The sequence below is a fragment of the Fictibacillus nanhaiensis genome (genome assembly GCF_036213205.1).
Lineage (GTDB): Bacteria > Bacillota > Bacilli > Bacillales > Fictibacillaceae > Fictibacillus > Fictibacillus nanhaiensis_E.
On sequence record NZ_JARMFC010000006.1, the window covers coordinates 225,267 to 282,937 of the forward strand.

Annotated in this window: 59 protein-coding genes, 6 tRNA genes and 1 pseudogene (2 of these 66 cut by a window edge); 56 read left to right on the plus strand and 10 right to left on the minus strand. The window is 38.2% G+C overall.

All coding sequences use genetic code 11. From position 1 onward, the window contains the following. From P4V41_RS08080 to P4V41_RS08185, 22 genes and pseudogenes are all read left to right on the plus strand, one after another. A pseudogene (locus tag P4V41_RS08080) lies at window positions 1-281 on the plus strand (flotillin-like FloA family protein); its annotated part reaches 187 nt to the left of the window's first position; the annotation flags it as partial. A gap of 2 nt (window positions 282-283) precedes the next feature. Then, the gene (locus P4V41_RS08085; RefSeq protein WP_328084357.1) at window positions 284-712 is read left to right on the plus strand and encodes a hypothetical protein; all 429 of its coding nucleotides are present in this window, start codon (window positions 284-286) and stop codon (window positions 710-712) included. A 72-nt stretch (window positions 713-784) separates the two neighbouring features. After that, window positions 785-1,066, plus strand: coding sequence for a sporulation protein YqfC (gene yqfC / locus P4V41_RS08090; RefSeq protein WP_328084358.1), 282 nt, complete (start codon window positions 785-787; stop codon window positions 1,064-1,066). A 25-nt stretch (window positions 1,067-1,091) separates the two neighbouring features. Next, window positions 1,092-2,282, plus strand: coding sequence for a sporulation protein YqfD (gene yqfD, locus P4V41_RS08095; protein ID WP_328084359.1), 1,191 nt, complete (start codon window positions 1,092-1,094; stop codon window positions 2,280-2,282). Between the two features lie 5 nt (window positions 2,283-2,287). After that, the gene (locus P4V41_RS08100) at window positions 2,288-3,250 is read left to right on the plus strand and encodes a PhoH family protein (RefSeq protein WP_328084360.1); all 963 of its coding nucleotides are present in this window, start codon (window positions 2,288-2,290) and stop codon (window positions 3,248-3,250) included. Window positions 3,251-3,457: 207 nt separating this feature from the next. Then, window positions 3,458-5,578 (plus strand): HD family phosphohydrolase, encoded by a 2,121-nt coding sequence (locus P4V41_RS08105; protein WP_328084361.1) that lies wholly within the window; start codon window positions 3,458-3,460, stop codon window positions 5,576-5,578. Then, window positions 5,575-6,042 (plus strand): rRNA maturation RNase YbeY, encoded by a 468-nt coding sequence (gene ybeY, locus P4V41_RS08110; RefSeq protein WP_328084362.1) that lies wholly within the window; start codon window positions 5,575-5,577, stop codon window positions 6,040-6,042. The genes P4V41_RS08105 and ybeY overlap by 4 nt, the downstream gene beginning before the upstream one ends. Continuing rightward, window positions 6,039-6,425, plus strand: coding sequence for a diacylglycerol kinase family protein (locus P4V41_RS08115; protein ID WP_328084363.1), 387 nt, complete (start codon window positions 6,039-6,041; stop codon window positions 6,423-6,425). Before ybeY ends, P4V41_RS08115 begins: the two co-directional genes overlap by 4 nt. A 7-nt stretch (window positions 6,426-6,432) precedes the next feature. Then, on the plus strand, window positions 6,433-6,831 hold the full coding sequence (locus P4V41_RS08120) for a cytidine deaminase (RefSeq protein WP_328084364.1): 399 nt from the start codon (window positions 6,433-6,435) through the stop codon (window positions 6,829-6,831). After that, on the plus strand, window positions 6,824-7,732 hold the full coding sequence (gene era / locus P4V41_RS08125; protein WP_328084365.1) for a GTPase Era: 909 nt from the start codon (window positions 6,824-6,826) through the stop codon (window positions 7,730-7,732). Before P4V41_RS08120 ends, era begins: the two co-directional genes overlap by 8 nt. 301 nt (window positions 7,733-8,033) lie before the next feature. Continuing rightward, the gene (locus tag P4V41_RS08130) at window positions 8,034-8,177 is read left to right on the plus strand and encodes a YqzL family protein (RefSeq protein WP_082861442.1); all 144 of its coding nucleotides are present in this window, start codon (window positions 8,034-8,036) and stop codon (window positions 8,175-8,177) included. 48 nt (window positions 8,178-8,225) lie between these two features. Then, complete coding sequence (recO, locus tag P4V41_RS08135; protein ID WP_328084366.1) at window positions 8,226-8,969, plus strand: DNA repair protein RecO; 744 nt, start codon at window positions 8,226-8,228, stop codon at window positions 8,967-8,969. A 103-nt stretch (window positions 8,970-9,072) separates the two neighbouring features. Beyond that, window positions 9,073-9,720 (plus strand): helix-turn-helix transcriptional regulator, encoded by a 648-nt coding sequence (locus tag P4V41_RS08140; RefSeq protein ID WP_328084367.1) that lies wholly within the window; start codon window positions 9,073-9,075, stop codon window positions 9,718-9,720. 18 nt (window positions 9,721-9,738) lie between these two features. Then, window positions 9,739-10,554, plus strand: coding sequence for a pyruvate, water dikinase regulatory protein (locus P4V41_RS08145; RefSeq protein WP_328084368.1), 816 nt, complete (start codon window positions 9,739-9,741; stop codon window positions 10,552-10,554). 185 nt (window positions 10,555-10,739) lie between these two features. Next, window positions 10,740-11,207 carry a YaiI/YqxD family protein gene (locus P4V41_RS08150; RefSeq protein WP_328084369.1) on the plus strand — a complete coding sequence of 156 codons (468 nt, stop codon included), beginning with the start codon at window positions 10,740-10,742 and terminating at the stop codon, window positions 11,205-11,207. 59 nt (window positions 11,208-11,266) lie between these two features. Then, complete coding sequence (gene dnaG / locus P4V41_RS08155; RefSeq protein ID WP_328084370.1) at window positions 11,267-13,075, plus strand: DNA primase; 1,809 nt, start codon at window positions 11,267-11,269, stop codon at window positions 13,073-13,075. Between the two features lie 42 nt (window positions 13,076-13,117). Beyond that, complete coding sequence (rpoD, locus tag P4V41_RS08160) at window positions 13,118-14,248, plus strand: RNA polymerase sigma factor RpoD (protein ID WP_328084371.1); 1,131 nt, start codon at window positions 13,118-13,120, stop codon at window positions 14,246-14,248. A gap of 253 nt (window positions 14,249-14,501) precedes the next feature. Then, complete coding sequence (locus tag P4V41_RS08165) at window positions 14,502-15,641, plus strand: acyl-CoA dehydrogenase family protein (RefSeq protein ID WP_328084372.1); 1,140 nt, start codon at window positions 14,502-14,504, stop codon at window positions 15,639-15,641. A 33-nt stretch (window positions 15,642-15,674) separates the two neighbouring features. Then, on the plus strand, window positions 15,675-17,288 hold the full coding sequence (locus P4V41_RS08170) for an AMP-binding protein (RefSeq protein WP_328084373.1): 1,614 nt from the start codon (window positions 15,675-15,677) through the stop codon (window positions 17,286-17,288). Window positions 17,289-17,524: 236 nt separating this feature from the next. Next, a complete protein-coding gene (cccA, locus tag P4V41_RS08175; RefSeq protein WP_328084374.1) occupies window positions 17,525-17,869 on the plus strand; it encodes a cytochrome c550 in 345 nt (114 codons plus the stop codon). 171 nt (window positions 17,870-18,040) lie between these two features. Beyond that, window positions 18,041-18,742, plus strand: a complete 702-nt coding sequence (locus P4V41_RS08180) for a tRNA (adenine(22)-N(1))-methyltransferase TrmK (protein ID WP_328084375.1) — start codon at window positions 18,041-18,043, stop codon at window positions 18,740-18,742. Further along, entirely contained in the window at window positions 18,739-19,860 is a 1,122-nt protein-coding gene (locus P4V41_RS08185; RefSeq protein WP_328084376.1) for a Nif3-like dinuclear metal center hexameric protein, read from the plus strand. Before P4V41_RS08180 ends, P4V41_RS08185 begins: the two co-directional genes overlap by 4 nt. 50 nt (window positions 19,861-19,910) lie before the next feature. On the opposite strand, the gene P4V41_RS08190 is transcribed toward P4V41_RS08185, so the two are convergent. Further along, entirely contained in the window at window positions 19,911-20,858 is a 948-nt protein-coding gene (locus tag P4V41_RS08190; protein ID WP_328084377.1) for a 4-hydroxy-3-methylbut-2-enyl diphosphate reductase, read from the minus strand. A 118-nt stretch (window positions 20,859-20,976) separates the two neighbouring features. Further along, window positions 20,977-21,609, minus strand: coding sequence for a VrrA/YqfQ family protein (gene vrrA / locus P4V41_RS08195; protein WP_328084378.1), 633 nt, complete (start codon window positions 21,607-21,609; stop codon window positions 20,977-20,979). A gap of 175 nt (window positions 21,610-21,784) precedes the next feature. Between vrrA and P4V41_RS08200 the strand changes: the two genes are divergently transcribed. Next, complete coding sequence (locus tag P4V41_RS08200) at window positions 21,785-23,068, plus strand: DEAD/DEAH box helicase (RefSeq protein ID WP_419181298.1); 1,284 nt, start codon at window positions 21,785-21,787, stop codon at window positions 23,066-23,068. Between the two features lie 23 nt (window positions 23,069-23,091). Further along, the gene (locus P4V41_RS08205; protein WP_328084380.1) at window positions 23,092-23,988 is read left to right on the plus strand and encodes a deoxyribonuclease IV; all 897 of its coding nucleotides are present in this window, start codon (window positions 23,092-23,094) and stop codon (window positions 23,986-23,988) included. Window positions 23,989-24,023: 35 nt separating this feature from the next. On the opposite strand, the gene P4V41_RS08210 is transcribed toward P4V41_RS08205, so the two are convergent. Together P4V41_RS08210 and P4V41_RS08215 are read right to left on the minus strand one after the other, a co-directional pair. Then, complete coding sequence (locus tag P4V41_RS08210) at window positions 24,024-24,284, minus strand: DUF2624 domain-containing protein (RefSeq protein WP_066396234.1); 261 nt, start codon at window positions 24,282-24,284, stop codon at window positions 24,024-24,026. Window positions 24,285-24,384: 100 nt separating this feature from the next. After that, window positions 24,385-25,644, minus strand: coding sequence for an NCS2 family permease (locus P4V41_RS08215; RefSeq protein WP_197133148.1), 1,260 nt, complete (start codon window positions 25,642-25,644; stop codon window positions 24,385-24,387). A gap of 288 nt (window positions 25,645-25,932) precedes the next feature. Between P4V41_RS08215 and P4V41_RS08220 the strand changes: the two genes are divergently transcribed. From P4V41_RS08220 to P4V41_RS08260, 9 genes are all read left to right on the plus strand, one after another. Further along, on the plus strand, window positions 25,933-26,682 hold the full coding sequence (locus P4V41_RS08220) for a metal ABC transporter ATP-binding protein (protein ID WP_328084381.1): 750 nt from the start codon (window positions 25,933-25,935) through the stop codon (window positions 26,680-26,682). Beyond that, a complete protein-coding gene (locus P4V41_RS08225) occupies window positions 26,679-27,551 on the plus strand; it encodes a metal ABC transporter permease (RefSeq protein ID WP_198767809.1) in 873 nt (290 codons plus the stop codon). Before P4V41_RS08220 ends, P4V41_RS08225 begins: the two co-directional genes overlap by 4 nt. Window positions 27,552-27,564: 13 nt before the next feature. After that, entirely contained in the window at window positions 27,565-28,485 is a 921-nt protein-coding gene (locus P4V41_RS08230; RefSeq protein WP_328084382.1) for a metal ABC transporter substrate-binding protein, read from the plus strand. Between the two features lie 102 nt (window positions 28,486-28,587). Beyond that, complete coding sequence (locus P4V41_RS08235; protein ID WP_328084383.1) at window positions 28,588-29,235, plus strand: HAD family phosphatase; 648 nt, start codon at window positions 28,588-28,590, stop codon at window positions 29,233-29,235. A 141-nt stretch (window positions 29,236-29,376) separates the two neighbouring features. Next, window positions 29,377-30,153 (plus strand): metal ABC transporter ATP-binding protein, encoded by a 777-nt coding sequence (locus P4V41_RS08240; RefSeq protein ID WP_328084384.1) that lies wholly within the window; start codon window positions 29,377-29,379, stop codon window positions 30,151-30,153. Window positions 30,154-30,165: 12 nt separating this feature from the next. Next, on the plus strand, window positions 30,166-31,014 hold the full coding sequence (locus P4V41_RS08245; protein WP_328084385.1) for a metal ABC transporter permease: 849 nt from the start codon (window positions 30,166-30,168) through the stop codon (window positions 31,012-31,014). Between the two features lie 8 nt (window positions 31,015-31,022). Beyond that, window positions 31,023-31,436, plus strand: a complete 414-nt coding sequence (locus tag P4V41_RS08250) for a Fur family transcriptional regulator (RefSeq protein ID WP_328084743.1) — start codon at window positions 31,023-31,025, stop codon at window positions 31,434-31,436. 69 nt (window positions 31,437-31,505) lie between these two features. Beyond that, window positions 31,506-31,718, plus strand: a complete 213-nt coding sequence (locus tag P4V41_RS08255; RefSeq protein WP_066396215.1) for a DUF1540 domain-containing protein — start codon at window positions 31,506-31,508, stop codon at window positions 31,716-31,718. Between the two features lie 114 nt (window positions 31,719-31,832). After that, window positions 31,833-32,213: a DUF4190 domain-containing protein gene (locus tag P4V41_RS08260; RefSeq protein WP_328084386.1), complete on the plus strand. Its 381-nt coding sequence runs from the start codon at window positions 31,833-31,835 to the stop codon at window positions 32,211-32,213. Between the two features lie 173 nt (window positions 32,214-32,386). Here the strand turns inward: P4V41_RS08260 and ispG are convergent, their stop codons facing one another. Beyond that, complete coding sequence (gene ispG / locus P4V41_RS08265; RefSeq protein ID WP_328084387.1) at window positions 32,387-33,499, minus strand: flavodoxin-dependent (E)-4-hydroxy-3-methylbut-2-enyl-diphosphate synthase; 1,113 nt, start codon at window positions 33,497-33,499, stop codon at window positions 32,387-32,389. 101 nt (window positions 33,500-33,600) lie between these two features. After that, complete coding sequence (locus tag P4V41_RS08270; protein ID WP_328084388.1) at window positions 33,601-33,924, minus strand: LysM domain-containing protein; 324 nt, start codon at window positions 33,922-33,924, stop codon at window positions 33,601-33,603. A 168-nt stretch (window positions 33,925-34,092) separates the two neighbouring features. On the opposite strand from P4V41_RS08270, the gene P4V41_RS08275 reads away from it, so the two are divergent. Next, complete coding sequence (locus tag P4V41_RS08275) at window positions 34,093-34,968, plus strand: DUF1002 domain-containing protein (RefSeq protein WP_328084389.1); 876 nt, start codon at window positions 34,093-34,095, stop codon at window positions 34,966-34,968. A gap of 31 nt (window positions 34,969-34,999) precedes the next feature. On the opposite strand, the gene P4V41_RS08280 is transcribed toward P4V41_RS08275, so the two are convergent. Further along, window positions 35,000-35,539: a DUF1189 family protein gene (locus P4V41_RS08280; RefSeq protein WP_328084390.1), complete on the minus strand. Its 540-nt coding sequence runs from the start codon at window positions 35,537-35,539 to the stop codon at window positions 35,000-35,002. A gap of 189 nt (window positions 35,540-35,728) precedes the next feature. Here P4V41_RS08280 and P4V41_RS08285 point away from each other — a divergent pair, with 189 nt between their 5' ends. The 9 genes from P4V41_RS08285 (at window position 35,729) to P4V41_RS08325 (ending at window position 39,451) form a co-directional block, all read left to right on the plus strand. Then, on the plus strand, window positions 35,729-37,333 hold the full coding sequence (locus P4V41_RS08285) for a Na/Pi cotransporter family protein (RefSeq protein ID WP_328084744.1): 1,605 nt from the start codon (window positions 35,729-35,731) through the stop codon (window positions 37,331-37,333). A gap of 76 nt (window positions 37,334-37,409) precedes the next feature. Then, a complete protein-coding gene (locus P4V41_RS08290) occupies window positions 37,410-37,892 on the plus strand; it encodes a DUF456 domain-containing protein (RefSeq protein ID WP_328084391.1) in 483 nt (160 codons plus the stop codon). Between the two features lie 153 nt (window positions 37,893-38,045). Then, window positions 38,046-38,120 (plus strand) — tRNA-Asn (locus P4V41_RS08295). Between the two features lie 4 nt (window positions 38,121-38,124). After that, window positions 38,125-38,201 (plus strand) — tRNA-Met (locus P4V41_RS08300). 23 nt (window positions 38,202-38,224) lie between these two features. Then, window positions 38,225-38,300, plus strand: a tRNA-His gene (locus P4V41_RS08305). Window positions 38,301-38,325: 25 nt separating this feature from the next. Next, window positions 38,326-38,402 (plus strand) — tRNA-Ile (locus P4V41_RS08310). Window positions 38,403-38,409: 7 nt separating this feature from the next. Continuing rightward, a tRNA-Ser gene (locus P4V41_RS08315) sits at window positions 38,410-38,502 on the plus strand. Between the two features lie 45 nt (window positions 38,503-38,547). Continuing rightward, window positions 38,548-38,623 (plus strand) — tRNA-Phe (locus P4V41_RS08320). 216 nt (window positions 38,624-38,839) lie between these two features. Beyond that, window positions 38,840-39,451 carry a superoxide dismutase gene (locus P4V41_RS08325; RefSeq protein ID WP_328084392.1) on the plus strand — a complete coding sequence of 204 codons (612 nt, stop codon included), beginning with the start codon at window positions 38,840-38,842 and terminating at the stop codon, window positions 39,449-39,451. Here P4V41_RS08325 and P4V41_RS08330 read toward each other — a convergent pair whose 3' ends face one another. Then, window positions 39,452-39,712 carry a hypothetical protein gene (locus P4V41_RS08330; protein WP_328084393.1) on the minus strand — a complete coding sequence of 87 codons (261 nt, stop codon included), beginning with the start codon at window positions 39,710-39,712 and terminating at the stop codon, window positions 39,452-39,454. It lies immediately after the preceding gene. Between the two features lie 235 nt (window positions 39,713-39,947). Here P4V41_RS08330 and P4V41_RS08335 point away from each other — a divergent pair, with 235 nt between their 5' ends. The 7 genes from P4V41_RS08335 to phoU all read left to right on the plus strand — a co-directional run bounded on the left by P4V41_RS08335 (window position 39,948) and on the right by phoU (window position 48,047). Then, entirely contained in the window at window positions 39,948-41,225 is a 1,278-nt protein-coding gene (locus tag P4V41_RS08335; protein ID WP_328084394.1) for an MFS transporter, read from the plus strand. A gap of 121 nt (window positions 41,226-41,346) precedes the next feature. Next, the gene (locus P4V41_RS08340; protein WP_328084395.1) at window positions 41,347-43,398 is read left to right on the plus strand and encodes a penicillin-binding transpeptidase domain-containing protein; all 2,052 of its coding nucleotides are present in this window, start codon (window positions 41,347-41,349) and stop codon (window positions 43,396-43,398) included. 231 nt (window positions 43,399-43,629) lie between these two features. Beyond that, the gene (locus P4V41_RS08345) at window positions 43,630-44,589 is read left to right on the plus strand and encodes a PstS family phosphate ABC transporter substrate-binding protein (protein WP_328084396.1); all 960 of its coding nucleotides are present in this window, start codon (window positions 43,630-43,632) and stop codon (window positions 44,587-44,589) included. Between the two features lie 105 nt (window positions 44,590-44,694). Further along, window positions 44,695-45,651: a phosphate ABC transporter permease subunit PstC gene (gene pstC, locus P4V41_RS08350; protein WP_419181294.1), complete on the plus strand. Its 957-nt coding sequence runs from the start codon at window positions 44,695-44,697 to the stop codon at window positions 45,649-45,651. Next, entirely contained in the window at window positions 45,651-46,529 is an 879-nt protein-coding gene (gene pstA, locus P4V41_RS08355) for a phosphate ABC transporter permease PstA (RefSeq protein ID WP_328084398.1), read from the plus strand. The genes pstC and pstA overlap by 1 nt, the downstream gene beginning before the upstream one ends. Before the next feature lie 47 nt (window positions 46,530-46,576). Then, window positions 46,577-47,362, plus strand: coding sequence for a phosphate ABC transporter ATP-binding protein PstB (gene pstB, locus P4V41_RS08360; protein ID WP_419181299.1), 786 nt, complete (start codon window positions 46,577-46,579; stop codon window positions 47,360-47,362). Window positions 47,363-47,387: 25 nt separating this feature from the next. Beyond that, complete coding sequence (gene phoU, locus P4V41_RS08365; protein ID WP_328084400.1) at window positions 47,388-48,047, plus strand: phosphate signaling complex protein PhoU; 660 nt, start codon at window positions 47,388-47,390, stop codon at window positions 48,045-48,047. A gap of 136 nt (window positions 48,048-48,183) precedes the next feature. Here phoU and P4V41_RS08370 read toward each other — a convergent pair whose 3' ends face one another. Continuing rightward, a complete protein-coding gene (locus P4V41_RS08370) occupies window positions 48,184-48,648 on the minus strand; it encodes a hypothetical protein (protein WP_328084401.1) in 465 nt (154 codons plus the stop codon). A gap of 18 nt (window positions 48,649-48,666) precedes the next feature. Continuing rightward, window positions 48,667-48,858, minus strand: a complete 192-nt coding sequence (locus P4V41_RS08375) for a hypothetical protein (protein ID WP_328084402.1) — start codon at window positions 48,856-48,858, stop codon at window positions 48,667-48,669. A 375-nt stretch (window positions 48,859-49,233) separates the two neighbouring features. Here P4V41_RS08375 and P4V41_RS08380 point away from each other — a divergent pair, with 375 nt between their 5' ends. The 6 genes from P4V41_RS08380 to P4V41_RS08405 all read left to right on the plus strand — a co-directional run. Beyond that, window positions 49,234-49,875 carry a DUF4912 domain-containing protein gene (locus P4V41_RS08380; protein WP_328084403.1) on the plus strand — a complete coding sequence of 214 codons (642 nt, stop codon included), beginning with the start codon at window positions 49,234-49,236 and terminating at the stop codon, window positions 49,873-49,875. 11 nt (window positions 49,876-49,886) lie between these two features. Further along, complete coding sequence (locus tag P4V41_RS08385; RefSeq protein ID WP_328084404.1) at window positions 49,887-52,691, plus strand: 1,4-alpha-glucan branching protein domain-containing protein; 2,805 nt, start codon at window positions 49,887-49,889, stop codon at window positions 52,689-52,691. Then, window positions 52,691-55,102, plus strand: a complete 2,412-nt coding sequence (locus tag P4V41_RS08390) for a sugar phosphate nucleotidyltransferase (RefSeq protein WP_328084405.1) — start codon at window positions 52,691-52,693, stop codon at window positions 55,100-55,102. Before P4V41_RS08385 ends, P4V41_RS08390 begins: the two co-directional genes overlap by 1 nt. 3 nt (window positions 55,103-55,105) lie before the next feature. After that, window positions 55,106-57,088 (plus strand): glycoside hydrolase family 15 protein, encoded by a 1,983-nt coding sequence (locus P4V41_RS08395; RefSeq protein ID WP_328084406.1) that lies wholly within the window; start codon window positions 55,106-55,108, stop codon window positions 57,086-57,088. A 99-nt stretch (window positions 57,089-57,187) separates the two neighbouring features. Continuing rightward, window positions 57,188-57,337: a 50S ribosomal protein L33 gene (gene rpmG, locus P4V41_RS08400; protein WP_066242361.1), complete on the plus strand. Its 150-nt coding sequence runs from the start codon at window positions 57,188-57,190 to the stop codon at window positions 57,335-57,337. A 108-nt stretch (window positions 57,338-57,445) separates the two neighbouring features. Then, window positions 57,446-57,671 carry the beginning of a 5-formyltetrahydrofolate cyclo-ligase gene (locus tag P4V41_RS08405; RefSeq protein ID WP_328084407.1) on the plus strand. The gene runs 332 nt beyond the window's last position, so only the first 226 of its 558 coding nucleotides appear in the window; the start codon lies at window positions 57,446-57,448; the stop codon falls past the right edge of the window.

A 57,671-nucleotide genomic window follows, 5' to 3' on the forward strand; every position in this document is an offset into this window, starting at 1 on the left:
CAGATAAGAATATCGCTCAGGCAAAAGCAGAAGAAAGACGTGCAATGGCTGTAGCGAAAGAACAAGAGATGAAGGCAAAAGTACAAGAGATGAGAGCGAAAGTTGTAGAGGCAGAAGCAGAGGTTCCAATGGCATTAGCAGAAGCTCTTCGTTCTGGTAACATGGGTTTTATGGATTATATGAACATGAAGAACATAATGGCAGACACGACGATGCGTGAATCAATCAGTAAATCATCAAACCCTGATAAAGAGAATGATGATAAAGGGCGGAAGTTGTAACTATGAATATCATAGAAGCGATTATTGAACTTCTACTTGCAAATATCGCTTTTGTTATTCTGATTGCAGGCGGCTTGTATAGTTTCTTTAAGCGCCAAAAAGAAATGAAGGAACCGAAACGTTCGGAACCGAATCGTCGTAAAAGAGAAGCGCCTAAACAAACTGTTTCACCTTTTGGTCTACCCGCTGAGCCTCGAGTGAAAAAAGCAAAAGAAGCGATTGAGAGAGGAACGGCTAAAATGGCTGAGAAAGTATATGAACAGCCAACCTATAAACGTCAGGTTAAACAGGCAGAAAAAGTCTCTAATCGGTACCAAGATAAAGAAGATAAAATGATGAACGATTTTAAAGTAGATCAACATGAACTGCAAAAAGCAGTCATATGGTCAGAGATTCTTTCAAAGCCTAGAGCGTTACAAAAGCGTTCGTAACAAAGAGATACTTGTAATTAGAGTGATAGTTTCCCCCCTTCTCTCATAAAAATGGAGAGAGGGGGTTTTTTTATGGGCAAATTGCGGCAGCAAGTAAACAAATGGATGATGCAAAACCTTGAGCTACCAGCAGATGTAGTGATGGATTTACCCCGGATCACGATGATTGGACAACTGCACATATATATTGAGAACCATAGAGGAGTAAAGGCATTCTCCAATGAACAACTCACACTCAAGCTAAAACAAGGCATGCTTCATATAAAAGGAAGTGAGTTTGTTATTAAAACGATCTTACCTGAAGAAATCTTATTAGAAGGTACGATCTCTTCTGTCGACTTCGAAAACGAATAAGACTGTATTAACAGGGAGGGAAAAGATGAAAACGAAATGGAACCATTTGAAAGGGTATGTAAGGATAGAAATTATTGGACAAGATTCTAGTACATTTATCAATACGTGTATTCAATCAGATATTGGAATATGGGATATACAGCCACTTGATAACAACCGCGCGCTCGTCTCCATATCTGTCTCAGATGTACAAAAAGCAAGAAGGATTTTAAAAGAAAACAAGTTAAAGATCAGGATCAAAGAAAAGAAGGGTACACCATTTCTTCTAAAAAGAATGTGGAAGAGAAACGGTTTTATCCTTGGTATGCTGTCGTTTATCTTATTATTATTTTTATTATCTAATATGATTTGGAATATAAATGTTACTGGGGCAAATCCTAAGACAGAATACGAGTTAAGAAAAGCAGCAGTAGAACTCGGAGTAACAAAAGGTAAATTTATTTTTTTGTTGCCGAATGTTAGAGAGATACAGCGAGATCTAACAGAAAAGATGGATAACGTGACTTGGATCGGCGTTACTCAGCATGGTACTTCTTACCGATTTGAAGTTGTGGAAAAAGAGATTCCAGAAGCTAAGCAAGTTACAGGGCCAAGACACCTTGTCGCCACAAAAGAAGCTGTTATTCACTCTGTATTCGTCGAAAAAGGACAACCTATTGTACGTACTAACGACTATGTAAAAAAAGGATCATTATTAGTCTCTGGTCTAATCGGTAAAGAAAAGAAGCCGCAACTTGTAAGTGCGAAAGGTGAAATTTGGGGAGAAGTTTGGTATCAAACAGAAGTCGAGGTACCTTTAAATACATCTTTTCAAACCTACACCGGCAAATACAAAAATAGGCATTATGTTTCACTTTTCGGACTAAATGTTCCTGTTTACGGATTTTCAGAAGGAGAATTTAAAGATAAAACGGAAACACTGAATGAATCCCCTCTTTATTTAGCCAAATGGAAAATGCCCTTTTCATATATAAAGAAGGAGATTAGGGAAACAGATGGAGTAAAGCGTTCTTATACGAAAGCTGAAGCAATTGAAGTAGGGAAAAAGATGGCAAAGAAGGAACTTACAAAAAAATTACCTGATGAAGCAAAAATTAATGGTGAAAAAGTTTGGCAACAAAACGTCTCGAATGGTAAAGTTAAACTAACGATGCTCTACCAAGTAATTGAAAATATTGCATCTGCACAACCTATACCTATCCAACAAGGAGAATGAGTAGTTTGTCAGAAACGAAAAGACTTAATTCATTACAACTTGAAAATACGACAGAAGCAGCTTCACTTTTTGGGCCGAACGATGCTTTCTTAAAGGTGATTGAAGACAAGCTTAACGTAAGTATAGTCACTAGAGGAGAAGACATTTTAGTCTCAGGTGAACTGAATAAAGCAGAAATGGTTGAAGAGACTTTGTTTGTATTGCTGAAATTGGTGCGAAAAGGTATCAAGATCTCAGAAAGAGACATAGTTTATGCTGTTCAGCTTGCAGAAAAAAATATGCTGGATGAATTAAGTGAGCTTTATGAGGAAGATATTGCTGTTACCGCTAAAGGGAAACCAATTCGTGTAAAAACTTTAGGGCAGCGTCATTATGTGCAGTCCATGAGAAAGCGCGACCTCGTTTTTGGCATCGGTCCTGCTGGTACAGGAAAAACCTATCTTGCGGTTGTTATGGCCGTCAATGCTTTAAAAGATGGTAAGATGAAAAAAATCGTGCTTACTCGTCCTGCTGTTGAAGCGGGTGAGAGCCTAGGGTTTCTCCCAGGTGATCTTAAAGAAAAAGTAGATCCTTATCTACGTCCCCTCTACGATGCTCTACATGACCTGCTGGGTGCTGAGCATACAGAAAGGCTAATCGAACGTGGTACGATTGAAATTGCTCCGCTCGCGTACATGAGAGGCCGTACGCTTGATGAAAGCTTCGTTATTTTAGATGAAGCTCAAAATACTACACCAGAACAGATGAAGATGTTTATAACGCGTCTTGGTTTTGGATCGAAGATGGTCATCACAGGAGATCTTACGCAAATAGATCTTCCACGTGGAAAAGAATCGGGATTAAAAGTAACTGAAAAAAGGCTTGAAAGCGTTAAAGGTATCGATTTTATATACTTAAAACAATTGGATGTAGTTCGCCATCCGCTTGTGCAGCGAATTATTGAAGCATATGAAACATACGAAGACTAAGGACTCCATCCTTTCTGGAGTCTTTTTTCTTTGTCTAAATGGATACTCCCTACCTTATACATTTATGTAAGTAGTATGTGTGGAGGGATTTAGTGGCAAATTGAATAAATAAACCAACTAATTAAGCTTTTCTTGTTGAGAAGTACCATAATTGACCAACTTTTGCTAAGATTAGAATAGGATGTACAGTTTAAGGGGTGGTAACGTTTGGCCAATTTCAGGCATCTTTTGTCTAATTACTTTCGTTTGAGTGTAGCAACGGTATCCTTTATCGTAATGGGAATCATTCTATTTTCCCTGTTAGTCAGCAACGTAACTCCTAATGTAGTAAATGTTAACGTCTATGAGCGTTCACCACGGGACATTCAATCACCGATCACCATCCCGTTAGAAGACCAGACACAAGCCAGAAAGAAGCTCGCTGAAGAAAGTATTAAGAATGAGTACACGTTTAATAAAGACCTCGCCTTAGTACAAGCGGAGGCATTAAAGGATTTATTAGATATCGTCATAACGATTACCGAATCTGAAGAAAAGAAGAAAAAGGAAGATGAGGCTACTCTTTCTTTAGATCAAAAGGTTATTCAATTAAAAGATTCTATTGATAAGTCTGACATATCTGATGAAACGTATATTGCACTCGCTGAAGCGAGTAAAGCAGAATTGAATAATGTGAAAAATTTAGCTCCCGATGTTGTGAATAAAGTATTATCAGAACCCGTAATGGTCGAAGAAGTGGAAGAGGCAAGAAGTGAAGCTGTTCAATTGATACGTGATAATAATCTCCCTTATTCACTTCGAAATGCAACAGAAGAAATTACGAGGAGTTTTATCATAGCCAATAGAACGTTAGATACAGAGAAAACACGTCAAAAACGTAAAGAAGCAAGCGACAAAGTAGAAGAAGTTGTGATTAGAGAAGGGGAAGTTCTCGTTAAAAGCGGGGCAGTAATCACGCCTGAAATCTATGATAGGCTCAAAAAGGTTGGATTATTAGATCAGGAAATGAAAACGTATCCTTATTACGGATTGTTCCTTTTTGTACTGATCGTGATGGCTGGTTTGTATTACTTTATGAAAGAAGAACGTGAGAAAGAGCATTTTCGCAAATATGTAACCATCTATGCCCTATTGTTTACGTTAACACTAGTTGTGATGAAAGTACTGAGTGTTAGTACAGAACTTGGTCTCATGAGCCTCATGTATGCTGTCCCTGTTGCGGCAGGTGCGATGATGATTAAGATGTTGTTCAACGAAGAGCTTGCAGTCGTGTCTACGATTATCTTTGCGTTTAGTGCAGCATTGATCTTTAACGAACAAACAGCCGGGAATTTTAATTTCATAATGAGCATGTATGTTTTATTTAACGGCATTTCAGGTATCGTTTTTTTAGGCAAAACACAGCAACGCTCGAAAATCTTGCAAGCTGGATTTTTCGTTTCTTTTATAGCCATCCTAACAGTAGCGAGTGTGTTATTGCTGCAAAACGGAAAATTCACATCACTGCAGATAGGGTTAGATCTTGGTTGTGCAGCTATATCAGGATTTGTTTCAGCAGTGTTAACACTAGGACTTCTTCCGGTCATAGAATCATCGTTTAACATATTATCTGTAACAAAGTTAATTGAGCTTTCGAATCCTAACCATCCTATTCTTAGAAAAGTACTCATGGAAGCACCAGGGACGTATCATCATAGCATTATGGTCGCCAACCTGTCAGAAGCAGCATGTGAGTCTATAGGTGCTAACGGTCTACTAGCTAGAGTAGGATCTTATTACCACGATGTTGGAAAAACAAAACGGCCGCATTTCTTTATTGAAAATCAGATGAATATGGACAACCCGCATGATAAGATAGCGCCACAATTGAGTAAGACCATCATCACAGCACATCCTTATGATGGAGCAGATATGCTCAGAGCAGAAAAGATACCGAAAGAGATTATTGATATCGCTGAACAGCACCATGGAACGACGTTGTTAAAATTCTTTTATCATAAAGCAGCTCAGCTAACAGATAAGGAAGTAGCAGAATCAGATTTCCGATATCCAGGGCCAAAAGCGCAGACGAAAGAAGTTGCAATCATCGGGATCTCAGATGCAGTAGAAGCTGCTGTTCGATCGTTGTCGAAACCTACACCAGTTAAAATCGATGGGATCATTCGAAAAATTATTAATGATAGGCTAGAAGATGGTCAGTTCGATGAATGTGATATCACGTTAAAAGAGTTAGACATAGTCGCAAAAACACTTACAGAAACGTTAAAAGGAATTTTTCATTCCAGAATTGAGTATCCAGAAGAAACAAAAAAGGTGGAAAAACAATGATGCTACATGTAGAGTATTTAAACGAGATCGATGAAAACAGTTCTGAATTTCAAGAGTTATTAAGCAAAGTTCTTGAAAAAGCGGCGGAGATGGAAGAAACAGGTCAAGCGGAAGTATCTGTAACGATTGTGACAAAAGAACGAATCCAGGAAATAAACAATGAATACAGACAAAAAGATAGTGTAACAGATGTTATCTCTTTTGCTATGGAAGAAATGGGTGAAGATGAGACAGAGATCATCGGCGGAGAAGAGACGAGATTCTTAGGTGATATCATCATCTGTCTTGATGTAGCGAAAGAACAAGCGGCAGAATACGGACACTCTCTTGAGAGAGAGATGGGCTTTCTTGCCGTACATGGCTTCTTGCATTTATTAGGCTATGACCATATGAACGATGAGGATGAAAAAAGAATGTTTGGAAGACAAGAAGAGATTCTGGAGCAATATGGTCTAAAAAGATGATAGCTTGGAAAAAGTTGTTCTCGAGTTTTATTTTTGCTTTTACAGGAATAATCTCAACGTTTAAATCGGAACAAAATTTTAGAATCCATACCTTTGTGAGTGTAATCGTGATTATTTTCGCGATTGCACTTGATTTTTCTATAGAGAGGTTCGTCCTCTTATTTATTGTAATTGGAATAGTACTATCGCTAGAGCTTGTAAACACTGCGATAGAGAGCACGATCGATCTCATAACAGAGAAAAAACATCCGCTTGCGAAGAAGGCAAAAGACGCCGCTGCAGGTGCAGTTTTGGTTTTTTCAATATTTGCTGTTATAATCGGTATACTGCTATTTATTGAACCACTGATAGATAGTATGAAGCTATATTTGTTAAGAAGGTGAAAGAGTAATGAATAAAGAACAATTGATGGAACAAGCAAAACTTGCACGTGAAAAGGCTTACGTACCTTACTCTAAGTTTCAAGTAGGTGCAGCTCTACTAACGGCTGAAGGTAAAGTATACAATGGAGCGAATATTGAGAATGCAGCTTACAGTTTAACGTGCTGTGCTGAACGTACAGCATTATTTAAAGCGTATACAGAAGGTGACACAAAGTTCAGCGCAATTGCGGTTGTAGCAGATACGAAGCGTCCTGTGCCCCCATGTGGAGCCTGCCGTCAAGTTATCTCTGAGTTATGTCCGCCAGAAATGCCTGTTTATTTAACAAACCTTAAAGGTGATGTACAGGAGATCTTAGTAAAAGATCTATTGCCAGGTGCATTTTCACCGGAGGATCTAAATGATTAAAGAAGGCTTTAAATCAGGTTTTGTAACGATTATCGGCAGACCTAACGTAGGTAAATCTACACTTTTAAACAAAGTGATCGGACAGAAAATCGCCATAATGAGTGACAAGCCTCAAACAACAAGAAATAAGATACAAGCGGTTTATACAACAGATGAATCTCAAGTCATCTTTATTGATACACCAGGTATTCATAAACCGAAGCATAAGCTAGGCGATTTTATGACAAGAACGGCACAGCAGACATTAAATGAAGTCGACCTTATCCTGTTCGTTATTAATGCTGAAGAAGGATATGGCCGTGGTGATCAGTTCATTATCGACAGACTTCAAAATGTGAAAAATCCAGTCTTTTTAGTCATAAATAAAATCGATAAAGTACATCCTGATCAATTATTGCCGCTTATAGATATGTATAGAAATAAATTAGACGTTGCTGAAGTCGTGCCGATCTCTGCACTTAACGGCAACAACGTGGACACGCTTTTAGAACAGATCGTTTCCTACATGGAAGAAGGGCCGCAATTTTACCCTGAAGACCAAGTAACCGATCATCCAGAGCGATTTATTACGGCAGAATTGATTCGTGAGAAAGTTCTACATCTTACACGAGAAGAGATTCCTCACTCCGTAGCAGTTGTTATTGAAGAGATGAAAGAACGGGAAGAAAAGAACGTTGTGTTTGTTAACGCAACGATCATCGTAGAACGTTCGTCGCAAAAAGGAATTATCATCGGAAAACAAGGAAAGATGCTAAAAGAGATTGGAAAAAGAGCAAGAGCAGACATTGAAACCCTCTTAGGCTCGCGTGTCTTTTTAGAATTGTACGTAAAAGTACAAAACGACTGGAGAAATCGTCAAAAGCAGCTAACCGAGTTCGGTTTCAACGAGGATGAGTATTAATTTTTACTAAAGATCATACTTTTATTTCTAAGTTTGTCATCATTGTATGGTTGATTGGAATGCAGGATGCGAGACTCCTGCGGGACGAGTGGGACAGGTGAGACCCCTCAAGGTGCGTAGCGGCGAGGGGGCTCACCGCCCGCCCCGCGGAAAGCGAGCATCCGGAATGGAAATCAACCACTTTCAAATTGGTGAATACAGCTAAAGTAAAAAACTGTTAAAATTTCCTTGACATGAAATAAACAATTAAGGTGAACCTAGTTATTACAGGAGAAAAACAAATAGAAAGGTGTGTCCAAACATGAAAGAATTTACTTGGAAAGTATTCTGTGAAACGGGCAGTATTGATACCTATTTGTTATACAAAGAGCTAGACCATGAAATAACAGCACTATCAGCAGTTATTCCTTATGAAGAGTCTCTTGAGGAACCTCCATTTCATTAATAAGTAACTACGGTGCCTTCTTAGATTTAAAGAGGGTGGTGATTTACCTTGCTTTATAAAGTGGAAGGAATCGTCATTAAAACCGTTCTGTATGGTGAATCCAATACGATTATCACTTTGTATACAAAAGAATTTGGGAAAGTCGGCGTGATGGCAAGAGGAGCCAAAAAGCCCAAAAGTCGCTTTACTTCCATTACGCAGCTTTTTACATACGGAATTTTTGTTTTTCAAAAAGGCAGAGGGCTTGGAACTTTACAGCAAGGTGAGGCGCTGTCCTCTTTCAGAAAAATAAGAGAAGATCTAGTTAAGACAGCTTATGCGGCTTACTTAGCAGAACTTTTAGATAGAAATACTTCTGAGGATGATCTGAAACCAGACCTTTTCGGATGGATCAAGCAGTCCTTAGAATATATTAATCATGGTATCGATCCCGAAGTTATTACCTTTTTATTTGAAATAAAAATAATGAAAACGAGTGGAATCGTACCTGAACTGAGTAAATGTGTTTCATGTCATTCAACTGAAGGTGATTTTTCTTTCTCAATCAGAGAAGGAGGTTTTCTTTGTGAAAGATGTTCATACAAAGACCCTTATCGAATGCGAATTTCAAGGAGTTCGGTAAAGCTACTCCATATGTTTTATCACCTCGATCTTGCAAGGCTTGGAAATGTCTCCTTAAAAATGGAAACGAAGAGAGAGCTTCGAATGTTATTTGACGCTTATATGGACGAATACTCAGGTGTATTTTTAAAATCAAAGAAGTTTCTGAAACAATTAGATGATTTATCGTGAAAAACTGTGAAGCTTTTATTCTTTACAGTTTTTTTAGTTCGCTTTCTCCATCAAATAGGTTATAATAATGAGAATAAGTATAACACATTGGATGCGGCAAAAGGTGGTGTACACGATCGAACTTAATAAGAGGCAGCAAAAAATCATTGAAATTGTTAAAGATAACGGGCCAATTACAGGTGAACAAATTGCAGATCAATTAGATCTTACAAGGGCTACACTTAGACCCGATCTTGCCATTCTAACAATGGCAGGATATTTAGATGCAAGGCCAAGAGTCGGTTATTTTTATACAGGGAAGACTGGTTCACAGCTTTTAACAGAAAAAATAAAAAAGATAAAAGTTGCTGAATTCACATCGATGCCTGTGGTTGTACAAGATTCAGCTACGGTCTACGAAGCTATCTGTACGATGTTTTTGGAGGATGTTGGAACTTTATTTATTATTAATAGGAACGGACATCTTGCTGGCGTAGCATCGCGAAAGGATTTATTAAGAGCAAGTATGGGGAAACAAGAGATCAATAGTATTCCGATTAACATTATAATGACAAGGATGCCTAATATTACATATTGTTTTAAAGACGATTATTTATTAGATATCGCACACATCTTGATAAGAAAACAAATCGATTGTCTTCCAGTAGTTAAACGCTCAGACGATGAGAGCGGTTTTGATGTTGTAGGTAGGATTACGAAGACGAATATTACAAAGGCTTTTGTTGAACTAGCACATGACGAATTATTATAATTGAATGGGGAGGCCAACATGACAGGACGTCCTATCGTATATGTCGTTTCCGATTCAGTCGGAGAAACGGCAGAGTTGGTTGTTAAAGCGGCCGCGAGCCAATTTAATTCAAATGGAATAGAGATTAAGAGAGTGCCTTATGTGGAGGATAAAGAAACGATTGATGAGGTAATCTCATTAGCGAAGGACCATAACGGGATCATTGCTTTTACCCTTGTAGTGCCTGAAATAAGTGAATATGTTTCTAAGCAAGCTGCACTTTACAATATCCCTACAGTGGACATTATGGGTCCGATTATGAATCAACTGCAATCTCGGTTGAATCAAGTTCCGAGATATGAACCCGGAGTCGTGCATAAACTGGATGATGATTACTTCCGAAAAGTAGAAGCTATCGAGTTTGCTGTAAAATATGATGATGGCAGAGATCCTAGAGGAATTCTGAAAGCTGATGTAGTTTTAATCGGTGTTTCCAGAACTTCAAAAACGCCACTTTCACAATACTTAGCACATAAACGGTTAAAGGTAGCAAATGTACCCATCGTTCCAGAAGTAGAACCGCCAGAAGAATTGTTTAAAGTATCACCAAACAAATGCTTTGGTCTAAAGATTACGCCTGAAAAATTAAACGACATACGCAGAGAACGTTTAAAAGCGCTTGGTTTAAACTCTGAAGCGAACTACGCTAACATGGAAAGAATCAAGCAAGAGCTCATCTACTTTAATAAGATCGTTGATCAAATTGGATGCAGAGTGGTTGAGGTATCCAACAAAGCGGTTGAAGAATCTGCTAATGTGATCTATAACTTGTTCCAAGGAAAATCATATAAATAAAGCGCAAATCATTGCGCTTTTTTATTTTCATCATTTTACTGGTAAAACACAGAGACTTTTATTATAATATTACATTGTGATTAAATTTTATAACTTTGTCCAAAATAGTGATAAATTGAGTATGCTAAATTTAAGCAAATACTCTTATTTGAAGGAGAATAACTGTAAAAGTAGAACTTAAGAATATGGAAAAAATAATTGGTAATGTATTTGTAGATGCAGATGCTTGTCCTGTTGTTATAAAGGAAGAAATATTTAAGCTCTCCAAAATGTTAGATTTTGAACCCATATTCGTTACATCCTATGCTCACGCAAGTAGCGCTGAACAACCAGGTCGTTGGATATTGGTTGATGCTAGTCCCGAAGAAGTTGATCTTTACATACATAATCATTCTAAAAAAAATGATCTTGTTGTGACTCAAGATCATGCCCTCGCAAGTCTTCTTCTTTCAAAAGGGGTTTATGTTATCACCCCGAGGGGGAAACAATTTCAAGAGAATGAAATGGAGCAAGTTCTTCACGAACGTTACATGGCTGCTAAAGCTAGACGTTCTGGTAAGCATTCAAAAGGACCTTCTAAATTTAAAAAAGAAGACACAGAAAGATTCTGCACAGTTTTTTGCGAAATCCTGTCGAAAGTTGAAGGAAAATAGAATTGTGCCACGAATATATATCTAGTGTCTAAAAGAAACAGAGATTCTGTGGTGGTAATATGGAACGTATACCTGAGGATTTAATAGAGAAGGTCAGGTCATCAAATGATATTGTTGACGTGATCAGTGATTATGTTCCTCTTAAGAAACAAGGCAGAAATTATTTTGGTTTATGTCCTTTTCATGGGGAAAAATCACCATCCTTTTCTGTCTCACCTGAAAAACAGATTTACCATTGTTTCGGTTGTGGAGCAGGAGGCAATGTTTTTTCTTTTTTGATGAACATTGAAGGGTACTCTTTTATTGAAGCTGTAACGCAGCTTGGAAAAAAAAGTGATATCGAACTTCCTCAAATTCATCAGCAAAACTTCTCCGAAAAAAGCTCTGACGAAAAAAAGGCGATGACTGAGATTCATGAGTTGTTGGCTAAATTGTATCATCACTGCTTACTTCACACAAAACAAGGAAGGCCAGCTTTAGAGTATTTGGAGAACAGGGGGTTCACGAGAGAATCCATAGAGCGGTTCCAAATCGGTTTTGCCCCAGATTCTTGGGAGACCGCATCACAATTTCTCCAAAAGCGAGGAATGGATCTAAACATCGCTGAAAAAGTTGGGTTGATTGGAAAGAGGCAATCTGATGGGAAACCTTATGATCGATTTCGAAATCGAATCATGTTTCCGATTTGGGATCGTACAGGTGCGGTCGTTGCTTTTGGCGGCAGGGTTTTAGACGGAAAGGACGAGCCAAAGTACCTTAACAGTCCAGAGTCAAAAATCTTCCAGAAGGGGAGAACTTTGTATGGTTTAAACCTTGCACGGGCGGAGATGAGACAGAAACAGCATGCTGTCATCTTTGAGGGTTATGTGGATACAATTGCAGCCTATAGAGCAGGAGTTACAAATGGAGTTGCTACATTAGGTACCTCGTTAACGGATGATCATGCAGCCATTTTGAAACGAAATGTTCAATCTGTCACAATCTGCTATGACTCTGACCGAGCAGGAGTTGAAGCTGCGTTTCGAGCTTCAGAAATATTAACAAAACAAGGCTGTACCGTGAAGATTTCACAGATGCCTGACGGAATGGACCCCGATGACTATATCTCGCAATTTGGAAACGATTCGTTCTTAACGGATATAATAGGGGCTAGCCTAACTGTTATGGCATTCAAAATACAATATTACAGACGTGGTAAAAACCTTCGGGATGAAGGAGAACGGATGATCTATATCGAAGAGATTATCCAGGAAATTGCGCGTCTGCCAAAAGCGGTTGAACGAGATCATTATCTCCGACAGATCGCATCTGAATTTAATCTGTCATTAGATGCTCTTAAACAGCAGCAGACACAGACTACGAAGCAACTGCAAAGGTCTAAGGATAACGGCCCTAAAAAGCGGGATAATAATTTTAGAATACAAACACTTTTGCAAAAGTCATTGTTGCCGAGAAATCTGAATGCTGAACGTATCGTTCTTGCACATATGTTAAAAAGTGAGGAAGCTGCTTTTTTAATTCAAGAAAAGTTGGATTCGGGCTTTAATGTTGAAGAACATAATGCGATTGCTGCTTACTTATATGCCTTTTATGAAGAAGGAAATAAACCCAATGTTGGGTTGTTCATGCAGCGTATCGATGATGACAAATTAAGGAAATTAGCTTCAGAATTGGCGATGCTTACAATCAGTGAAGAGCTGAATGAAATAGAGCTCGCAGATTATATTCGTATTATTTCTAGCTATCCTTTATTGCGGGAGATACAAGAAAAAGAAAAGCAGCAAGAAGACGCAATAAGAAGGAATGAAATAAAACTGGCAGCCCAAATTGCCCAAGAAATTATGAGAATGAAAAGATCTCTTAAATAATCGGGATGTAGGATGGTTGAAGTTTTGGAAGGAGGGGATCGAATGGCTGAGAAACCAAACCGTCAAGGAACGGAAGGCGAATTAACCATCGATCAAGTTAAAGAACAATTAGTTGAGGCCGGTAAAAAGCGAGGACGGCTAACATATACTGAAATCACAAGTAAGCTGGCACCTTTTGAACAAGATTCAGATCAAATGGACGAATTCTATTCATATCTCGAAGAACAAGGTGTTGAAGTTGCTGAGGCGTCCGAAGATGCAGAAGACGATGAAGATCCTAAGTTCGAGATGGAAAAAGAGGAAGAAGAATTCGATCTTAATGACCTAAGCGTACCACCTGGGGTTAAGATCAACGATCCTGTCCGTATGTACTTAAAAGAAATCGGACGTGTAGACTTACTTTCAGCAGATGAAGAGATCGAACTAGCAAAACGTATCGAGAACGGTGATGAAGAAGCTAAACGCCGTCTTGCAGAAGCTAACTTACGATTGGTTGTAAGTATTGCAAAACGTTATGTTGGCCGTGGAATGCTGTTCCTTGACCTTATTCAAGAAGGTAACATGGGATTGATCAAAGCTGTTGAAAAGTTCGACTATGATAAAGGATTTAAATTTAGTACGTATGCGACTTGGTGGATCCGACAGGCGATCACCCGTGCTATTGCTGACCAAGCTCGTACGATTCGTATTCCTGTTCACATGGTAGAGACGATTAATAAACTGATTCGAGTTCAACGTCAGCTACTTCAAGATCTTGGCCGCGAGCCATCACCTGAAGAAATCGGTGCTGAGATGGAACTAACTCCTGAGAAGGTCCGTGAAATCCTGAAGATTGCTCAAGAGCCTGTCTCTTTAGAGACACCTATTGGTGAGGAAGACGATTCACATCTTGGTGATTTTATTGAAGATCAGGATGCATTAGCCCCTTCAGAAGCTGCTGCCTATGAACTATTAAAAGAACAGCTTGAAGATGTTCTAGATACCTTAACTGATCGAGAAGAAAATGTTCTTCGACTGCGTTTCGGACTTGATGACGGACGTACTCGCACACTTGAAGAAGTAGGTAAAGTGTTTGGAGTAACGCGTGAACGTATTCGTCAGATCGAAGCTAAAGCACTCCGTAAACTCCGCCATCCAAGCAGAAGTAAACGATTAAAAGACTTCTTAGAATAGAAAGTTTGCCCTAATTTGGGCAAGCTTTTTTTATTTCTTTTATTTTACTTATTATTCCACTTCAATGCAAACTCATCAAAAACTCATTTTGTTATACTGTTTTCTACGAAATTCTATTTTTTGCTTGCTTATTCTCCTTAATGTTAAATTAAAAATTCTTTAAATCTTGTAAAAATTCAGCCTTTATATCTATAATAAATATGAAAGCGCATACAAATAAGAGCGTAAATTTATTAAAGGGTGGGATGCAACCATGAATTTTACATTAACAGAAGAGCAGTTGATGATTCAAAAAATGATGAGAGAATTTGCAGATGAAGTAGTAGCACCGGGAGCTGAAGCAAGAGATAAAAATAAAGAATTCCCGGTTGAAATTTTTCAAAAGCTTTCAAAATTAGGAATGATGGGTCTGCCTTTTCCTGAAGAATATGGTGGTGGCGGAGCTGATACGATAAGTTTTGCAATTGCTGTAGAAGAGCTAAGCCGCGCTTGTGGATCTACTGGAATTACATATTCTGCACATGTTTCATTAGGTGGAGCTCCCTTAAATCTCTTCGGCACTCACGAACAAAAAGAAAAATATCTAACACCAATCTGTACAGGAGACTCTCTTGGAGCATTCGGGTTAACCGAACCAAATGCAGGTTCTGATGCTGGTGGTACAGAAACAACGGCGAAAGCTGAAAATGGTGAATGGGTCATTAATGGCTCTAAATGCTATATCACGAATGCGAGTTATGCAAAACATTTAGCATTAACCGCCATTACAAATAGAAACGGAAACGATAAAGAAATCTCAGCCATTATCGTACCAACTGATGCTAAAGGTTTCCGTGTTATCGATAATTACGAAAAAATGGGTCTTCACTCTTCTAATACCACTGAACTTTTTATGGAAGATGTGAGAGTACCAGAAGAAAACTTATTAGGAAAGCGTGGAGACGGCTTTAAACAGTTCCTGGTGACGTTGGATGGAGGACGAATAGGAATTGGGGCGATGGCGGTTGGAATTGCACAGGCGGCCTATGAGAAGGCTCTAACATATTCAAAAGAACGCAAACAATTTGGGAGATCGATTTCAAAGTTCCAAGTTATTCAATTTAAGCTGGCAGATATGGCCATGAAGATCGAGCTTGCGAGATTAATGGTATACAAAGCGGCCTGGCTTAAAGATCAAGGTAAGAAGTTCTCTAAAGAAGCTTCGATGGCAAAATTATATGCATCAGAAGCGTGTATGCAAATCTGTTCTGAATCTGTTCAAATTCACGGAGGTAATGGCTATATGAGAGATTATCATGTGGAACGTTATTTCAGAGATGCTAAACTTCTTGAAATTGGAGAAGGTACTTCAGAAATCCAACGCATCGTTATTGCAAGAGAGATTGGCTGCTAATATTCATTAAAAGATGAAGTGATGGGGTGAATTATGGCTGAACTAATGAAAGTAACTGTAGGGGATTGTTTAAGGAAACAAGCGTTAGAACAAAAAGATCAAGAAGCTATGGTTTACAGCAAACTAGGAATTCGCTACACCTATCAAGAATTTTATGAATTAACGACTAAGGTTGCCAAAGGTTTGATGGCGATGGGGATTGAAAAAGGAGATCATATAGCTGTTTGGGCTACGAATGTTCCCGAGTGGCTACTACTTCAGTTCGGTTCTGCACGAGCTGGTGCTGTTTTAGTAACGGTAAACACGAATTATCAATCTTCTGAATTAGATTACTTGTTGAAGCAGTCTGATGCAAAGGCTTTATTCTTTATAGAACAATTCCGAACTACATCTTACAAAGGTATGGTGGACTCCGTTAAAGACCGCATATCGGAATTTCCTGTATTGAAACATTTTATCCAGTTGGATACTGAATCTTCATCTTATGAGACCTTTTCAGATATGTTGGAAGCAGGTAGTGTTATATCTGTTGAAGATCTTAAAGTGAGAGAAGCATCTCTACATTGTGATGATGTAATCAATATGCAGTACACGTCAGGAACGACAGGCTTTCCAAAAGGTGTCATGCTGACTCATTACAATATTGTAAATAACGCAAGACAGATTGCGGATAGCATGAACTTAACGAATGCAGATCGATTATGCATTCCTGTACCATTCTTTCATTGTTTCGGTTGTGTACTAGGTACCCTTGCAGCAGTCTCAGTCGGAGCTACGATGGTACCTATTGTGCAATTTGATCCTCAGGAAGTTTTAGAAACAGTTCAAAACGAAAAGTGTACAGGATTGCATGGAGTACCTACGATGTTCATCGCAGAATTAAATCTTCCTGATTTTGATTCTTACAATCTAGGCACACTACGTACAGGAATCATGGCAGGATCACCTTGTCCGATTGAAGTGATGAAGAAAGTTATCGGTAAGATGGGAATGTCAGAGATTACAATTGCTTATGGCCAAACGGAGTCATCCCCTGTTATCACTCAAACCAGAACAGATGACCCAATAGAACGCAGAGTTGAAACGGTTGGAAAGAAGCATTCTCAAGTTGAAGCAAAAGTGGTTGATCCGATCACGAATCAAGAAGTGAACTATGGTGAACAAGGAGAACTTTGTACAAGAGGTTACCATGTTATGAAGGGCTATTACAAGATGCCACAAGCGACGAGCGAAGCGATTGATTCTGATGGATGGCTTCATACAGGAGATCTCGCAACTGTCGATAAAGAAGGCTACTTTAGAATCACAGGCCGACTAAAAGACATGATCATACGTGGCGGTGAAAACGTTTATCCGAGGGAAGTAGAAGAGTTTCTCTATTCGCATCCTTCTATATTAGATGTACAAGTGATCGGGGTGCCAGATAAGAAATTTGGAGAAAAAGTAGCAGCGTGCATTCAGGTAAAAGAAGGGCATACACTTTCCGAAGCTGAACTGAAAAATTATTGTAAAGGAAAGATCTCGCACTTTAAGATTCCGGAATATTATCTCTTTCTTGATCAGTATCCGATGACCGCCTCTGGAAAAGTACAAAAATTTAAGCTTAGAGAACAAGCGATCGAGACACTGTCAGTTATGCATGAATAGCCACCAGTAGTGTGGCTTTTTTGTTTTTTGTACCTTCTTATTAAAGCAAATGACTGAATCTACAAAAGTTAGGAAAAAAGTTTAAAAAGTTAATGCTGTGACAAAACTGGGAAAAATAGAGTTTGTACTTCCCAAGTAAACGCTTTTACAGTACAATAGGTTATGGATTGTTACTATACATATTAAGTTTATTAAGATCACAACACATGTAGTGTACAGACGAAGGAGGAATTTGCATGAAACGTAATCCACTCATTCCTTTTGCCATTATTGGGGTTATTGGAATTGTTCTTATGCTTACAATGGGCGGATATGGGATCAACAAAATTCATACAGCTAGTCAAGATAAAGAAAAAGCTGCTATGGATCCGGAAGCTATATTTAAACAAAACTGTGCTTCTTGTCATGGACAAAACCTTGAAGGTGCAACAGGACCAGCACTTGATAAGATTGGTGGCAAGTATAAGCCAGAAGAAATTGCCGATATTATCAAAAATGGTAAACCAGGTGGAATGCCAGCTGGTGTAGTAAAAGGTGAAGAAGCTAAAATACTAGTTGATTGGTTAGCAGAAAAAAAATAAAATAAGAAGAGCTTCTTGTGATTTTAAACAAGAAGCTCTTTTCTTTGTATGATCGAACAAAAATCAAGAGAATACGATTGTATTTCAGTACTTCTTTGCCTTCTATTACAACATATGATCAAAGTTTGAAAATACTAAGACTGAATAAACTAATTGAAACGGTGATGAAAAATGAATTCAGATAAATTATCAAATCGACTCGAGCGAGTTGCTTCATACGTACCTGAAAACACAATATTAGCAGATATCGGTTCTGACCACGCTTATCTTCCTTGTTATCTTGGATTGAAAAAAGTAATAAAAAAAGGTATCGCAGGTGAGATTACTGATGGTCCTTATTTATCAGCTAAAGAACAGGTGAATCTTGATAAACTAACCGATGTAATCGAAGTAAGAAAAGGTGATGGACTTTCCGTACTAAACCAAGACGAAGCAGAAGTTATCACAATTTGTGGCATGGGTGGGTCTTTAATTACATCTATACTTGAAAAAGGAAAAAATAAGTTAGGGCGTGCAAAACGTCTTATTCTTCAACCTAATATTGGATCAAAAACAGTTAGAAAGTGGCTATTAAAAGAGGACTGGGTATTAATCGATGAAGAAATCTTAAAAGAAGATGGTAAGATTTACGAGATTCTTATAGCTGAACGTTCTGGTGAACAGCCTTACACAGATCATAAAGAAGCAGAATTATTATTCGGACCTTTTTTATTAAAAAATCAGAACGAAGCGTTTAAAGAAAAGTGGGCAGGGGAAGTCAAGCAATGGAATGCGATATTGACTCAGATGCAAAATAGTTCAGGAGTAACAGCAGAAGAAAAAAGAGAAGAACTAAGAAGAAACATTAAACACGCAGAGGAGTGGATTTCTTGAGTAAATGTGCAAGCGGACAATATATCATTTCTCTATTAGAAAGTTTCGCACCTAAAAAGATGGCTGTGGAAGGTGATCCCATCGGCTTGCAAGTAGGTGCATTAAATAAGCCTATAAAAAAAGTGATGATCTCACTAGATGTTTTAGAAAGTGTAGTTGATGAAGCGATCGAAGGTAAAGTAGATCTCATTATAGCTCATCACCCTTTACTTTACCGTCCATTGAAAAAGATTGATATCAGCACATCAAAAGGAAAAGTTATCGAAAAATTAATCAAGAACGACATAACGGTTTACGCAGCACATACTAACTTGGATGTTACTGCGCTAGGTGTGAATGAATGGTTGGCTGATCAATTGCAATTAACGAGCACCGAGGTGTTATCTACAACATATGAAGATAAACTCGTAAAGTTATCTGTGTTTGTACCTCGTACTCATGAAGAACAAGTACAGTATGCCATTGGTCATGCAGGAGCTGGACATATCGGAAATTATAGTCACTGTTCGTTCTCTAATAATGGCATCGGTACATTTACTCCACTAGAAGGTACGACACCTTTTATTGGAAAACAGGGTAAATTGGAGAAGGTAGAAGAAGTCAAAATTGAATCAATCCTGCCAGAATCTATTGTTAAAGTGGTTGTTTCAGCAATGAAAAAAGCACATCCATATGAAGAGGTAGCGTACGACCTCTACCCGCTCTTGAACAAAGGGGAGGAGCTGGGTATTGGAAAGGTTGGAAAGCTTCCTAAAGCAATGGACCTTCAGGAATTTGTAGATCATGTGAAAAATGTATTTGGAATTTCGAGTCTTCGTGTCATACAAGGCAAAAAATCTAAGATTAACAAAGTAGCCGTAGTCGGAGGAGATGGGAACAAGTATATTTACCCAGCTCTTTATAAAGGCGCAGATGTATTAGTAACAGGAGATATCTATTACCATAATGCACATGATGCACAAGAAGAAGGTCTTACAATTGTGGATGCAGGACATCATATTGAACAAATCATGAAGAGTAAGCTTAAGGACTTCTTGAAACAAGAATTAATTAAGAGTAAATATGAGACGGATGTTGTACAATCAAATATCATCACTGATCCTTTTACGTTCATGTAAGATCTAGTACAACAAAAAAGAAAAGCTGGGTTACGCCCAGCTTTTCTTTTTTATGACTTTTTCTCTTTAACTTTTGGAAGGATGCGATTAAGTGTTACCTTACGCTCCTTTTTCCATGTTTCTTCATTTTGAGCATCATAGTTCTTTAAAAAATCAATAACTTCTTTTGTAATAGGGGTAGGGGTTGAAGCACCAGACGTGATTCCTACCTTTTTAACACCTTCTAACCAACTTAGCTCGATCTCAGATACATCAGAAATTCGGTATGCTGTAGTTCCTGCAATTTCTTCTGAAACTTGTGCCAAACGATTTGAGTTGTTACTTCTAGGATCGCCAACTACAAGAACAAGATCACAATCACCTGCTTGGTTTGCAACAGCTTCTTGTCTGACCTGAGTGGCGAGACAAATCTCTTTATGAACTTCTGCAGAAGGATATCTCATAAGCAGTCTTTTGATGAGTTCAGCAACATCCCATTGACTCATTGTCGTTTGATTAGTGATGAGTATTTTTTCGCTTTGAACGTTTAATGATTCTAAATCATCCGTATTTTCTACAAGATGTACGATATGTGGGGCAATTCCAATCGCGCCTTCGGGTTCAGGGTGCCCTTTTTTACCGATATAGATGATCTCATAACCTTCATTTTCTTTCTCGCGAATAAGGTCATGCGTTTTTGTAACATCAGGACATGTAGCATCGATCTCATACAAGCCTTTTTCATGAGCGATCCGTCTCACTTCTGGTGAAACACCATGAGCTGTATAAATAACTGTGCCCGATTCAATGTTTTTAATGATATCCAGTCTGTTGGACCCGTCTAATGTAATGATCCCTTCATCTTCAAAGGCATCTGTCACATGTTTGTTGTGAACGATCATACCAAGTATATAGATGGGTCTAGGCAATGTCGGATCATTAGCGGCTTGGCGGGCCATGACCATTGCGTCCACTACGCCATAACAATATCCTCGTGGAGATATTTTAACGATTTCCATATTGGATCTCTCCTTTATTTCAAATAAAAGACAGCACAGAGATCTATGCTGTCTTGGGAGATTTACTTCTGTATGTTTTTATTATAAAGGAGAGACCATAAGAACTCAAACACTATACTCATACATATAGTTTCGGCCCCGATAAGTGGTAGCCTTTAGGTACGTTTGTTTTAGGAGCTGATGGGACAGTTTTTGTAGAAGTTGCTGTTTTTTTGATCATGGTTGGTGCCTCAGTCTGTGTGGATGTCTTGGAAGACTTAGGTCCAGCCACAACCACCTTTTCTTCAGTTTCTGTCTTTCCTTTTTCTTTTTTCTCGTTTTTCCTAACAACGTTTTTCTTAGCTTCACTTTTTTCATTAACATTTGTTTCATTCGTTTGATCAGTGTTTTCCGGTTTTTCGGAGGTATCTGCCTCAGTATCTTTTTCTGCCTTTGAGCTCGAACCGCTTTGGAAGTCTTTAATAGCTGTCATGATGGAAGGCAGATTTCTCATTGCAGGACCATATTGTTTGATCATAGGTCCCATCGTCTCAGCGACTTTTAAGACCTTTTGCACGTTGTTTAACATCGTAAACACACTTGTTCCACCTGTTATACTTCCACCGCTGCCAATCGTCCCCAAGAACCTGTCGACAGAACCCACCTGACGCGGCATACCATTCATCCCATTCATGTTTTGAAGATAAGGATTTACTTGAAAGGGTTGCATAGGATGCTGAGGTTGATTTGGATATCTATAAAAAGGCTGCATAATTCCCCCTCCTTTCCAAAATAATACGCTCATATATAGAATATGAAAATAGAAAAACATGTGTGATATTTATCCCTGTTTTCTTATTAATCTTAAGGATGGTTGGCTTAAATGCAAAACTTACTCTATAATACTAAAAGTGAAGAATTTATATTTGAAAAGAAAAGGTGAGCGTATGAAATCTCCGTTTGAACGGTTAAAAATAAACGAATCGCTCCAGACTGCTTTAAGCAGTATTGGATTTGAAAGACCAACTGATATTCAAGAGCGTGTAATTCCTGGAATTATCAACGGACAAGACATGATCGGACAATCACAAACAGGTTCGGGAAAGACATTTGCGTTCCTGCTCCCATTGATGCATAGAATAGACATCACAAAAGACGAAGTACAAGCAGTAATCACAGCTCCTACTCGTGAGTTAGCACAGCAAATTTATAATGAGTTTCTGAAGATTTCTGAGCATATGCCTGAAGATAAACAGATCCGCGCAAAAGCAATTGTTGGTGGAACGGATAGAAAGCGTATGGCTGAGAAGCTTAAAACAGTACCTCAATTAGTGATCGGAACTCCAGGTCGTATAAAAGATTTGGTAAACGCACAAGAATTAGTCGTATTTACGGCTAACATGCTAGTAGTGGATGAAGCTGATCAGATGCTCGATATGGGCTTTATTGAAGATGTAGATTTGATCGCTTCTCGTATGGCTAACGAACTTCAGATGATGGTGTTCTCTGCGACAGTTCCAGAAAAGCTACAGCCATTCTTGAAAAAATATATGCAGAATCCTAAACACGTTCACGTTGAACCACAGCATATTACTGCAAAAGATATCAAGCACGTTCTTATTCAAGCAAAACACAATGACAAACTTCCTACACTGATCAAAACAGCAAGAAATTATAATCCGTATTTTGCGATTATATTTGCAAACACAAAAAAAGCAGTCGATGAGATTGCAGATGCTATGAGTGCTGAAGGAATGAGCGTTGAACGTCTTCATGGTGACATTCCGCCTCGTACAAGAAAGAGCATCATGAAACGCGTTCAGAAAGCTGAGTTTCAGTTCTTAGTAGCAACGGATCTTGCAGCTCGAGGTATTGACATTAAAGGTGTCAGCCACATCATCAACTATGAATTTCCTAAAGATCTAGATTTTTACGTGCATAGAGCAGGAAGAACGGGTCGTGCTGGAATGTCTGGAATCTGCGCATCTCTTTACGAGCAGACCGACCAGCATTCTGTTCAAAAGTTAAAAGAGAAAAAGATTGTTTTCCATATTGAGCAATACAAGAACGGTGAATGGGTACCTGTGAAGCCGAGCAAAAAAAGTACAGGTGCAAAAGATCAAGATGGCGTTTATGTACCAAAACCACGAAAAGTAAAGCCAGGTTATAAGAAGAAAATGGATGAACAGAAAAAGAAACTTATGAAGAAGAAAAGAAGAAACATCAGATAGTAGGTTAGGGAAGAGGGGAAAATATGATTAAACTAGGATCTCACGTTTCTTTGAGCGGTAAAAAAATGCTTCTCGCTGCGAGTGAAGAAGCGGTTTCATATGGTGCCAACACATTTATGATCTATACGGGTGCACCCCAAAACACAAGACGAAAAAAAATTGAAGACCTTAATATCGAAGCAGGAACGAAACACATGATCGAGAACGGCATCGCTGATATTGTTGTTCATGCACCGTATATCATCAACATCGGAAATGCTGTGAAACCTGAAACATTTGAGCTGGGAGTCGATTTCCTAAGAAGAGAGATCGAACGAACTGACGCGCTTGGTGCAAAACAGATCGTACTTCATCCAGGAGCACATGTTGGAGAAGGTTCAGAGATTGGAATCAAGAAAATCATCGAAGGACTTAACGAAGTATTGACGAAAGAGCAAAATGTTCAAATTGCTCTAGAAACAATGGCCGGTAAAGGATCTGAGTGCGGTAAGACATTCGAAGAACTTGCACAGATTATTGATGGTGTAACGCTTAACGAAAAACTTTCTGTTTGTTTTGATACATGTCATACACATGATGCGGGTTATGATATCGTTAATGATTTTGATGGTGTATTGAACCAGTTCGATAAAGTAATCGGTATGGATCGTATTAAAGTTTTCCACATTAATGACAGCAAAAATGTAACTGGAGCTGCTAAAGACAGACATGAAAATATTGGCTTTGGACATATTGGCTTCGATGCCTTAAATTACATCGTTCATCATGAACAATTTAAGGATATCCCGAAGATTCTTGAAACACCTTATGTAGGTACAGATAAAAACAACAAAAGACCTCCATATAAATTAGAGATCGAGATGATCAAGGCAAAAACGTTTGATCCAGAACTTCAGAACAAACTGTTAAACGCTGAATAATAAAAAAAGCCACACATCTGTGCGGCTTTTTTTGTTTACCTATCAATATACGTTTGAATTAAGTATTGGATATAGTTTGCTTTTTCAGGGCTAACTTCTTTTGCGATGGTAGCTATGATCATCTTTCGCTGTGATAGATTTTTGATATCAATCGTCTGCCTTCGCAATATGTTTACGATCTGTACGGCTTCTTTTTGTGAAATGGGAAGCTGATATTGCGCGGCTAGTGAGATCAGTTCGTTCGGACTGATTGAATTAAGTTTCTGATTTACAAAATGTACAATGATTGGATTCATTTAGAAACCCCCTCCCGACTTTCTCATTGTATGAGGGAGAAGGGGAGAAAGTGCTAAAAAAGACTTCGGAACATTGTCCAAAGTCTTTTTGTTTATTTTTTTATACAATTGTATGAAGAATAAAATTCATAAAGAATAAAAAGGCGATTACATACATCGGTGCTGTCACCTGTTTCTTCTGTCCTGACATCCATTTAACAAGCGGATATGCGATGAATCCAAATGCAAGACCATCCACGATGCTGTACGTTAAAGGTATCAGCGCAATAATAAGAAATGATGGAAACATCTCTGTAAAGTCAGCAAAAGGAATATGCTGAATCTGCTGAACCATCAGACCGCCAATGATAATTAAAATAGGAGCGATAGCCCCATCAGGAATATAGGCGATGAAAGGTGCTGCAAACATGGAAAAAAAGAACAACACAGCAACTGTAATACTTGTGATTCCTGTTCTACCGCCTTCTTGAATTCCAGATGCACTCTCTACCGTTGAGATTGTTGGACTAGTTCCAAATAAACCGGAAACGATAGATGAAGCAGCATTCGCTTGGAAAGCTTTTGGAAACTTTTCTTGATCAGGTAACAGGCCATACAACAATCCCATATTCTCGAATGTGATGATCATGGTTAATGAGAACGTTGCAATCCAAAAGGAGAGCTCTGTTATCCCTGAAAAATCAAATGCGAATAACAATTCACCAAACGGCTTAAAGGAAAATCCTTCAGACATGCCTTTAACTTCTTGTGTATGACCCATAAAGAATCCAATAAGAGTAGTTAAAGCAATCCCGATTAAAAAACTTCCTTTAACGTTTTTTAGAAACAATGCCAGTGTGACAGAAAGACCAATTACCGTTAGGATTGCATCAGGACGATCTAAATGTCCTAACTTTACAAAAGTTGCGGAGCTCGCTTCAATGATTCCGCCTTTTTGCAGTCCTATAAACGTTAAGAATAGCCCGATTCCTACTGTAATGCTATGTTTCAATGATTGAGGAATACTTTTTGAAAGTATATCCTTTAAAGGCGTCGAAGCTGCGATCAAAAAGAATATCCCAGACATGACGACAGCAGCAAGAGCTTCTTGCCAGCTTAAATTCATACCTTGCACGATGGTATACGTAAAGAACGCGTTTACCCCCATGCCAGGTGTTAATACGATCGGAGCCTTTGCATACAGCCCCATGATCAGACAACCAACTACAGAAGTTAGGATCGTAGCGAGAACTACCCCCTCATATGGCATCCCAGCATCTGCTAATATTAGCGGATTAACGACAATAATATAAGCGATGGTGAAAAATGAGGTGATCCCTGCAAGTACTTCTTTCTTTAGTGAAACTTGATTTTGTTCCATTTGTTCCTTCCTTAAATCTTAAAACATCCCTCTCCCACCCAGCAGTTTCCTGCCAGAGTTGATTATATAGCAAATGTAGAAATATGGCTAGAGAAAATCGTTTACAATCTTGTGTCCACACTATATAATTTGACTTAAGTAAAAAAGTTGCCTAAAGGAAACATTTACTTATGAAAAAAAATCACTTTCCTTCTATTCGTTTCATACAATTGTGAAGGGATTAATTTTTTAATTTAAAGTTGCGCTTGGGCAAAAAAAGTTACTCGACGAAAAAGGAGGTCTTTTTCCATGATACAAGCATTAAAGATCGATCATTTATATGTCTCTTACTTAGGAAACCAAGTTGTAAAGGATATATCTTTCTCAGTTGAAAAAGGTAATCTTGTGGGAATTATCGGACCAAACGGTGCTGGTAAGTCCACTATGATGAAAGCCGCTTTAAACTTAATACCAAAAGACAAAGGTGATGTTCAGGTATTTGGAGAGTCACTAAAAAAATGGAGAAAAAAAATCGCATATGTTCCGCAGCGTTCAGATATCGATTGGGATTTCCCAATCACAGTATTTGACGTGGTACTGCTTGGAACGTATCCAAAATTGGGATTGTTTAAGCGTCCTACAAAAAGTGATAGAGAATGGGCTTATGAATGTTTGAAGACGGTTGGTATGGAAACGTTCAGTAATCGACAGATCGGCGAACTCTCAGGTGGCCAGCAACAAAGAGTATTCCTTGCTCGAGCACTCGCTCAAAAAGCAGAGTTGTTCTTTCTTGATGAACCATTCGTTGGAATTGATGTTGCAAGTGAAGAGACGATTATTCATATTTTGAGAGATCTGAAGAAAGAGGGGAAAACGATTCTGGTCGTACATCATGATTTAAGTAAAGCAGAATCTTATTTCGATCACTTACTGCTATTGAATAAAAATATGATTCATTATGGTGCATCTGAAGAAGTTCTTCAGCCAGAGGTGATCACAAAAGCTTACGCCAATCAGTTCTCATTTCTTCAGCCTAAAGGAGTGAATGTGACATCATGAGTATTTTTGAATTCTTTCAAGCGTTATTTCAATATGAATTTTTACAAAAAGCATTATTTACCTCAGTCATTGTTGGTATTATTTGTGGAATCGTTGGTTGTTTCATCATCTTACGAGGCATGGCATTGATGGGGGATGCGATCTCTCATGCGGTGTTGCCTGGTGTTGCGATCAGTTACATGCTAGGAATTAACTTTTTCTTCGGAGCGGTTATAACAGGGGTTCTTACTGCGATCGGAATCGGATATGTGAGTCAGAACAGCAGGATCAAACATGATATGGCTATAGGAATTATGTTTACGAGTATGTTTGCTGTAGGAATCGTGATTATTACGATGATGAAAAGCTCTGCAGATCTGTATCACATTCTCTTCGGTAACGTTCTTGCAGTAAGAATGAGTGACATGTGGATCACACTTGGAATAGGTGTACTGGTAATCGGGTTAGTTGTTCTATTTTATAAAGAGCTTCTTGTTTCAACCTTCGATCCAACGATGGCACAGAGCTATGGATTGCCGAACAAATGGATTCATTATTGTTTAATGGCTGTATTAACGATGGTCACGGTAGCATCGCTGCAAACGGTAGGGATCGTTTTAGTAGTTGCCATGTTGATAACACCAGCAGCTACGGCTTATCTCTTAACCAACCGATTGTCTGTCATGATCTATTTGTCTGCATTAATCGGGGTCATTTCTTCAGTGTTTGGCTTATATTTCAGCTTTACGTATAACTTGGCATCAGGAGCTACGATCGTATTAGTTTCAGCATTTCTTTTTGCACTCGCGTTCTTCTTTTCCCCATCACAAGGAATCGTATGGAAGGCGTACAAATCTAGAAAAAACAGACTAGAGCTGTTAGAGAAATAGGGAGGATGATTGTATGTTTAAAAGAATGACAAAGCTCTTTTTAGCAGGGGCATTATTAACGGCTGCAGCTGGATGCAGTGTTGGTGGGAATGATTCAGAAAAGGTAGAAGTCGTAGCTACTTATTCTATCATCTATGACTTAGTTAAGAATGTAGGAGGAGACAAGGTAGAAGTTCATAGCTTGGCACCTATTGGTTCGAATCCACATGAGTATGATCCGCTTCCAGAAGATGTTTTAAAAACAACGGATGCAGATGCAGTTTTCTACAATGGACTTAATCTCGAAGAAGGAAATTCATGGTTTGACAAATTAATGAAAACAGCTGATAAAGATGGTAAAGATGCACCAGTTTACCGTGTTAGTGAAGGTGTAGATGCAATTCATCTAGAATCTAAAGGCCTCGAAAAACAATATGATCCACATGCATGGATGAATATTGAGAATGGAATCAAGTATGTAGAAAACATTCGAGATGCATTGATGAAAGAAGATCCGGAAAACAAAGAGTACTATCAAAGTAACGCTGAAAAATATATTGGTGAACTAAAAGCTCTTCATGACAAAACTATTTCAGAGTTAAATAAGATTCCTAAAGAGAAGCGAGTACTTACTACAAGTGAAGGGGCATTTAAATATTTTGGAGAAGCCTACAATATGGAAACGGCTTATGTTTGGGAGATTAATTCTGAAAATCAAGGTTCACCACAGCAGATTAAAAGCTTAGTCGACTTTCTCAAAGGAAGAAACGTTCCAGCTCTGTTCGTTGAAACAAGCGTTGACGCTAGAAGTATGGAAACAGTATCAAAAGAAACAGGAATTCCTATTAAAGGGAAAGTCTTTACGGATTCTTTAGGTAAGCCTGGTGAAGATGGAGACACTTACAAAAAAATGATGGAATGGAATACAGAAACCATTATTGAGGGATTAAAATAAAACATTATGAAGAAGCTGAAAATGATTCAGCTTCTTTTTGTTTTTATTAAACAATGCTATATAATACGTAAAGTGAAGTTTCCAATAAAGGTGGAAAAAGGTATGAATATAAAAGCAGTCTGTTTTGATATGGATGGTGTGATTGTAGATACGATGCGTCACCATGTTGAAGCATGGCGTCATGCATTTAATGAAAATGGTTATGAACATGAAGAGCTCGTATTTTATTTAAGAGAAGGAATGCCAGGAAAAAATACGATTAGAGATGTTTTTGAACATTTCAATATTGTTATAAACGAAGAGAAGGTTGAAGATATATACGTACAAAAAAGAAACTACTTTAAGAAACACGCACAGTATGAATATATTGAAGAAACTGTGTCAACGCTTAAAGCTTTAAGTAAGAAGCAAATTCCAATTGCTGTTGTTACAGGAAGTAGAAAAGAATTTGTTTCTGAAGTTTTGAGTAGATTACCTGTTACTTTTGATATAATTGTTACTGGGGATGATGTAAAAGAAGGAAAACCATCTCCTGAACCTTATCTGTTAGCTATGGGTCGATATTCCTTTAAGCCATCAGAGTGGCTAGTTATCGAAAACGCACCATTGGGTATACAATCTGCCAAAGAAGCAGGTGCGTATTGCTTAGCTGTTGAAACGACTCTTGATGCAAAGTATTTAAGAGAAGCGGATCAAATCATCAGACCAAAAGATTTGCTGCACAATGTTATGAATCTCATAAAGCTATGAAATAAAAACGCGTTTAGGCATGCTCACAGAGCATGTTGTTTTACTTTGTTCATAAATCGTGTATACTATGAGACAGTTTAAATCGTACTCATTACTACTTATTTTTCATTTTAATTTTTTATTTTCTCACGGAGGTTACTCATGAATAACAATATAGGATCGATGGCCATTCGTGTAGATGATTTATCATTTCATTATGGCGATAAAAATGTTCTCCAGCATGTAACAATGGAGATTAAAAAAGGATCTTTTCTTGGACTAGTAGGCCCGAATGGTTCAGGTAAATCTACACTAATCAAATGTATTTTAGGTCTTCAAAAGCCTCAAGAAGGAAACGTTTATTTATTTGGGGAAAAAGTAAACAAATTTAATGACTGGGACAAAGTTGGGTATGTTTCACAAAAAGCGAATAGCTTCAATACAGCCTTTCCTGCAACAGCGTTTGAAGTTGTATCGATGGGTCTTTTCGGTAAAGTTGGGTTGTTTCGATTTTTAAAAGCATCAGATAAGAATAAAGTATGGGATGCGTTAAGATCAGTGAACATGGATCAGCATGCCCACCAGAACATTGGTGAGTTATCAGGAGGTCAACAACAGCGTATCTTTATCGCGCGAGCTTTAGTCAGTGATCCTGAACTATTAATATTGGATGAGCCTACCGTTGGAGTAGACACAGAATCATCAGACTCTTTTTATAAGATGCTTAAAGAATTGCATCGTGAGAATAACATGACTCTTGTATTGGTAACTCATGATGTTGGAGTAATGACAAATTATGTAACGGATGTAGCTTGTTTAAATAAACAGATCCATTTTCATGGAAACACGAAAGAGTTTGAAGAAAGTTCTTCTGAAAATATGTCTGCTTTTTATGGTCATCATGTTCATGTGCTTCACCATGATCATGGTCACGAGTAAGGGGAGGAACACATGTTACCGTTTTTAAAATATGAATTTTTACAAAATGCCTTTTTAACAGGAATTATGGTCGGTTTGCTAGCTCCTGTATTGGGGGTTTTTATTGTGGTAAGACGACAAGCTTTAATAGCAGATGCTCTGTCTCATATCACCTTAGCGGGTATTGCTGCCAATTTGCTGTTAGGAAAATGGTCATCATTCTTTGCTGCCGCTAATCCTATTTACATGGGTATGGCTTTTTCAGTAGGTGGAGCTATATTTATTGAGCAGCTTAGAAAAGTATACAAGCACTATGAGGAACTTGCTATACCTATTATCATGTCAGCAGGAATCGGTTTAAGTGTTATCTTTATCTCAATGGCAGATGGTTTTAACACAGATTTGTTCAACTACTTATTTGGCAGTATTATTGCCGTTAAGTCATCCGATGTTTGGACAGTTTTTGCAATTCTTGTTGTTGTTCTTTTGTTTGTTTTTTTTATGTACAAAGAATTATTTGTCTTATCTTTTGATGAAGAGCAAGGAAAGTTATCTGGAATTCGAAGCAATTGGATCTTAGTTGCTTTTATGGCGATAACAGCTTTAGTTATTGCAGCATCTATGAAGATCGTAGGAATTTTGTTGGTATCGGCACTCATGACGTTGCCAGTAGCTGCAAGTATACGGATCGCCAAAGGATTTAAACAGGCCATTTGGCTCTCGGTTCTATTTGGTGAGATTTCAGTAATCTCTGGTATGTTTTTGTCATACTATCTAGATCTTGCATCAGGCGGAACGATTGTTTTATGCTTAGTTGTCATTTTGTGCTTAAGTATTCTTTATAAAAAATTTACAGGTTCCAGAAAGGTGGGTCACTTGTGAAATTTGCGATGACGATTGAACAGGCCATGGAGCTTTTAAAGAAAAAAGGTTATAAGTATACAGAAAAAAGAAAAGATCTTCTTTCCTTGTTTGCTCGTGAGAAGAGATATCTTACAGCTAAAGAAGTTCAAGAATCACTTAAAGACAAGTACCCTGGGCTTAGCTTTGATACGATCTATCGAAATTTAACCACTTTCGTTGAGTTAGAATTACTTGAGGAGACCGAGTGGGAAGGTGAGAAAAAGTTTCGCTTTACGTGTTCACATAATGAACATCATCACCACTTAATCTGTCTTACATGTGGAAGTACTAAGTCAATTCATTCGTGTCCGATGGAAGTGTTAGATAGTGAATTAAATGGCTTTGATGTGACAGGTCATAAATTTGAGATCTATGGTTATTGTGAAACGTGCAAAAATTGAACTTTTTATAACGAAAGAAGTATGTATCTCCTTTTATTTAGCCAAGCTAAGATGAAAGGAGGTTTTTTTATGCCTGAAGTTAAATGTAATGTTTCGAATTGTACGTACTGGGGTGAAGGTAACAACTGTGTAGCAGATGCCATTCTTGTTGAAATCGACAAGCATGCAAATATGTCTGTTGACATGAGTGCAGACGGTAGCCTCCATGGTGATGCAGCTCATAAAGATGCTGCCCACGATACTGCTGAAACATGTTGTCATACGTTTAGAGCAAAACATTAATCAAAGAGGCCGAAACTGGCCTCTTTTTCAATGTCCATAAACTAACATCTATGAAAACGTCACTTTAATGCCATAATAAGAACGCTCCTTAACACGATAAGAGGGGGAAACATCATGGCATACGAAAGAGATGAACGTACTATTAATAACGATGCAGCATTTCGTGAAGAGATGGCTGCGGAGGCTGTACCGGTTCCTGTAAGAAGTGATATGACGTTACCTGAGAACGAGAGACCTCGTTATTCAGATAGAGACGACGATCATAGACATGAACACAGAGAGTCACGGGAGAAAGCAGGAGGTAAAGCGACTGGAATCATCGCAATCATCCTATCTGTTTTATCTTTGTTCATACTTCCTGTGTTGTTTGGGGCAGCGGGTATTATTGTCGGATTCATTGCCAGAAGACAAGGTGCACATTCGCTTGGTAATTGGGCGATCGGAATAGGAGTCGTATCGATTATCATTTCGTTGTTTTTTGCACCATTCTTTTAAAGGAATAAGGAGCAAAGGAGAAGCTAACCGCTTCTTCTTTTTTATGTATGTAAAAATTGAAGTGTAATGATGGAGTGTTACACAAAAAATTACTTCTACAATCTGACTCAAAAAATTACTTCTACAATCTGACTACATTAAAAAAGCTCCCAATAAACGGGAGCTTAAGTCATTTATACTTTCTGAGCCGCAGCTTCAGCTTTTAATTTTTCTTCATGTGCTTTTGCTAAAATGTCGACTTCTTTCTTTAGTTCATCTAGAAGCTGATCTTCTGGAATCTTCCTTACGATTTCTCCGTGGCGGAATAATAATCCTTCACCACGCGCTCCAGCGATTCCGATATCTGCTTCACGAGCTTCTCCAGGTCCGTTTACGGCACATCCAAGTACAGCAACTTTAATAGGTGCACGTACGTTTGAGATATACTCTTCAACTTCGTTTGCGATCGAGATAAGATCAATCTCGATACGTCCGCAAGTCGGACAAGAAATCAATGTGGCAGCATCGGAAAGAAGTCCGAAAGATTTCAAAAGTTCGCGTGCAACCTTAACTTCTTCAACAGGGTCTGCGCTTAACGAGATGCGAAGAGTGTTTCCAATCCCTTTATGGAGGATAGCCCCAAGTCCAGCAGCACTTTTAACGGTACCCGCAAAAAGTGTACCTGATTCTGTAATCCCAAGGTGTAGAGGATAATCAAAGGCTTTTGCCGCTTTTTCATAAGCTTCAATAGCCAAGTTAACATCAGACGCTTTCATTGATACGATAATATCATGAAAATCAAGATCTTCTAAAATCTTGATATGGTGTAGAGCACTCTCGACCATACCATCAGCTGTAGGGTAACCGTATTTCTCGAGGTATTTCTTTTCAAGTGAACCTGCATTAACACCAATTCGAATCGGAATCCCTTTTTCTTTTGCAGCTTTTACCACAGCTTCGACCTTTTCACGGCGACCGATGTTACCAGGATTGATTCTAATCTTGTCAGCTCCACCTTCAATGGCTTTCAGCGCAAGTTTATAATCAAAATGAATATCTACAACTAGTGGAATATTAATTCTCTTCTTTATGTCTGCAATAGCTTCTGCAGCACGCATATCAGGACATGCAACACGTACCACTTGGCAGCCTGCCTCTTCCAAACGTAAAATTTCAGCTACAGTAGCCTCAACATCGTGAGTCTTTGTTGTTGTCATACTTTGTACAATAACCTGATCAGTACCACCTATTGTTAAGTTTCCTACTTTCACAGGTCTTGTTTTAGAACGGTGGGTGATTTCACTCATAGGTGAATCGCTCCTTTTTTCAAATTGACAGTATTATTCTGTCCTATCATCAGTTCATTTTAGCAGGGAACATTTTGTTTTGACAAGTAATGTTATCTCACTTACTTAGAATATAAAGGGAATTTGTAGGATTTACCTAATTGTATATGCTCTGGATTCACACCAGGGTTTAATGATTTGAAATCTTTGATCATGGAAACAATGGAATAATTTTTATTAGAATTAAGTTCTTCTACTACAGAGATTAACGTATCTCCAGGTGTTACTTCATACGTTTTGAAAGTTTTTTTATTTTTCTCTAGTTTCTTTTCTGTATGTATTTCAGCGTTGGCAGGACTCGACTGTGGGAGTGTCCCAATCTTTAAGTCATACGCTACCACATATAAGATAAGCATAATTACACAAACTCTTATAAATCGTTTCATTATTTCCCTCTCCTTTCGCATATGTAACTATATGCTTGTCCATGTTTTTTATGACAAGTTTAAAGTGACTTCACTTCTATGTTTGGTGTAAAATGGAAAGGCAGGAAGGACAGAAAAAATAAATTTCTGCGTATCTTTGTAGTTGTACCGATTGGAGAGGTGAACGTTATGAAAAAAGCAAAAGTACTTGCTCTGCTATCCATAATGACTGCAGCGCTATTTATTGCTCCTTTAAAAATGTATGCTGATGCTGTACCTGGCGACATTATCGTTACGTTAGGTGAAAACTTAACAGAAGAACAAAAAAACGCACTTTTAAAAGAAATGGACGTACCTGCTGATGTAGAATCTGTTGTTGTTACAAACGAAGAAGAACATCAATACTTAGGTAATTATATTTCAAAAGCGCAAATCGGATCAAAAGCGATCTCGTCGACAAAGATTACAATTGGTGATAAAGACCAAGGGTTGTCGGTCAAGACAAATAATATTAATTGGGTAACCGAAGAAATGTATATGAACGCTTTAACAACTGCAGGTGTAACAGATGCTGAGATCTATGTAACTGCACCATTTAAAGTTTCAGGAACAGCTGCTTTAACAGGTATCATAAAAGCGTACGAGTCTACAGCGCAGATTGAAATCCCGGAAGCTCAAAAACAAGTTGCTAATGAAGAGATGGTAAAGACTGCAGAACTTGGTGAGAGAATCGGAACGAAAGAAGCTACTGAGCTAATGACACGTGTTAAAGAAGAAATTGCAAAAAATCCGGTACAATCAGAAGAAGATCTACGAGCATTAATTGAAAAAGTCGCTAAAGACATGGGGATTGAACTAACACAAGAAGAACTAAACGGGCTGCTTGCGTTGTTCGAAAAGATGAAAGATCTAAATATCGATTGGGATCAAGTTCAAAATGATTTAAAGAATATTAGTGAAAATTTAGGAGATTTCTTAAAAGACGAGGAAACACAGTCTTTCTTCCAAAAAATTATTGATTTCTTTATGGCCATCATTGATGCGATCAGATCACTGTTTAAATAAAACTTAAAAAAAGCGGCTTTCGGCCGCTTTTTTATTTTTTTCTTGGAATTTTAGTTATAGAGAGAACACAAATCAGAAAGGCTAACATCCAAAACCAAAAAAATGAATAGGGGATATGTATGTTAATAAAGAATAGGAATGTTAGTAATACCGATGGAATGGTGATGGAGTAACAAGAAAGTACCCAAAGATGTCTGTATGACTGTTTTCTTTTAAGCAGTTTGGCAACAGGAATGGCTAAGACAGCTAGTATAGAAGCGCCAGAAAACAATATTCCTGAAAAGAGAACATACATCACTATATATATGACAGCAATAATAATAGGGTAAATGCCATCCAATGTTGAAGCAAAGTTTTGCATCTGATCAGGATTCAATCCAAAACTCTCAAAATTGTTCAAAGAATTATTTTTAGACATAAGACCAACTAAAAATAAGCTAAAAACAGGTATCATACATAACAGTGTCAACAATAATACATAGAAGATGGTACTGCCCACCCCTAAGAAACGGAAATTTGCGATGGATTTGAAAGACCACAAACTCTTAATAAAACGAATATGTAATTTCATGTGAGAAGCTCCTTTAATTGTTAGCATCATTAGTGTACATGAACCGAGAACTTTCGACAATACGCTTCAATTGTAAAGGTAATGTTACAAATGCTCTGATTTTATTTACACAAACAACACAAATAGAGATAATGGCGTAGGTTAATAAAAGATAGTTATAAGGAGCTGTAAACATTGAATTATCAAGAAATGTTATTTCAATTTATCGGAGGATTAGGGATCTTCTTATTTGGTATTAAGTACATGGGAGATGGCCTTCAAAATTCTGCAGGAGACCGATTACGAGAAATACTTGATAAATTAACAACAAATCCTTTTATGGGAGTTTTAGCAGGGATATTCGTAACAGTTTTAATTCAAAGTAGTTCAGGGACGACTGTTCTTACTGTCGGACTTGTGAATGCTGGTTTCTTAACATTACGCCAAGCTATTGGTGTTATCATGGGTGCCAATATCGGTACTACGATTACATCCTTTATTATCGGTATTGACGTAGGAGAATACGCTCTGCCGATCATTGCGGTTGGTTCGATCTTAATCTTCTTCTTTAAGAATCCTAAATACAATTATTTTGGACAGATTACATTTGGTTTTGGTGCACTGTTCTTAGGGCTTGAACTAATGGGAGACGGTATGAAGCCACTACGCAGTCTTCAGTCATTCCAAGATCTAACTGTTTCTATGAGTGATAATCCGATCCTTGGTGTGGTAATAGGGACTTTATTTACGGTAATCGTTCAGTCTTCAAGTGCCACAATCGGTATATTGCAAGAACTTTATTCACAAGACATGATCGATTTAAAAGCTGCACTTCCTGTGTTGTTCGGTGATAATATCGGAACGACGATCACAGCTATTCTTGCAGCGATTGGAACAACAGTTGCAGCAAGACGTGCTGCTCTAACACATGTTATCTTTAACTTACTTGGAACACTGATCTTCTTAATCATACTTGTTCCATTCAGACATTATATTGAATTTCTATCAACGAAATTAGACTTAGAACCTGCAATGCAGATTGCCTTTGCTCATGGAACATTCAATGTGACTAACGTTCTGATCCAATTCTGGTTCATTGGAGCATTAGCTTACATCGTTACAAAGTTAATAAAAGGTGAAGATGTTCTCATCGAATACAAAGCAAAACATCTCGATGAAATCGTATTAGAAACGGCACCATCATTAGCTATTAGACAAGCAAAACAAGAGATTATTCGAATGGCTAATTATTCACAGAACGGATTAAAAGAAGCGATCACATATTTGAACGAAAAAGACAAGAAGAATGCAGACCTTGCTCTGCAATATGAGGAAGCGATTAACAACTTAGATCGCCAAATCACTGCATATTTGGTCAAATTGTCTGCTCATCCATTAACTCCACAAGAATCGAACGAACACTCTATGCTATTAGATACGTCTCGTGATATAGAGCGTATTGGAGACCATATGGAGAATATTATTGAGCTTGTGGATTATCAGTTACGCAACAATGTACGTTTAACAGATACGGCCAAACAGGACCTTGATGAAATGTTCACGTTAACCGTTTCTACGGTTGATAAAGCGGTTAAGGCACTTGAAGAAGGTAATGTTGAACTTGCTAAGGAAGTCTTAAGCTTAGAAGACAAAATTGATAAGATGGAGCGTACACTTCGTAAGCAACACATCATGCGCATGAATGAAGGCCAGTGTGATGGAAATGCTGGTATCGTCTTCGTTGATATAATCAGCAACCTTGAAAGAATAGGCGACCATGCTGTAAATATTGCAGAAGCAGTATTAGAGAAGTAAAATGAAACCAAGAGACTTTTTTAGTCTCTTGGTTTTTTTAAGTTAATGTTTTATAGACTTTAAAGGAGAAATACATATGGATATTTTATATTGGATCATTATTGGTCTAGCTTTTGCTATTAGCTTTATTGCGTTAATCTATCCCATCTTACCGGGTGTATTATTTCTTGCGGCAGGTTTTATCATCTATGGATTTGCGTTTTCGTTCGAACCGTTCACACCATTCTTCATCATTGTTCAAGTGTTATTGTTTATCAGTTTATTTGTCATTGACTATGTAGGAAATGCATACGCAGTGAAGAAAAAAGGCGGATCAAAGGCAGCACTATGGGGAAGTACGATCGGTTTGATCGCAGGACCATTTGTTATTCCGGTCGCAGGGATCTTGATTGGACCATTTATAGGCGCAGTATTAGCAGAACTTCTTTTTCAAAAGAAAGGACTTAAAGCCGCTGTATCAGTAGGGATAGGGACTGTTCTTGCTTTTGTCGGAACCACACTTATAAAAGTGCTTACGCAAGCAATAATGATTGGTTATTTTTATTTCCAAGTCTTATAATACGCTCTTGCTAATTATGTACCACCATGCTATATTATTTTTGTTCTGAAAAAGCACAAGTGTTCGTTTTAACTAATTTTAAAAATGTTATTGACTTTAAATGAGACATCGTGCTATAGTAGTTCTTGTCCTTAACAAACGTTAAGACGTTATTCCACAGTAGCTCAGTGGTAGAGCTATCGGCTGTTAACCGATCGGTCGTAGGTTCGAGTCCTACCTGTGGAGCCATTTTGGCGGTGTAGCTCAGCTGGCTAGAGCGTACGGTTCATACCCGTGAGGTCGTGGGTTCGACTCCCTCCGCCGCTACCAAAATGTTTTCTTTACTCACGATGGCGGTCGTGGCGAAGTGGTTAACGCATCGGATTGTGGTTCCGACATTCGGGGGTTCGATTCCCCTCGTCCGCCCCATAACATTTACATAAGTTTCTCCATTGGACCCTTAGCTCAGTTGGTCAGAGCGGTCGGCTCATAACCGATTGGTCGTAGGTTCGAGTCCTACAGGGTCCACCATAATCGAGGAGGTATACCCAAGTCCGGCTGAAGGGATCGGTCTTGAAAACCGACAGGGGTTTAACGACCCGCGGGGGTTCGAATCCCTCTACCTCCTCCATTACATATTTTTTGTGAAAAACCGATACTAGTTTTATGAAAATTTGGCTCGATAGCTCAGTCGGTAGAGCAGAGGACTGAAAATCCTCGTGTCGGCGGTTCGATTCCGTCTCGAGCCACCATACATATAAAACATCAACCTTACGATTAGCTTGTCGTAAGGTTTTTTTATGTTTAAAAAGGGTACAGTGTTTAAGAATTGAAAGTTCGTTATAAATTTGATAAGGTAAACATGTTGAATACTTTCTAAACAAGAAAGTTGATTAAATGGTTTCACTTTTCAAGTCATTCTTGAAAATGAACATAAAAATTTTACATATTATGAGGAGGAAATGAACATGGCTAAATTTGAACTTCCTGCATTACCTTATGAAACAAGTGCACTTGAACCACATATCGACAAAGAAACAATGGAGATTCACCACGGTCGTCACCACAAAACATACGTTGATAACTTGAATGCTGCTCTTGAAGGGCAAGCTGAGTTTGAAAACAAAAGCTTAGAGGAGCTTCTAACTAATCTAGATGCTCTTCCGCAAAACATCCAAAATGCTGTTAGAAACAATGGCGGTGGACATGCGAACCATAGCTTATTCTGGGAAGTGATCGCACCAGGTGGAGCGAACACACCTTCAGGCGAACTTGCTGATAAGATCAACAACAAATTTGGAAGTCTTGATGCATTTAAAGAAGAGTTTGCAAACGCTGGTAAAACAAGATTCGGTTCTGGTTGGGCTTGGCTAGTAGTAAGCAATGGAGAGCTTGAAGTAACTAGCACTCCAAACCAAGATACTCCTGTTATGGAAGGAAAGACCCCTATCCTTGGACTTGATGTTTGGGAGCACGCTTACTATTTAAAATATCAAAACAAACGTCCTGATTACATTTCAGCGTTCTGGAACGTTGTAAACTGGGATGAAGTTGAAAAGCGTTATAACGAAGCTAAATAATTATGTAACTAAGCCGCTGGCATGCCAGTGGCTTTTTATTATGCCTTTATCATGAATTTCATAATGGTCAGATAGTGATACGAGTAATTCATCTAGTGTGAAATTGCCATCACCAAAGGGAACGGCAGATTGAACAACAAATACATTCTTAGCTTGAAAGTACCAAAGTAAAAGCTGATCTGTATTTTCATTCTTAGAACTTTGTAAGGATTGAAGTAAGAGTTGTTCATCAACAAGATCAAATATCCAATACTCAAACAAATTTATCCACTCCTTCTTTGCAATATGTTGTTTTTAAAAAGTATTGTTTTTTTGAATTCATTCTTTGTTCTCGTTTTATGCAAGTTAATCGGAGTGCAAGGTTGCCTGCCTGTAAGAAGCTACTCGGCAAGGCATTTGATTGAGGTAACTTTGCAAAAAAATCCAATTTCTTTAAAAGTGAATAGCTCCTATCGTCTTGAAAGACACTAACGACGAAATGTAAGGGGGCGAACACATGAGAATCAAAAAATTCATGGATACCGACCAATACCCTAGGGATTTGTTTTTACTGTTATTTGTAGGTGGATTGTTCACGTTAAGTACGGCTCTATCTAATACATTTGTTAACATATTTCTTTGGAAACAATCGGGTAAGATCACGGATATTGCCTGTTATAATCTATCAATTGTAGTTATGCAGCCTATAGCATTTTATCTGGCAGGCTGGTTTGCTAAAAAGATCGATCGCGTAATCGTACTTAGAATCGGGGTCCTGATCCTTGCCTTGTTTTACGTCGGAGTCTTATTAATGGCTTCAATAGCAAGTCATTACATCATTTTATTAGGAGCCATGTTAGGCTTCGGGTTGGGATTTTACTGGCTAGCATTTAATGTGTTAACTCTGGAAGTTACAGAACCAGAGACTCGAGATTTTTTTAATGGATATTTAGGCGTCTTAAATTCGATTTCAGGAATGATCGGACCTCTGAGTGCGGGTTACATCATTACTAGGATGGACAAACATCTGGGGTATGAAACAATATTCACGATCTCGATGGCTTTATTTTTAATAGCTGTAGTGATCAGTTTCTTTTTGAAGAGGAGAAAAGCAGACGGTCTGTATGGAATCCGAAAAGTTTTACAAGAACGTAAACAAGATCGAGCATGGCTGCAATTGTTAAGAGCACACTTTTTTCAAGGATTTCGTGAAGGGACTTTCATCTTTCTAATCGTCATCTGGGTGTACACAGCTTCAAAAAGTGAGTTTGCCCTTGGTACGTATGGGTTTGTACAATCTTTCGTGTCATTTATCGGCTATTATTGTGTGTCACATTACCTGAATCCCCAAAATCGTATGAAAGCGATATTTGGAGGTGGTCTGTTGCTCTTCGTATCTCCATTCATGCTGTTATTTCCAATATCATTTACCATTCTTATCATTTATGGAGTTTCTGTATCGATCGCATATCCTTTGTTGTTAGTACCGTATGTTTCATTAACGTATGACATTATAGGAAGATGCCGAGGTATACATGAAAAAAGAATTGAATATATCGTTGTTCGTGAGATGTACCTGAATGCAGGTAGAATAGTCTCTATTCTTACGTTTATCATCGTTGTTCATCTTCTATCAGAAGAAAGAGGCATTCCGTTTTTACTTCCTATTCTAGGTGCAGGACACTTTTTCATTTATTTCTGTTTAAGAAAAGTTTCGGTCCCTTCCCTTAACTCCTCAAAAACAATTGAGATCGCTGAAACGCAACAAGATGGTAACAATCCAAATAAACAATGATTATCTTTTGACATAATTGCCTTGGTAAGGATACTATTATTATGTAGATATAATTACCGGTCCACTTTAGACACCTTCTGTTAAGGTGTCTGTGCTGTTTTTAAGGGAGATTTACAATATTATGAAAACAAAAGATAACAAGAAGAAAAATCATGTTCCGATTCGCATCAATGCCTTATTCCTTTCTGTATTTTTTCTCTTTTCCGTTCTAGTACTTCGTCTAGGTTATGTGCAGATTGTAAAAGGAGAAGAATATCAGCGTACCGCATATTTAACAGAAAATGTTACAACAAAATTGGATGCTCCGCGAGGGAAGATGCTTGATTCTAACTATCGTGTAGTTGTTGATAATGAACCGGTTTTCTCTATTACATATACGAGAACACAAGAATCTGATTCTGAGGACAGACATCAGTTAGCACAGAAGCTGGCAGATCTTATCGATAAAGGAACAGATGAGCTGACTGAGCGAGACAAAAAAGACTATTTTATATTTCTGAACGAAAAGCAAGTAGAGTCTAGAATCTCTAAAGAGGAAAAGAAAGATACACCTCCAGAAGAGTTATACGATTTAATGCTAGAAAAAGTAACAGAAGAGGATATCAGTTCATTTACTGAACAAGAACTTGAAGTGTTAGCCATAAAAAGTGAAATGGACCGAGGCTATACTTTATCTCCACAACGTATTAAGATTGGCGCGACCGAAAAAGAGATTGCAACGATCAGTGAACATTTACCTGAGCTAGAAGGAGTGGACATTAAGCCAGATGCTGAACGCTCTTATCCGTTTAAGAATTCATTTCGTGATATGTTTGGCCAAGTAAAGCAAATTCCTAAATCGAGAATGGATTATTATACTTCTCGAGGAAATGATCGTAACGATATGGTTGGAACGAGTTTTCTTGAAGAACAATACGAATCACTACTTCGCGGTACGAAAACGAAGATTAAATACGTAACCGATAAAAAGGGGAACCCTGTAGGAGATCCTGTTGAGGAAGAAGGGGCAAGAGGTAGCGACCTAGTATTAACAGTAGACATGAGTCTTCAACAAGAAGTCGAGAAAGTCATTGAAGAAAAATTAACAGACGCCATCCGCGGAAAAAATGCATACGCCAACAGTAAATTAGACAGTGCGTATGTTGTGATGATGGATCCAAATACAGGTGCGATCCTTTCAATGGCAGCAAAAGAATATGATCGAAAGACCGGAAAGTTTAAAGACATCCCTTTTGGAAACGTTTATCATTCTTATGCAATGGGCTCAACTGTTAAAGGAGCCACTGTACTCACTGGCCTTCAACAAGGTGTCGTTTCACCAAATACTGTAATAAATGATGCGCCACTTACATTTGGAGATGGACGATCTTTAAAGTCGCACGAAAGTATGGGTCCGGTTGATGCTGTAGAAGCGTTGGAGCGCTCATCTAACGTATATATGTGGCATATTGCCATGAAACTTGCAGGGTACGATTATTCAAATAAACGGTTTAATGAAAACAAAGTTCAAGAAGCGTTTGAAATTTTAAGAAACTCATACAGCCAGTTCGGACTTGGTGTTCCAACTGGAATAGATCTGCCTTCTGAAGCGACCGGGTATAACACTGGAATGAGCCGAGAACTATCTCAAGCTATGTTCTTCTCTATCGGACAGTTTGATACGTACACACCGATGCAGATGGCTCAATATGTTTCGACGATTGCAAATGGGGGATTAAGGATGCAGCCACACCTCTTGAAAGAAGTGAGAGAGCCATCCGTTGATCCAAATAAATTAGGTAAACTTCAGTACCGATTTGAACCAAACGTTTTAAATAAGATTGAGATGTCACCTAGTCAGATTAAAGTTGTCCAAAAAGGTTTTTATGAAGTGATGCATGGTAATAATGGTACCGCCGCTTGGAAGTTTAAGAATAAAGATTATAATCCAGCAGGAAAAACGGGTACCGCAGAGATTGATAAAGCTACAGGAATTGTTAACAAGACGTTGATTGGATATGCTCCTTATGAAAATCCAGAAGTAGCATTTGCTGTTGTAGTTCCTGATATTAAAGAAGGAAATACGAATAGTGAAATTGCTGAAGGTGCTTTAGATGCATACTTCTCTATGAAAAAAGAAGGCATTCCGACTAAACCTGAAACAGTAGATGAAAATCAAGTTGAACCACGCTAATTATGGCGTGGTTCTTTTTTGTATAGATAAATTCGTACTGCAAAGAATAAGAACATATTCATGGATAAACCAGTCTTAACAATACCTTTACAATTCATTAAAACGTAGTTCACATTCAAGGTTTATTGTAGAACATGTAAGAAAGAAAACAAGCTTTTAAAAGGGGTCATGACCTGAGAAGAAATTCTCTAACATGATAAGACGAAATCATATTTAGGGGGACCTATCAAGATGAAGAAAATGAAGTCTGTGTACCTTTTAGCAGTAATGTCGCTAATCCTAGTTTTCGCAGCAGCATGTGGAAACAAGAGTGAAGAAGGAGCTGCTGGCGGCGGAGATCTTAGCGGTAAGATTAAAATTGATGGATCTTCCACAGTATTCCCGATCATGGAAGCTGTTTCTGAAGAGTTCCAAGCTGCAAATCCTGATGTTCAAGCACCTGTAGGAGTATCTGGTACGGGTGGAGGATTTGAAAAATTCGTTCGTGGAGAATTAGATCTTGCTAACGCTTCTCGTCCGATTAAAGACGAAGAGAAAACAGCTGCAACAGATAAAGGTATTGAATTTACTGAATTTGAACTTGCTAAAGATGGTTTGTCAGTAGTTGTTCCAAAAGAAAATGATTTTATTGATCATTTAACATTAGATGAGCTTAAAAAGATCTTCCTTGAAGAAGGCGCTGCAAAAACATGGTCTGAGGTTCGTGAAGGATGGCCGAATGAAAAAATTGAAATTTATGCACCAGGTACTGATTCTGGAACATATGATTATTTTGATGAAGTAATCCTTGAAGAAAAGCCAATGCGCCGTGATGCACAACTTTCTGAAGATGACAACGTATTAGTACAAGGTGTAACAGGTTCTAAAAATGCTATCGGTTTCTTCGGTTATGCATACTACCAAGCAAATAAAGAAAAAGTAAAAGCTGTTCCAATCGATGGAGGAAATGGTCCAGTTGAACCAACTCCTGAAACAATTGAATCTGGTGAGTACGCTCCACTTTCTCGCCCGTTGTTCACATATGTAAACAACAAATCTCTAAAAGATAACGAAGCAGTGTATGAATACATGAAGTTTGCTCTTGAAAACTCTGGTGAGCTTGCATCATCTGATACAATCGGATATGTTTCTCTTCCAAAAGAAAAATATGAAGAGCAAATGAAAAAGCTTGATGAGCTTGCAGGGAAGTAATCGTCCTTTATTGAAATAAAGGGATAGGATTATCATACAGGGTGAGGAGTCATACAACTCCTCACCTTTAACCTGTTTAGTATTGTCGAATTATAGGAGGTCTTGTTGGTGTCAATAGATAAAACAAACCAAAAATCAATCCGCTCTATGATTCAGGAGAATAAATCCTCAAGAAGTCAATCGGCGGTAATGGAAAAGGTAGTTCCAAAAATCTTTTTGATCTGTGCAATCATATCTATCTTTACAACAATAGGTATCGTTTTTACTTTGTTAACAGAAACTTTTACTTTTTTTAATCGAATCTCAATTGTTGAGTTTATTACAAATACACGTTGGTTCCCTTTTACTTCTGACGAAAATGCAGACTTCGGAATCATTGCTCTTATCATGGGGACATTGACTGTAACAGCCATTGCCATGGTTGTTGCTATTCCGGTTGGTCTTGCTGTAGCTATATATTTAAGTGAGTACGCATCAGCTAAAACTAGGAAGGTTATTAAACCCATTCTAGAAGTACTAGCTGGAATCCCTACAATTGTTTATGGATTTTTTGCACTCACATTCGTAACACCATTATTAGATAAAGTTATTCCCGGTGGAATTTCAATTTTTAACGCATTAAGTCCAGGGATTGTTGTAGGAATCATGATTATTCCGATGATCGCTTCGTTATCTGAAGATGCGATGAATGCAGTTCCAAACTCAATGAGAGAAGGAGCATTAGCTTTAGGTGCAACACGTTTTGAAGTTGCAATGAAAGTAGTTCTTCCTGCTGCTCTATCTGGAGTCATTGCTTCGTTCGTGTTAGGAATCTCAAGAGCGATCGGTGAAACGATGATCGTAACTATTGCAGGTGGTTCACGGCCAACAGCAGATATTAATGTCACAGAGTCGATTCAAACGATGACGGCTTATATCGTACAAGTCAGCCAAGGTGACACGGGCTATGGTACTACTATCTATTACAGTATATACGCTGTAGGGATGACATTATTTGTGTTTACGTTAATCATGAATCTACTTGCTCAGTTTATTTCCCGCAAGTTTAGGGAGGAATATTAATGCCTTTAATTAATAAAGAGTCTGTTAAAAAGAGAATGGGGAGTAGAATAGCTGCTAATGGTTTTGCTAAGTTTTTATTTATATTAGCAACGTGCTTTTCCCTTTTAATATTAGGCGTTCTTATTTACAGAATTTTATCTGAAGGATTACCTTATTTAAGCTTAGACTTTATCACCAACTTTGCTTCTCGTATGCCTGAACGTGCAGGGATTTGGGCAGCATTACTTGGTACAATATGGATCATGGCAGTTACAGCACCGGTTTCATTTATTTTAGGCGTAGGTACAGCGATCTATTTAGAAGAATATGCAAAGAAAAACGCGTTTACTAAGTTTATACAAATAAATATTTCTAACTTAGCTGGTGTTCCATCTATCGTGTTTGGATTACTAGGTTTAACGATTTTTGTTCGTTTAATGGGCTTGGGTTCGAGTGTCCTTGCAGGAGGTTTGACGATGAGTTTGTTGATCCTTCCTGTTATCGTAGTAGCCTCTCAGGAAGCAATCAGAACGGTTCCAAGAGAAATTCGAGAAGCTTCTTTCGGTATGGGTGCAACAAAGTGGCAAACAATAAGAAGAATTGTTTTTCCAGCTGCGCTTCCAGGTATTTTGACGGGTACAATTTTAGCGTTGTCACGTGCGGTAGGTGAAACGGCACCGTTATTAGTATTAGGTGCACTTGCTTATGTAGCATTTGTTCCCGAAAACTTATTTTCACAGTTTACGGTTCTACCGATACAGCTTTACAACTGGACAAGCAGACCGCAAGAAGATTTCCATATGCTTGCAGCAAGTGGAATCATCATATTGATGATTATCTTGCTAATCATGAATTCGATTGCCGTATTTATTCGAAATAAGTTTCATAAGCGCTTCTAACAGAGAGAAGGAGGACAAAAAACATGGATATTACGATTAATAAAAAAATGGTTAATAAGAGTGAAAAAGAACAGGATTTTACACCTGTATTTAAGATAAACAACTTAAACTTATGGTATGGGCAAGATCATGCATTAAAAGATATTAAATTTGATATTCCTGAAAAGCAAGTTACTGCAATCATCGGGCCATCTGGTTGCGGTAAGTCAACATTTATTAAAACGCTGAACCGAATGGTTGAGATGGTTCCAATCGTTCGTATGTCGGGGGAAATTGTATATAGAGACAAAAATATCTTCCAACCTAAATATGGTGTAGAAGAACTTCGTACACAGGTTGGTATGGTGTTCCAAAAACCGAATCCATTTCCTAAGTCTATATATGAAAATGTAGCTTACGGTCCGCGTATTCATGGGATAAAGAATAAAAAAGTATTAGATGAAGTTGTTGAGAAAAGCTTAAGAGGTGCAGCGATCTGGGATGAAGTTAAAGATCGTCTGAATGAAAATGCATACGGTCTTTCTGGTGGTCAGCAACAACGTCTATGTATTGCAAGATGCCTTGCGATTGAGCCGGATGTAATTCTTATGGACGAACCTACGTCAGCCCTTGACCCAATCTCAACACTAAAAGTTGAAGAACTTGTTCAAGAGCTTAAAAAGGATTACAGTATCGTTATCGTTACGCATAATATGCAGCAAGCAGCTCGTATTTCAGATCGTACTGCTTTCTTCTTAAATGGAGAAGTAGTGGAATATACAGACACGAGCACATTGTTCTCAAATCCATCAGATAAGCGTACAGAAGATTATATTACTGGACGATTCGGTTAATAAAAAGAGAATAGGAGTGAGATGAATGGTTGTTCGTGAAAATTTTCAGCTTCAATTAGAAGAAATGAAACAATCGATCGTACAAATTTCTAAATTGGCAGAGGAAGCTTTAGAGCTTTCAGTCGAAGCATTAAAAAATCAGGATCTCGACAAAGCTTTGCAGATTATTGAAAACGATAATCGAATCAATGTACTTGAAGATGAGATCAACGATATGGCCATCTTACTGATAGCTAAACAAGCACCTGTTGCATCTGATTTAAGAAGAATCATTGCGGCGATCAAGATTTCATCTGATATTGAGAGAATGGCTGATTTTGCTGTAAATATCGCCAAATCTACAATTCGTATAGGTAAGCAAGAGTTGATCAAACCGTTAGAGGAATTGCCTAAGATGGCTCATCATGCGATTCATATGCTTACAACAGCTACAAAAGCATACGTGGAAGAAGATGTAGCACTAGCGAAACAACTTGCTGAACTAGATGATTTTGTTGATGAAACTTACGGAAAGATAATAAAAGAACTCTTAGAGCTTATGACAAAAAATCCAGAACACCTATCGCAGATCAGTCAGCTTCTGTTTGTGTGCAGGTATATCGAACGTACTGCTGACCACGCTACGAATATCGCAGAAAGCATTATATTTTTAGTAAAAGGAAAAAGATACGGTCTAAACGATTAAGCTTATCTTTTAATTAGTAGCTTTTTCACTTGTATTCCTTTACCTTTACTAGGCATCTATAAAAAAGCTATACCCTTAAATAAAAGAGCAAGCACTGAATCTCTCTCACTCAGTGCTTGCTCTTTATTATGTACATTTATGAACTTGTAATTTCTTTCGCGATCTCATCAAAGCTCATCTTACTGTTTACTTGGTGAGATTCAGCTCTAACTGCACCTTCTAAATTATTTGTGCGCAAATATTTTAAGAACTCATCGCTATTTTTAATTATGTTTTCTTTTTGCAGAAGGTCGCATACTTCTCCAGTGCTCATTCCTTGAGTAATCGTTAAAGTCATCTGATAAACTTTTTCTTCCTCTTTTGGAGGAACAGTTTTTGGTTCTTCTTTTGCGACCGGAGCCGCAACTGTTTCAGTATCTTTAAGTGAAGAATACTCTTCCTTTGAAATTGCTAATTCGCCTTTTTCAGAAAGATATTGAGCTACCGACTCTTCTGTTAGTTCAGAAGTTTGATCAGCATCAGCCGTATAATAAAAACCAGCTAAAATTCCTGTTGAAAGGATAATACCTGCTGAAAATCCGCGAAGGTTTTTGCTTGTCATACCATTACCCCTCACAAATTAGTTCTTATCGTTAATCATCATTTCGTCTTCAAGAACTTTTAGTTTCTTTTTTATTTGATAGATTTCTTTCATTAACTGAATAGTAAAGTTCTCAAGTTGAGTTTCAACTGACGTTTCCTTGTTTTTTCTAAAGGAAAGAATCAAAAGAATAACACCTACTAGTAACAATCCAAAAATAGCAAACTCCATAATATCCTCCCTAATTTAAAGCTATACCCTTTACTTTTATAACATAGTATTCTGCTGTGGTATAGGTTTTTTCGCAAAAGTTTACACAAATTACTACAATTCGACTATATTCTCAAGCACCCCAGATGTAAAAGTAGATGTGACTTCAATGAAAACGACATTTTTTGTCTTACTTTGTCGAATAGACAGAATAATCAGAGAAGTAAATCGGTTACAAAAACTTTACATATTCGGAAATCTCAAGTGGGGTAAGGAAGCGCCATTTTTCGACTTTTTTGACACATTGTATATAAAAATATCCAGTGCTACGATAATAAAAAATAAGGTAATAGAAACTCGATTATTAGAATAATAAATTAGGATGAGGTGATGAACTTGATCGAAGATATTGTAAAACTAAAGGAGAATGGTTTAACTCTTCAAGAGATCGCACAAAGAATGAACATGTCTTTAGGAAAGGTCCAGTATCGCTGGAATAAATACCGACAGCAGCAAACACCATCGAATCATGAACTTCTATCTCAACCCGTTCTAAAAGAAGAGAAGTGGACGATGCCGTTTGAATATGAAGAGACGAATGTTCATCTGATGCCAAGGACCCCTGATAGCTTGTATGTTTATTGGAGTTTTTCTCAATCAACAAAACAGATGGCCGAACAGCATTTTCGTACGAAATGGGAAGATCTCCCTTCGCTGTTGAAAATCTATGACGTAACAGACATTGATTTCTTTGGCCATAATGCTCATCGTACGTTTGAGGTTGAGCTTCCGCCTATGACTAACAATTGGTTCCTTCAATCCTTAGAACCTGGAAGAACATATATCACTGATATTGGTACGCGTACGTTTGATGGCAGTTTTTTTACCCTGTTACGATCAAATCCTGCAGAGACCAGTCCTGCACTTTATAACAGTTTACATGATGAGAAGATTGACAGATGGAAACATCAAATTGTAGACCAACCTGAATGGCTAGAAAACTTTTCAACTTATTCATATTATCAAAAAATTAGATAGGAGAGTAAAACATGTCTAACGGGTATTTTTCATTAGTCTTGCACGCTCACCTTCCTTATGTGAGGCATAAAGAAGCGAATCGATTAGAGGAAAGATGGGTATTTGAGGCACTTACTGAGACATATATCCCGTTGTTATGGGTACTCGAAGAACAGCCTGAAAACCTGTCTTGGACCTTATCATTCTCATCCCCTTTATTGGAGTTACTGAACGATCCAGTCATACAAAAACGGTATCTAGAACATTTAGACCTTACGATAAAACTTGTAAAAAAAGAAAAAAAACATTCTACCAATCAGGAAGAACAAAAGATTATTGCTTTTTACGAAGAGCGCTATAAAAAAATTATGGAAACCTATCAAGAATTCAATTGTAAAGTTACAGATGCTTTTAAACGCTATATGAATCTTGGGAAGGTTAATTGCATTACTTCCTCTGCAACCCACGCATTCCTTCCCTATGTTCAAACTGAACAAGGAGTTAGAGCTCAAATTTTTGCAGGTGTTCAAACATTTGAAAAGTACTTTGGTGAAAAGCCTAAAGGGTTCTGGCTGCCTGAATGTGCTTACTCTCCCGGAGTAGATATCGCGTTAGCAGAAGCAGGTATTCAATATACATTTGTAGACGAAGAAACTTTACTCAGAAGTAAGCCCGTTCCATCTAAAGGAATCGGAGCCCCTGTTTACTCTCCTCATGGGGTGGCACTGTTCTCGCGTAACCAATGTATCTCAGAAACGATTTGGAATTCTTCTGTCGGTTATCCAGGAGATTTTGATTATCGAGAGTTTTATCGAGACGTTGCCTATGAGAGAGACAATGAATATATAAAAAGCTTCATTCATCCGGAAGGGATTCGAGTCGATACGGGTCTTAAGTATTGGAGAATAACTGGGAAAACCGAGAACAAAGACTGGTACCAAAGAGAATGGGCATGGAATAAAGTACAGAGTCATGCTTATGATTTTTGTCACCGCATTACAGAATATCTACATACCAACGAACAATCTTACCCTCCTCAACTAATAACTGCACCATTTGATGCAGAGCTATTTGGACATTGGTGGTTTGAAGGCCCAGAATTTTTACTTCAATCCATGAAAGTTTCAACAGAACAAAACATCACGTGGATCACACCTCAAGAATTTTTAATAAGGCACTATCAAGATTTAGAGACTGTAAGACCATGCTTTTCAACATGGGGCAGAAATCAAACAGGTGAAGTATGGCTGAATGAGTCAAACGCTTGGATGTATAGACATCTGCATCATTGTGAAAGAAAGCTGGTTCAGCTCGCAGCACGTCTTTCAAATGAAAAACCAAATATCGTTGTTGAACGATATGCAGATCAGATGGTTCGCGAATGGATGCTTGCTTCAAGTTCTGATTGGGCTTTTATCATTGAAGGTAACAGTGCCACAGAATATGCAAAGTCAAGATTTCAAGAACATATTGAAAGGTTCCATGAACTGAATCGTTCGATTGAAAATGGAACGTATCATCCAGATGAAATAGCAAATTTTGAAAACCAATACCCTTTCATACGAACAAAAGATTTGTGGCAATTCTTTAAGAATAAACATGACGAGTACGTGGCGTCCCAATATAACGAACAAAAAGCGGTGGGCAAGAAGAAAATATTAATGCTTTCATGGGAATTCCCACCTATGGTAGTGGGGGGATTAGCCCGACATGTATTTGATCTATCCCGAAAATTGGTAGAGCAAGGAACGGAAGTATATGTTATTACTTCTTCTGTCCCGGGATATCCGGAACACGAAGTAAATAATGGTGTTCATGTATACCGTGTAGCTGGAAAACAGCCGAATTTTGAATCGTTTTTCCATTGGACAGGGAGTTTGAATCTAGCCATCACTGAACAAGCACTAGCTCTAGCAAATAAGTTTGATTTTGATTGCATTCATGCACATGATTGGCTCGTTTCAGTTTCGGCACTAGCCATTAAAAAGGAACTGAACATTCCTTTAATCACCACCATTCATGCAACAGAACATGGCAGAAATAACGGGATTACTTCTCCCCTTCAATATGAGATCAATCAGAAGGAATGGGAACTAATGGATGGGTCAGACACTCTAATCGTCTGCAGTGACTATATGAAAAATGAGTTAACAGGGGTTTTTAGCATACCGGAAGAGAAGATAACAATTCTACCAAACGGCATTGATCCAGAGCAGATCACTTATCGATCTAGTCCTTCTAGTGAAGAAAAGAAACGCGATGACCATGAACTTCTTCTTTTCTCGGTGGGCAGAGTTGTAAAAGAAAAAGGATTCCAAACGATTATCGAGGCTGCAGATATATTAAGGAATTCGGGTAGAAAAGTCAGGTTTGTTATTGCTGGAAAAGGCCCTTTATTGGATGAACTAAAAGAAATGATCAGGCAAAAGAGCTTAGAGGAATATGTACATCTAGCAGGATTCGTTAGCGATGAGGAAAGAAATGAATATTTTGCAAAAGCTGATGCTGCTATTTTTCCGAGTCATTATGAACCGTTTGGCATTGTTGCGCTCGAAGGGATGGCTTCAGGAAAACTGACCATCGTTTCTGATACAGGGGGATTAAGAGAAATTATTGATCATGAAAAGACAGGGTTAAAAGTATATCCTAACGATCCAGAGAGTATAGTGTGGGCTGTTGAATATATCCTTAGCAACCGTGAACGCTGCCAAGACATAGCTAAGAACGGCGAGGAAATAGCTAGAACGGTTTTCAGTTGGGATTCTATCGCAGAAAAGACATCAGAACTATATGAGACAGAACAAAATCAAACAACAAAAGTGGGAGGTATTGTTTAATGAAGGGTGTAATTATGGCTGGTGGAAAAGGGACACGATTAAGACCACTTACATGCAATATGCCAAAACCAATGGTGCCGATGCTTCACAAACCTGTTATGGAATATGGTATTGAGCTTCTTAAGAAATTTGGCATTACAGATATCGCCGTTACCGTTCATTATTTACCTGACGCAATCAAAAATTATTTTGGAGATGGTCGCGATTTTGGTGTGAACCTTCATTATTTTGTTGAAGATTCTCCTCTCGGAACAGCAGGATCCATTAAAAATGCTGAAGAATTTTTAGATGAGCGTTTTATCGTGATCTCCGGTGATGCATTAACAGATTTTAATCTTGCTAAAGGCATTCAATTTCATGAAGATAATGATTCGCTCGCTACGATTTTTATGAAACAAGTTGATTCACCATTAGAATATGGTGTGATTATGACCAATCAAGAAGGAAAGATCATTCGGTTTCTTGAGAAGCCAAGCTGGAATGAAGTTTTTAGTGATACGGTTAATACGGGTATCTATGTACTTGAACCAGAAGTGTTTAATTATATTGAGAAAGATGTACCTGTTGATTTTAGTAAAGATTTGTTTCCGCTACTAATGAAAGAAGATAAAAATTTGTTTGGTTATCAAGCAGAGGGATATTGGTCTGATATTGGTAGCCTGCAGCAGTATCGCCAATCTCATTACGATATGTTGAACGGATTGGTTGATCTACCTTTTGCAGGGGAAGAAAAAGAGTCGGGCGTATGGATTGGTGAGAATGTGTTTATTGAAGATGGAGCCTTAATCGAAGCACCTGTCAGCATTGCAGATGGAGCGGTCATCAGGAAGGGCTCTCATATCGGAAAGCTATCTGTAGTTGGAAAGAACAGCGTAGTTAGCTCAGGAAGTTCTTTGAAGAAAACGGTCTTATGGAACGATGTTTTTGTAGGAGATCAGTGTGAATTAAGAGGAGCAACGATCGCGAACGGTACAAAAGTAGAAAAAGACGCATCTATTTTTGAACATGCTGTAGTAGGTAACCATTGTACAATCGGTAAAAACGCGACGCTTAAGCCAGATGTTAAGATCTGGCCAGAAAAAGAGATCTTTGAAGAAGCTCTTGTTCACACCTCAATCGTATGGGGGAAAAAAGCTACAAAATCTTTGTTTGGATCTAGAGGCGTTTCTGGAATCGCAAACGTTGAGATTACACCAGATTATATCGCAAGACTAGCATCAGCTTATGGAGCTGTACTTCCTTATGGCTCACAGATCATCATCGCAAGTGACTCGCATGACTTTTCGGTTATGATTAAACAATCTTTTATTCAAGGACTTCATTCTTCCGGGGTGCACACGCTTGATATTAGTCCTACTGTTGCACCGGTCGTCCGTTTCTCTATCGAAGAAGAACGTTTAGAAGGCGGTGTTTACGTAAGATTCTCAAATCCCACGGGAGAGAAACAACTGATGATCGAATTCTATGATAATAAAGGACTTCCGATTCACTCAGATCTTGAAAGAAAGATAGAGAATGCGTATTGGCAGGAAGATTATCGACGTGCATCTTTTGATCGTATTGGAAAAGGTGCCGTACAGGCGAATAAACATGAAGATTATATTTCCGCTCTTTTAGAAGAAATACAGGAAAAGGGTATTCAAGAAGCCAAGTTTAGAGTTGTGGTGAATTACAACCACCAGCCTTATCTAAACTTTATTCCTAATCTTTATAATCGACTGAACTGTGAAATCCTTACCGCGCCATATCAAACGAAACCAGAGGAAATGGCATCCTTTGTAAGAGTAACAAATGCTAATATCGGTGTTTTGATCGGAGAAGCGGGTGAAACATTGCGTCTCATAACGGAGACAGGTGAAGTGTTGGATGAAGAGACTATGCTTGCTCTTTATGTTTTCACAGCATTTTCTCAAGGGAAGCAAAAAGAGATGGCTATCCCTGTATATGGATCATCTGCTCTGGATTCCATCGCAGAACGTTTAAAAGGAAAGCTGATTCGCACGAAAGCTAACCCACGTTCTATCATGGAAGTAGGTGATGGGGTTCTTAATTATCAATACGATGCTCAATACGCGTTTGTTCATATCTTAGAGATCATGGCGATGCAGAAGATCACATTATCTGAACTCGTAAAGATGCTTCCAGATGTGCATATGTTAAGAGAATATGTACCTTGTCCAAAAGATAAGAAAGGCCGAGTAATGCGCAGGCTTATGGAAGATATCCGTGATAACAATGTGGAGTTGCTTGATGGTATTAAAGTTTTCCATCCTGAAGGTGGCTGGACGCTAATCCTTCCAGACGTAGAACAACCTGTTTTCACAGTATACTCCCAAAATATAGACCCTGAACAAGCGAAACAAGCGGCATCACAATATATTGAAAAAATACAGTTGTATCAGCAGGTGTAACAGATGCCAAGACATTTGGTTATAGGAAATGGGAAATTGTTGATCAATTTAGATGAATATTTGCAGATCAGAGACATCTATTTTCCTTACGTCGGTCAGCAAAATCATGTGCAGGGGCATGTTAATCGTCTAGGAGCCAGTATCAATGGCTCCTTTTCTTGGCTTTCTTCAAAGGAATGGGTAATCGAGCCCGGATATCATTTAGACTCGCTCGTTACACTCTCATACGCAAAGAACAAAAAAGAAGGCATAACGCTAAAGATTGAAGATGCTGTGCATCAAAGAGAAAATATGTTTATGCGAAGAATCACCGTTTTAAACGAATCCAATGAAGAAAAAAGAATCAAACTTTTCTTTCACCAAGATCTATCTATTTATGAGAATGAAGTGGGTGACACAGCTTACTTTGATCCTGAAAAATCTGTAATCATCCATTATAAAAAGAATCGTTACTTTTTGTTTGCAGCTTCATTCGATCAAAAGGGAATTGATCAGTATACAACAGGGGTTAAACGATTCTTAAGTGCAGAAGGAACATGGAGAGATGCAGAAGATGGTCATCTTCATGTGAATCCTATCGCGCAAGGGTCAGTGGATAGTACTTTTTCGGTTCAAGGGATAGTTCCTCCACACGGAAAAGGAGACGTGAACTATGCTCTAACCGTAGGCAAAAGTAGAGAGGAAGTATTCTCGCTCTATGATTACCTCATGGAGATCGGCCCATCTTTAACATTAGATAAGATCGATGTGTATTGGAGGAGATGGGTAAACAAAACAAAGATCAATCCGTGCAACCTTTCTGATGAACTTCTTGATCTTTATAACAGAAGCTTACTTATCATTCGAACTCAAACCAATGAGAACGGTTATATTATAGCTGCGAATGATTCCGATATTCAGCATTATAACCGAGATCACTATAGTTACATGTGGCCGAGAGATGGGGCGCTAATCGCAGCCGCAGTCGCAAAAGCGGGATTTCATGGAATGGTAAAGAACTTCTATCGCAGATGTGCGGATGTTTTAACAAAAGAGGGATATCTTCATCATAAATATAACCCTGACGGTTCAATTGGATCATCATGGCATCCTATGATCGATAAAGAAGGGTCTAGCCAATTGCCGATTCAAGAAGATGAAACAGCACTCGTACTATGGGCATTTTGGGAACATTATAAAGAAACAGGAGATATCGAGTTTGCTCAATCTCTCTATCGGTCACTAGTCCGTCCGAGTGCAAGATTTTTGCTTCAATATATGCAAGAAGAGCTAGACCTTCCGTTACCTTCTTATGATCTTTGGGAAGAAAGAAGAGGAATCTTTACCTTTACAGCAAGCTCTGTATATGGTGGTCTTATGGCTGCTTATTCTTTCGCAACGTTATTCGGTGAGGATGATCGTGCAGAGAGATACAAGAAAGGTGCAGACCGAATAAAAGCAGGGATGGAAAAACATTTGTATGATGAGAGTTCAGGAAGATTTTTAAGAGGGATCTATCTGCTCGATGACAACGCCTATAAAAAAGATTTCACGATGGAATCTAGCATGTACGCTCTCTTTGCGTTCGGTGTATACCCTGCTGATGATGAACGTGTTGTTCGAACGATGCAGCAGATGAATGAAGAGTTGAGCATTAAATCCGGTGTAGGTGGAATTGCAAGATACACGAATGATTATTACTTTCAACAAACGCATGATATGACTAGAGCGCCCGGGAACCCTTGGCTAATCTGTACATTATGGCTTGCTAAATGGCATGTTCAATGTGCGAAATCACTTCAAGATCTAGAGCGGCCGCATGAAATTTTACGTTGGGTTCACGAACATAGTTTTTCTACAGGTGTCTTACCAGAACAACTTCATCCATTTACAGGAGAGGCTTTGTCTGTTGCTCCTCTCACATGGTCACATGCCACATTTATAGATGTTCTTAAAGAATATACGAAAGTCTATGAGAAACTTTCACAAAACTCACTTGCTCGTTAGAAAAGAATTTGTTATCATGTTATGGTATGGTTTAATAGAGAATATGACTGTTAGTAACCATGATAATGTACTTTGGTAAAGATGTGGAGGGAAACAACAATGCGTGTAAACATTACTTTAGCTTGTACTGAAACTGGTGATCGTAACTACATCACTACAAAAAACAAGCGTACGAATCCAGACCGTTTAGAGCTTAAAAAATACAGCCCGCGTTTAAAGAAATACACAGTTCACCGTGAAACGAAGTAATTTCACGTAGAAGCGCCTGAGACCCATGCAAATGAGGGATCAGGCGTTTTTTCATGCAATCAAACTCATGATAAGATATATTCATCACGGTATAGAGGTGTTTAATACATGAATAAATCACAATGGCGAAAAGCGCTAAAACAATTGTTGCTCTCAATGGGAAAAGAAGAAAGAAAGGTAAAAAGCGAAGCAATATCTAATCTCTTATTTCAAACAGAAGAATGGAAAACAGCAGATTGTTTTGGTATTACAGTCTCACGAGGATTTGAGCTAGATACCTCGTACATCATAAACCAAGCATGGCGTGAAGGTAAGACTGTCGCTGTACCAAAAT

Excerpts from the sequence above, each read along its gene's own strand:
- P4V41_RS08240 (WP_328084384.1), top strand. The coding sequence starts at position 29,377 with ATGAATAACAATATAGGATCGATGGCCATTCGTGTAGATGATTTATCA.
- P4V41_RS08335 (WP_328084394.1), top strand. The coding sequence starts at position 39,948 with ATGAGAATCAAAAAATTCATGGATACCGACCAATACCCTAGGGATTTG.
- P4V41_RS08340 (WP_328084395.1), top strand. The coding sequence starts at position 41,347 with ATGAAAACAAAAGATAACAAGAAGAAAAATCATGTTCCGATTCGCATC.
- P4V41_RS08230 (WP_328084382.1), top strand. The coding sequence starts at position 27,565 with ATGTTTAAAAGAATGACAAAGCTCTTTTTAGCAGGGGCATTATTAACG.
- cccA (WP_328084374.1), top strand. The coding sequence starts at position 17,525 with ATGAAACGTAATCCACTCATTCCTTTTGCCATTATTGGGGTTATTGGA.
- P4V41_RS08255 (WP_066396215.1), top strand. The coding sequence starts at position 31,506 with ATGCCTGAAGTTAAATGTAATGTTTCGAATTGTACGTACTGGGGTGAA.
- P4V41_RS08395 (WP_328084406.1), top strand. The coding sequence starts at position 55,106 with ATGCCAAGACATTTGGTTATAGGAAATGGGAAATTGTTGATCAATTTA.
- P4V41_RS08085 (WP_328084357.1), top strand. The coding sequence starts at position 284 with ATGAATATCATAGAAGCGATTATTGAACTTCTACTTGCAAATATCGCT.
- P4V41_RS08260 (WP_328084386.1), top strand. The coding sequence starts at position 31,833 with ATGGCATACGAAAGAGATGAACGTACTATTAATAACGATGCAGCATTT.
- ispG (WP_328084387.1), bottom strand. The coding sequence starts at position 33,499 with ATGAGTGAAATCACCCACCGTTCTAAAACAAGACCTGTGAAAGTAGGA.
- P4V41_RS08165 (WP_328084372.1), top strand. The coding sequence starts at position 14,502 with ATGAATTTTACATTAACAGAAGAGCAGTTGATGATTCAAAAAATGATG.
- P4V41_RS08200 (WP_419181298.1), top strand. The coding sequence starts at position 21,785 with ATGAAATCTCCGTTTGAACGGTTAAAAATAAACGAATCGCTCCAGACT.
- P4V41_RS08225 (WP_198767809.1), top strand. The coding sequence starts at position 26,679 with ATGAGTATTTTTGAATTCTTTCAAGCGTTATTTCAATATGAATTTTTA.
- P4V41_RS08210 (WP_066396234.1), bottom strand. The coding sequence starts at position 24,284 with ATGAATCCAATCATTGTACATTTTGTAAATCAGAAACTTAATTCAATC.
- era (WP_328084365.1), top strand. The coding sequence starts at position 6,824 with ATGATTAAAGAAGGCTTTAAATCAGGTTTTGTAACGATTATCGGCAGA.
- P4V41_RS08190 (WP_328084377.1), bottom strand. The coding sequence starts at position 20,858 with ATGGAAATCGTTAAAATATCTCCACGAGGATATTGTTATGGCGTAGTG.
- dnaG (WP_328084370.1), top strand. The coding sequence starts at position 11,267 with ATGGAACGTATACCTGAGGATTTAATAGAGAAGGTCAGGTCATCAAAT.
- P4V41_RS08250 (WP_328084743.1), top strand. The coding sequence starts at position 31,023 with ATGACGATTGAACAGGCCATGGAGCTTTTAAAGAAAAAAGGTTATAAG.
- P4V41_RS08150 (WP_328084369.1), top strand. The coding sequence starts at position 10,740 with ATGGAAAAAATAATTGGTAATGTATTTGTAGATGCAGATGCTTGTCCT.
- yqfD (WP_328084359.1), top strand. The coding sequence starts at position 1,092 with ATGAAAACGAAATGGAACCATTTGAAAGGGTATGTAAGGATAGAAATT.
- P4V41_RS08220 (WP_328084381.1), top strand. The coding sequence starts at position 25,933 with ATGATACAAGCATTAAAGATCGATCATTTATATGTCTCTTACTTAGGA.
- P4V41_RS08280 (WP_328084390.1), bottom strand. The coding sequence starts at position 35,539 with ATGAAATTACATATTCGTTTTATTAAGAGTTTGTGGTCTTTCAAATCC.
- vrrA (WP_328084378.1), bottom strand. The coding sequence starts at position 21,609 with ATGCAGCCTTTTTATAGATATCCAAATCAACCTCAGCATCCTATGCAA.
- P4V41_RS08290 (WP_328084391.1), top strand. The coding sequence starts at position 37,410 with ATGGATATTTTATATTGGATCATTATTGGTCTAGCTTTTGCTATTAGC.
- P4V41_RS08325 (WP_328084392.1), top strand. The coding sequence starts at position 38,840 with ATGGCTAAATTTGAACTTCCTGCATTACCTTATGAAACAAGTGCACTT.
- P4V41_RS08205 (WP_328084380.1), top strand. The coding sequence starts at position 23,092 with ATGATTAAACTAGGATCTCACGTTTCTTTGAGCGGTAAAAAAATGCTT.
- P4V41_RS08385 (WP_328084404.1), top strand. The coding sequence starts at position 49,887 with ATGTCTAACGGGTATTTTTCATTAGTCTTGCACGCTCACCTTCCTTAT.
- P4V41_RS08345 (WP_328084396.1), top strand. The coding sequence starts at position 43,630 with ATGAAGAAAATGAAGTCTGTGTACCTTTTAGCAGTAATGTCGCTAATC.
- pstB (WP_419181299.1), top strand. The coding sequence starts at position 46,577 with ATGGTTAATAAGAGTGAAAAAGAACAGGATTTTACACCTGTATTTAAG.
- P4V41_RS08375 (WP_328084402.1), bottom strand. The coding sequence starts at position 48,858 with ATGGAGTTTGCTATTTTTGGATTGTTACTAGTAGGTGTTATTCTTTTG.
- P4V41_RS08235 (WP_328084383.1), top strand. The coding sequence starts at position 28,588 with ATGAATATAAAAGCAGTCTGTTTTGATATGGATGGTGTGATTGTAGAT.
- P4V41_RS08275 (WP_328084389.1), top strand. The coding sequence starts at position 34,093 with ATGAAAAAAGCAAAAGTACTTGCTCTGCTATCCATAATGACTGCAGCG.
- P4V41_RS08120 (WP_328084364.1), top strand. The coding sequence starts at position 6,433 with ATGAATAAAGAACAATTGATGGAACAAGCAAAACTTGCACGTGAAAAG.
- pstA (WP_328084398.1), top strand. The coding sequence starts at position 45,651 with ATGCCTTTAATTAATAAAGAGTCTGTTAAAAAGAGAATGGGGAGTAGA.
- P4V41_RS08390 (WP_328084405.1), top strand. The coding sequence starts at position 52,691 with ATGAAGGGTGTAATTATGGCTGGTGGAAAAGGGACACGATTAAGACCA.
- P4V41_RS08130 (WP_082861442.1), top strand. The coding sequence starts at position 8,034 with ATGAAAGAATTTACTTGGAAAGTATTCTGTGAAACGGGCAGTATTGAT.
- P4V41_RS08215 (WP_197133148.1), bottom strand. The coding sequence starts at position 25,644 with ATGGAACAAAATCAAGTTTCACTAAAGAAAGAAGTACTTGCAGGGATC.
- P4V41_RS08370 (WP_328084401.1), bottom strand. The coding sequence starts at position 48,648 with ATGACAAGCAAAAACCTTCGCGGATTTTCAGCAGGTATTATCCTTTCA.
- phoU (WP_328084400.1), top strand. The coding sequence starts at position 47,388 with ATGGTTGTTCGTGAAAATTTTCAGCTTCAATTAGAAGAAATGAAACAA.
- rpoD (WP_328084371.1), top strand. The coding sequence starts at position 13,118 with ATGGCTGAGAAACCAAACCGTCAAGGAACGGAAGGCGAATTAACCATC.
- P4V41_RS08170 (WP_328084373.1), top strand. The coding sequence starts at position 15,675 with ATGGCTGAACTAATGAAAGTAACTGTAGGGGATTGTTTAAGGAAACAA.
- P4V41_RS08145 (WP_328084368.1), top strand. The coding sequence starts at position 9,739 with ATGACAGGACGTCCTATCGTATATGTCGTTTCCGATTCAGTCGGAGAA.
- yqfC (WP_328084358.1), top strand. The coding sequence starts at position 785 with ATGGGCAAATTGCGGCAGCAAGTAAACAAATGGATGATGCAAAACCTT.
- P4V41_RS08245 (WP_328084385.1), top strand. The coding sequence starts at position 30,166 with ATGTTACCGTTTTTAAAATATGAATTTTTACAAAATGCCTTTTTAACA.
- ybeY (WP_328084362.1), top strand. The coding sequence starts at position 5,575 with ATGATGCTACATGTAGAGTATTTAAACGAGATCGATGAAAACAGTTCT.
- P4V41_RS08285 (WP_328084744.1), top strand. The coding sequence starts at position 35,729 with ATGTTATTTCAATTTATCGGAGGATTAGGGATCTTCTTATTTGGTATT.
- rpmG (WP_066242361.1), top strand. The coding sequence starts at position 57,188 with ATGCGTGTAAACATTACTTTAGCTTGTACTGAAACTGGTGATCGTAAC.
- P4V41_RS08180 (WP_328084375.1), top strand. The coding sequence starts at position 18,041 with ATGAATTCAGATAAATTATCAAATCGACTCGAGCGAGTTGCTTCATAC.
- P4V41_RS08270 (WP_328084388.1), bottom strand. The coding sequence starts at position 33,924 with ATGAAACGATTTATAAGAGTTTGTGTAATTATGCTTATCTTATATGTG.
- P4V41_RS08115 (WP_328084363.1), top strand. The coding sequence starts at position 6,039 with ATGATAGCTTGGAAAAAGTTGTTCTCGAGTTTTATTTTTGCTTTTACA.